The sequence below is a fragment of the Acinetobacter sp. TYF_19 genome (genome assembly GCF_043105125.1).
GTDB classification, from domain to species: Bacteria; Pseudomonadota; Gammaproteobacteria; order Pseudomonadales; family Moraxellaceae; genus Acinetobacter; species Acinetobacter johnsonii.
Map to the genome: position 1 here is coordinate 1 of NZ_JBICLH010000048.1, position 57,671 is coordinate 57,671.

The 57,671-nt window shown below is 43.5% G+C and carries 53 protein-coding genes, 1 rRNA gene and 2 pseudogenes (1 of these 56 running past the window's edge); 31 read left to right on the forward strand and 25 right to left on the reverse strand.

Annotated elements, in window-relative coordinates; translation table 11 throughout:
* Nucleotides 1-50 precede the first annotated feature (50 nt).
* The 9 genes and pseudogenes from rrf to ACF8FD_RS05960 all read left to right on the forward strand — a co-directional run bounded on the left by rrf (nt 51) and on the right by ACF8FD_RS05960 (nt 6,620).
* A 5S ribosomal RNA gene (gene rrf, locus ACF8FD_RS05920) occupies nt 51-165 on the forward strand.
* 264 nt (nt 166-429) lie between these two features.
* Nucleotides 430-1,755: an MFS transporter gene (locus tag ACF8FD_RS05925; RefSeq protein WP_325087752.1), complete on the forward strand. Its 1,326-nt coding sequence runs from the start codon at nt 430-432 to the stop codon at nt 1,753-1,755.
* A 161-nt stretch (nt 1,756-1,916) separates the two neighbouring features.
* Nucleotides 1,917-2,477, forward strand: a complete 561-nt coding sequence (locus ACF8FD_RS05930; protein ID WP_165382186.1) for a DUF4256 domain-containing protein — start codon at nt 1,917-1,919, stop codon at nt 2,475-2,477.
* Nucleotides 2,478-3,442: 965 nt separating this feature from the next.
* Nucleotides 3,443-4,921, forward strand: coding sequence for a sodium-dependent transporter (locus ACF8FD_RS05935; RefSeq protein WP_058870589.1), 1,479 nt, complete (start codon nt 3,443-3,445; stop codon nt 4,919-4,921).
* Between the two features lie 10 nt (nt 4,922-4,931).
* On the forward strand, nt 4,932-5,075 hold the full coding sequence (locus ACF8FD_RS05940; RefSeq protein WP_081313279.1) for a methionine/alanine import family NSS transporter small subunit: 144 nt from the start codon (nt 4,932-4,934) through the stop codon (nt 5,073-5,075).
* A 434-nt stretch (nt 5,076-5,509) separates the two neighbouring features.
* On the forward strand, nt 5,510-5,896 hold the full coding sequence (locus tag ACF8FD_RS05945) for a hypothetical protein (RefSeq protein ID WP_130235405.1): 387 nt from the start codon (nt 5,510-5,512) through the stop codon (nt 5,894-5,896).
* A pseudogene (locus tag ACF8FD_RS05950) lies at nt 5,887-6,069 on the forward strand (hypothetical protein); the annotation flags it as partial. The gene ACF8FD_RS05945 and the pseudogene ACF8FD_RS05950, both read left to right, overlap by 10 nt.
* On the forward strand, nt 6,069-6,485 hold the full coding sequence (locus tag ACF8FD_RS05955; protein WP_205667433.1) for a hypothetical protein: 417 nt from the start codon (nt 6,069-6,071) through the stop codon (nt 6,483-6,485). The pseudogene ACF8FD_RS05950 and the gene ACF8FD_RS05955, both read left to right, overlap by 1 nt.
* 6 nt (nt 6,486-6,491) lie before the next feature.
* Complete coding sequence (locus ACF8FD_RS05960; RefSeq protein ID WP_017396977.1) at nt 6,492-6,620, forward strand: hypothetical protein; 129 nt, start codon at nt 6,492-6,494, stop codon at nt 6,618-6,620.
* 86 nt (nt 6,621-6,706) lie between these two features.
* On the opposite strand, the gene rsmB is transcribed toward ACF8FD_RS05960, so the two are convergent.
* Nucleotides 6,707-8,011 (reverse strand): 16S rRNA (cytosine(967)-C(5))-methyltransferase RsmB, encoded by a 1,305-nt coding sequence (gene rsmB, locus ACF8FD_RS05965; RefSeq protein WP_130235516.1) that lies wholly within the window; start codon nt 8,009-8,011, stop codon nt 6,707-6,709.
* Nucleotides 8,011-8,970, reverse strand: a complete 960-nt coding sequence (gene fmt, locus ACF8FD_RS05970) for a methionyl-tRNA formyltransferase (RefSeq protein ID WP_114392629.1) — start codon at nt 8,968-8,970, stop codon at nt 8,011-8,013. Before fmt ends, rsmB begins: the two co-directional genes overlap by 1 nt.
* A 470-nt stretch (nt 8,971-9,440) precedes the next feature.
* On the opposite strand from fmt, the gene ilvD (ACF8FD_RS05975) reads away from it, so the two are divergent.
* From ilvD (ACF8FD_RS05975) to ACF8FD_RS05995, 5 genes are all read left to right on the forward strand, one after another.
* Nucleotides 9,441-11,270, forward strand: coding sequence for a dihydroxy-acid dehydratase (gene ilvD / locus ACF8FD_RS05975; RefSeq protein ID WP_130235515.1), 1,830 nt, complete (start codon nt 9,441-9,443; stop codon nt 11,268-11,270).
* A 366-nt stretch (nt 11,271-11,636) separates the two neighbouring features.
* On the forward strand, nt 11,637-13,322 hold the full coding sequence (ilvD, locus tag ACF8FD_RS05980; protein WP_130235514.1) for a dihydroxy-acid dehydratase: 1,686 nt from the start codon (nt 11,637-11,639) through the stop codon (nt 13,320-13,322).
* 71 nt (nt 13,323-13,393) lie between these two features.
* A complete protein-coding gene (locus ACF8FD_RS05985) occupies nt 13,394-14,692 on the forward strand; it encodes a hypothetical protein (protein WP_130235513.1) in 1,299 nt (432 codons plus the stop codon).
* A gap of 205 nt (nt 14,693-14,897) precedes the next feature.
* Nucleotides 14,898-17,003 carry a TonB-dependent siderophore receptor gene (locus ACF8FD_RS05990; protein ID WP_130235512.1) on the forward strand — a complete coding sequence of 702 codons (2,106 nt, stop codon included), beginning with the start codon at nt 14,898-14,900 and terminating at the stop codon, nt 17,001-17,003.
* 161 nt (nt 17,004-17,164) lie between these two features.
* Entirely contained in the window at nt 17,165-17,902 is a 738-nt protein-coding gene (locus tag ACF8FD_RS05995; protein ID WP_062031789.1) for a sulfite exporter TauE/SafE family protein, read from the forward strand.
* On the opposite strand, the gene ACF8FD_RS06000 is transcribed toward ACF8FD_RS05995, so the two are convergent.
* From ACF8FD_RS06000 to ACF8FD_RS06015, 4 genes are all read right to left on the reverse strand, one after another.
* Nucleotides 17,899-18,804, reverse strand: a complete 906-nt coding sequence (locus tag ACF8FD_RS06000) for a LysR family transcriptional regulator (RefSeq protein ID WP_114837491.1) — start codon at nt 18,802-18,804, stop codon at nt 17,899-17,901. The two genes, ACF8FD_RS05995 and ACF8FD_RS06000, sit on opposite strands and share 4 nt — an antisense overlap.
* A gap of 149 nt (nt 18,805-18,953) precedes the next feature.
* Nucleotides 18,954-20,255, reverse strand: coding sequence for a solute carrier family 23 protein (locus ACF8FD_RS06005; RefSeq protein ID WP_058870574.1), 1,302 nt, complete (start codon nt 20,253-20,255; stop codon nt 18,954-18,956).
* 301 nt (nt 20,256-20,556) lie between these two features.
* On the reverse strand, nt 20,557-23,241 hold the full coding sequence (gene ppc, locus ACF8FD_RS06010; protein ID WP_178904874.1) for a phosphoenolpyruvate carboxylase: 2,685 nt from the start codon (nt 23,239-23,241) through the stop codon (nt 20,557-20,559).
* 205 nt (nt 23,242-23,446) lie between these two features.
* Complete coding sequence (locus tag ACF8FD_RS06015) at nt 23,447-24,073, reverse strand: TetR/AcrR family transcriptional regulator (protein WP_279678610.1); 627 nt, start codon at nt 24,071-24,073, stop codon at nt 23,447-23,449.
* A 149-nt stretch (nt 24,074-24,222) separates the two neighbouring features.
* On the opposite strand from ACF8FD_RS06015, the gene ACF8FD_RS06020 reads away from it, so the two are divergent.
* The 4 genes from ACF8FD_RS06020 to dnaJ all read left to right on the forward strand — a co-directional run bounded on the left by ACF8FD_RS06020 (nt 24,223) and on the right by dnaJ (nt 30,195).
* On the forward strand, nt 24,223-25,323 hold the full coding sequence (locus ACF8FD_RS06020) for an efflux RND transporter periplasmic adaptor subunit (RefSeq protein WP_130235508.1): 1,101 nt from the start codon (nt 24,223-24,225) through the stop codon (nt 25,321-25,323).
* Nucleotides 25,324-25,325: 2 nt separating this feature from the next.
* Nucleotides 25,326-28,463: an efflux RND transporter permease subunit gene (locus ACF8FD_RS06025; protein WP_130235507.1), complete on the forward strand. Its 3,138-nt coding sequence runs from the start codon at nt 25,326-25,328 to the stop codon at nt 28,461-28,463.
* 131 nt (nt 28,464-28,594) lie between these two features.
* Nucleotides 28,595-28,972, forward strand: a complete 378-nt coding sequence (locus ACF8FD_RS06030) for a hypothetical protein (RefSeq protein ID WP_004978426.1) — start codon at nt 28,595-28,597, stop codon at nt 28,970-28,972.
* A gap of 104 nt (nt 28,973-29,076) precedes the next feature.
* Complete coding sequence (gene dnaJ / locus ACF8FD_RS06035) at nt 29,077-30,195, forward strand: molecular chaperone DnaJ (protein ID WP_279678611.1); 1,119 nt, start codon at nt 29,077-29,079, stop codon at nt 30,193-30,195.
* 63 nt (nt 30,196-30,258) lie between these two features.
* On the opposite strand, the gene ACF8FD_RS06040 is transcribed toward dnaJ, so the two are convergent.
* Complete coding sequence (locus tag ACF8FD_RS06040) at nt 30,259-30,498, reverse strand: hypothetical protein (protein WP_279678612.1); 240 nt, start codon at nt 30,496-30,498, stop codon at nt 30,259-30,261.
* Between the two features lie 197 nt (nt 30,499-30,695).
* Here ACF8FD_RS06040 and dapB point away from each other — a divergent pair, with 197 nt between their 5' ends.
* Nucleotides 30,696-31,517, forward strand: a complete 822-nt coding sequence (gene dapB / locus ACF8FD_RS06045) for a 4-hydroxy-tetrahydrodipicolinate reductase (protein WP_279678613.1) — start codon at nt 30,696-30,698, stop codon at nt 31,515-31,517.
* Nucleotides 31,518-31,576: 59 nt separating this feature from the next.
* Nucleotides 31,577-32,224, forward strand: coding sequence for an START domain-containing protein (locus tag ACF8FD_RS06050; protein WP_058870566.1), 648 nt, complete (start codon nt 31,577-31,579; stop codon nt 32,222-32,224).
* Between the two features lie 49 nt (nt 32,225-32,273).
* On the opposite strand, the gene ACF8FD_RS06055 is transcribed toward ACF8FD_RS06050, so the two are convergent.
* Nucleotides 32,274-32,675, reverse strand: coding sequence for a hypothetical protein (locus tag ACF8FD_RS06055; protein ID WP_058870565.1), 402 nt, complete (start codon nt 32,673-32,675; stop codon nt 32,274-32,276).
* A 99-nt stretch (nt 32,676-32,774) separates the two neighbouring features.
* Between ACF8FD_RS06055 and ACF8FD_RS06060 the strand changes: the two genes are divergently transcribed.
* Complete coding sequence (locus ACF8FD_RS06060) at nt 32,775-34,226, forward strand: PLP-dependent aminotransferase family protein (RefSeq protein WP_130235506.1); 1,452 nt, start codon at nt 32,775-32,777, stop codon at nt 34,224-34,226.
* A 28-nt stretch (nt 34,227-34,254) separates the two neighbouring features.
* Here ACF8FD_RS06060 and ACF8FD_RS06065 read toward each other — a convergent pair whose 3' ends face one another.
* From ACF8FD_RS06065 to ACF8FD_RS06100, 8 genes are all read right to left on the reverse strand, one after another.
* Nucleotides 34,255-35,277: an NAD(P)-dependent alcohol dehydrogenase gene (locus ACF8FD_RS06065; protein ID WP_130235505.1), complete on the reverse strand. Its 1,023-nt coding sequence runs from the start codon at nt 35,275-35,277 to the stop codon at nt 34,255-34,257.
* 36 nt (nt 35,278-35,313) lie between these two features.
* The gene (locus tag ACF8FD_RS06070; protein ID WP_104221720.1) at nt 35,314-35,868 is read right to left on the reverse strand and encodes a DNA-3-methyladenine glycosylase I; all 555 of its coding nucleotides are present in this window, start codon (nt 35,866-35,868) and stop codon (nt 35,314-35,316) included.
* 19 nt (nt 35,869-35,887) lie between these two features.
* Nucleotides 35,888-36,133: a hypothetical protein gene (locus ACF8FD_RS06075; RefSeq protein ID WP_004691836.1), complete on the reverse strand. Its 246-nt coding sequence runs from the start codon at nt 36,131-36,133 to the stop codon at nt 35,888-35,890.
* A 15-nt stretch (nt 36,134-36,148) separates the two neighbouring features.
* Nucleotides 36,149-36,691 carry a M23 family metallopeptidase gene (locus tag ACF8FD_RS06080; protein WP_171457929.1) on the reverse strand — a complete coding sequence of 181 codons (543 nt, stop codon included), beginning with the start codon at nt 36,689-36,691 and terminating at the stop codon, nt 36,149-36,151.
* An 84-nt stretch (nt 36,692-36,775) separates the two neighbouring features.
* Complete coding sequence (gene mutY, locus ACF8FD_RS06085) at nt 36,776-37,810, reverse strand: A/G-specific adenine glycosylase (protein ID WP_130235503.1); 1,035 nt, start codon at nt 37,808-37,810, stop codon at nt 36,776-36,778.
* Nucleotides 37,811-37,918: 108 nt separating this feature from the next.
* Nucleotides 37,919-38,281: an HIT family protein gene (locus ACF8FD_RS06090; protein ID WP_058870560.1), complete on the reverse strand. Its 363-nt coding sequence runs from the start codon at nt 38,279-38,281 to the stop codon at nt 37,919-37,921.
* A gap of 74 nt (nt 38,282-38,355) precedes the next feature.
* On the reverse strand, nt 38,356-39,096 hold the full coding sequence (locus ACF8FD_RS06095; RefSeq protein ID WP_234304317.1) for a dienelactone hydrolase family protein: 741 nt from the start codon (nt 39,094-39,096) through the stop codon (nt 38,356-38,358).
* Nucleotides 39,097-39,260: 164 nt separating this feature from the next.
* Nucleotides 39,261-39,419 carry a DUF1328 domain-containing protein gene (locus ACF8FD_RS06100; RefSeq protein WP_004647174.1) on the reverse strand — a complete coding sequence of 53 codons (159 nt, stop codon included), beginning with the start codon at nt 39,417-39,419 and terminating at the stop codon, nt 39,261-39,263.
* 202 nt (nt 39,420-39,621) lie between these two features.
* Here ACF8FD_RS06100 and ACF8FD_RS06105 point away from each other — a divergent pair, with 202 nt between their 5' ends.
* The 3 genes from ACF8FD_RS06105 to ACF8FD_RS06115 all read left to right on the forward strand — a co-directional run bounded on the left by ACF8FD_RS06105 (nt 39,622) and on the right by ACF8FD_RS06115 (nt 41,907).
* The gene (locus tag ACF8FD_RS06105; protein ID WP_130235501.1) at nt 39,622-40,074 is read left to right on the forward strand and encodes a YcgN family cysteine cluster protein; all 453 of its coding nucleotides are present in this window, start codon (nt 39,622-39,624) and stop codon (nt 40,072-40,074) included.
* Nucleotides 40,075-40,173: 99 nt separating this feature from the next.
* Nucleotides 40,174-41,451 carry a replication-associated recombination protein A gene (locus ACF8FD_RS06110; RefSeq protein ID WP_130235500.1) on the forward strand — a complete coding sequence of 426 codons (1,278 nt, stop codon included), beginning with the start codon at nt 40,174-40,176 and terminating at the stop codon, nt 41,449-41,451.
* A 105-nt stretch (nt 41,452-41,556) separates the two neighbouring features.
* Complete coding sequence (locus tag ACF8FD_RS06115; RefSeq protein ID WP_207778855.1) at nt 41,557-41,907, forward strand: Lrp/AsnC ligand binding domain-containing protein; 351 nt, start codon at nt 41,557-41,559, stop codon at nt 41,905-41,907.
* A gap of 159 nt (nt 41,908-42,066) precedes the next feature.
* On the opposite strand, the pseudogene ACF8FD_RS06120 reads toward ACF8FD_RS06115, so the two are convergent.
* From ACF8FD_RS06120 to dapA, 7 genes and pseudogenes are all read right to left on the reverse strand, one after another.
* A pseudogene (locus ACF8FD_RS06120) lies at nt 42,067-42,843 on the reverse strand (ABC transporter ATP-binding protein).
* Nucleotides 42,844-42,851: 8 nt separating this feature from the next.
* Nucleotides 42,852-43,565: an ABC transporter permease gene (locus tag ACF8FD_RS06125; protein WP_004691821.1), complete on the reverse strand. Its 714-nt coding sequence runs from the start codon at nt 43,563-43,565 to the stop codon at nt 42,852-42,854.
* The gene (locus tag ACF8FD_RS06130) at nt 43,562-44,251 is read right to left on the reverse strand and encodes an ABC transporter permease (RefSeq protein ID WP_104221696.1); all 690 of its coding nucleotides are present in this window, start codon (nt 44,249-44,251) and stop codon (nt 43,562-43,564) included. The genes ACF8FD_RS06125 and ACF8FD_RS06130 overlap by 4 nt, the downstream gene beginning before the upstream one ends.
* 84 nt (nt 44,252-44,335) lie before the next feature.
* Nucleotides 44,336-45,121, reverse strand: coding sequence for an ABC transporter substrate-binding protein (locus ACF8FD_RS06135; protein WP_104221695.1), 786 nt, complete (start codon nt 45,119-45,121; stop codon nt 44,336-44,338).
* 389 nt (nt 45,122-45,510) lie between these two features.
* On the reverse strand, nt 45,511-46,230 hold the full coding sequence (gene purC, locus ACF8FD_RS06140; RefSeq protein WP_004691818.1) for a phosphoribosylaminoimidazolesuccinocarboxamide synthase: 720 nt from the start codon (nt 46,228-46,230) through the stop codon (nt 45,511-45,513).
* Between the two features lie 36 nt (nt 46,231-46,266).
* Nucleotides 46,267-46,875, reverse strand: coding sequence for a hypothetical protein (locus tag ACF8FD_RS06145; RefSeq protein WP_063454368.1), 609 nt, complete (start codon nt 46,873-46,875; stop codon nt 46,267-46,269).
* 13 nt (nt 46,876-46,888) lie between these two features.
* Entirely contained in the window at nt 46,889-47,788 is a 900-nt protein-coding gene (dapA, locus tag ACF8FD_RS06150) for a 4-hydroxy-tetrahydrodipicolinate synthase (RefSeq protein WP_004691815.1), read from the reverse strand.
* 599 nt (nt 47,789-48,387) lie between these two features.
* Here dapA and pncA point away from each other — a divergent pair.
* The 3 genes from pncA to ppk1 all read left to right on the forward strand — a co-directional run bounded on the left by pncA (nt 48,388) and on the right by ppk1 (nt 52,280).
* Nucleotides 48,388-49,026, forward strand: coding sequence for a bifunctional nicotinamidase/pyrazinamidase (gene pncA, locus ACF8FD_RS06155; protein WP_234304320.1), 639 nt, complete (start codon nt 48,388-48,390; stop codon nt 49,024-49,026).
* A gap of 70 nt (nt 49,027-49,096) precedes the next feature.
* Nucleotides 49,097-50,071 (forward strand): bile acid:sodium symporter family protein, encoded by a 975-nt coding sequence (locus ACF8FD_RS06160; protein WP_130235497.1) that lies wholly within the window; start codon nt 49,097-49,099, stop codon nt 50,069-50,071.
* 145 nt (nt 50,072-50,216) lie between these two features.
* Entirely contained in the window at nt 50,217-52,280 is a 2,064-nt protein-coding gene (gene ppk1 / locus ACF8FD_RS06165; protein ID WP_234304321.1) for a polyphosphate kinase 1, read from the forward strand.
* Nucleotides 52,281-52,334: 54 nt separating this feature from the next.
* On the opposite strand, the gene ACF8FD_RS06170 is transcribed toward ppk1, so the two are convergent.
* Nucleotides 52,335-53,588 (reverse strand): hypothetical protein, encoded by a 1,254-nt coding sequence (locus tag ACF8FD_RS06170; protein ID WP_234304322.1) that lies wholly within the window; start codon nt 53,586-53,588, stop codon nt 52,335-52,337.
* Nucleotides 53,589-53,665: 77 nt separating this feature from the next.
* Here ACF8FD_RS06170 and serB point away from each other — a divergent pair, with 77 nt between their 5' ends.
* The 3 genes from serB to ACF8FD_RS06185 all read left to right on the forward strand — a co-directional run bounded on the left by serB (nt 53,666) and on the right by ACF8FD_RS06185 (nt 56,262).
* Nucleotides 53,666-54,886, forward strand: a complete 1,221-nt coding sequence (gene serB / locus ACF8FD_RS06175; RefSeq protein WP_063454374.1) for a phosphoserine phosphatase SerB — start codon at nt 53,666-53,668, stop codon at nt 54,884-54,886.
* 410 nt (nt 54,887-55,296) lie between these two features.
* Nucleotides 55,297-55,632, forward strand: coding sequence for a ciprofloxacin tolerance protein AciT (aciT, locus tag ACF8FD_RS06180; RefSeq protein ID WP_004691806.1), 336 nt, complete (start codon nt 55,297-55,299; stop codon nt 55,630-55,632).
* Between the two features lie 150 nt (nt 55,633-55,782).
* On the forward strand, nt 55,783-56,262 hold the full coding sequence (locus tag ACF8FD_RS06185) for an SCP2 sterol-binding domain-containing protein (protein ID WP_004691804.1): 480 nt from the start codon (nt 55,783-55,785) through the stop codon (nt 56,260-56,262).
* Between the two features lie 103 nt (nt 56,263-56,365).
* Here the strand turns inward: ACF8FD_RS06185 and dtd are convergent, their stop codons facing one another.
* The gene (gene dtd, locus ACF8FD_RS06190) at nt 56,366-56,806 is read right to left on the reverse strand and encodes a D-aminoacyl-tRNA deacylase (RefSeq protein ID WP_234304323.1); all 441 of its coding nucleotides are present in this window, start codon (nt 56,804-56,806) and stop codon (nt 56,366-56,368) included.
* A gap of 301 nt (nt 56,807-57,107) precedes the next feature.
* Between dtd and pncB the strand changes: the two genes are divergently transcribed.
* Nucleotides 57,108-57,671 carry the beginning of a nicotinate phosphoribosyltransferase gene (gene pncB, locus ACF8FD_RS06195; protein ID WP_104221785.1) on the forward strand. Its footprint extends 648 nt past the window's final position, so 564 of the gene's 1,212 nt are visible here — the first part of the coding sequence; it begins with the start codon at nt 57,108-57,110; the stop codon falls past the right edge of the window.

A 57,671-nucleotide genomic window follows, 5' to 3' on the forward strand; every position in this document is an offset into this window, starting at 1 on the left:
GAAGAGCACTGCTCTGAGGTTAGACCCAACGAATAGTCATAAACAGTTGTGCTGGCGACAATAGCAAGAGTGAACCACCTGATCCCTTCCCGAACTCAGAAGTGAAACCTCTTAGCGCTGATGGTAGTGTGGAGTTATCCATGTGAGAGTAAGTCATCGCCAGCTCATTAATTCTAAATCCCCCTCCGCTTAATGCAGAGGGGGATTTTTTTATGCTGAAAAGATTAAAAATAAAAAAAATAGAGCGGAGAATACACGCTAAATTATAAAAAAAATGCATTTATATAAATTAAAATTATGTGAAATATCTATTATTCATCAAAGAATTCGAAAAATGCAAATTATTTTGTGTGATTTTTATACAGCTTTGGTCTAGTTTTTCCAAAAAAAGCCCTTTCAATTGTTTTATTTATAGACAAAAACTGAATAATGAATGTAAATGCTGTAATCGATCAGGCTAAGTTTAAGCCTTTTCATTTAACGGTTGTTTTGTGGTGCTTATTCGTCGTCTTGTTTGATGGCTATGATTTAGCAATTAACGGTGTGGCTTTACCACTTTTAATGAAAGAGTGGGGCATGACGGCTGTTCAAGCGGGAATGCTAGCCAGTACTGCCTTAGCAGGCATGATGTTTGGTGCCATGCTATTTGGGATGCTGGCTGATAAAATTGGCCGTAAAAAAGTCATTATTATCTGTGTTACGTTATTCAGTGGGTTCACTTTTGCGGGTGGCTTTGCTTCAAACCTGACTGAATTTGGTATTTTACGCTTTATCGCGGGTCTTGGAATTGGTGGTGTATTACCGAACTTGGTCGCTTTAACTTCGGAATATGCGCCGCAGAAGTTTCGTAGTACTTTGGTGACTGCGATGTTTAGTGGCTATGCAATGGGTGGGATTATGGCAGCCCTCCTAGGTGTTGCATTTACGCCAACATTTGGCTGGAAGATCATGTTTTTCATTGCTGGTATTCCATTACTGTTTATTCCGATTTTATGGAAATTTTTACCTGAATCAGTCACCTTTTTAGTGAAAGACCAGCAAACAGAAAAGGCACGCAGCATTATTCAACGTCTGGTACCTGAAGAGATTGTAACTTCAGATACTGTTCTGGTGCTGAATGAAGCTAAAGTCCCTGATGCATCTGTCGCTGCCTTGTTTAAAAATGGCCGTGGTATGGGTACAGTTTTATTTTGGTGCTGCTTCTTCATGTGCTTATTGATGGTTTATGCCTTAGGAAGCTGGTTACCAAAACTGATGATGGCTGCGGGTTATTCGATGGGCAGCAGTTTAATGTTCCTCCTTTCTTTAAATATTGGCGCGGTGATCGGCACTGCTGGTGGTGGTGTGCTCGCGGATCGATTCCACTTGAAACCTGTCATTATTAGCATGTTGACTGTCGGGGCATTTGCACTGGTGGGTTTAGGCTTTAATTCACCACAACCTGTAATTTATTTATTGGTTGCACTTGCAGGAGCGGCTTCGATTGGTTGTAGTATTTTGCTATATAGTTATGTGGCGCAATATTATCCATTGGCTGTTCGTTCAACCGGGTTGGGTTGGGCATCAGGGATTGGCCGTGTGGGTGCAATCGTGGGGCCAATTGTCATTGGTGTATTGTTGGGCATGGAATTACCACATAAGTTGAATTTTATTGCTGTGGCGATTCCTGCGGTGCTTGCTGCGATAGCGGTTTCTTTTATCCGTTTAAATAGTGCTGAAGAAGCAGTTAAAACTCAGGTGAAAGGTTCGAGTTGAATCAAAGCATCTTCTTAATCAAATCCCAAAAAGATAAAAGGCTCTCATTTTGAGGGCCTTTATTTTTGCAAAATGGGTGTACCGTTGGGTGATATTCGGTCGTGTTTGAAGGAGAGTGCTATGCTAAAGGTAGCATTAAATAGGGCAGTACAATAACAATGATTAAGCAGCAGAAAAAACTCGAACCTGAGCAAAGTGAACATTTATTCAATACCTTAGAACAACGGTTTCAACAGCATACTGAACGTCATATGCAAATTAGTTGGGCATTTGTCCGAGAACAACTTTTGCACTCTCCTGAAAAACTATATGCGTTACAACAAATGGAAATAAGTGGTGGTGAGCCCGATGTCGTGGCTTTACCGAATACACAAGATGTGTATTTTTTTGATTGCTCAATTGAGTCACCGAAAGGGCGACGGAGCATGTGTTATGACCGAGAGGCACTATTGAGTCGCAAGGATCATCCGCCTCAAAATACAGTACTCGATTGGATACAGGCGTATGGCTTAAGCTTAATGACGGAACAACAATATTATCTTTTACAGCAGATCTTTAATTTTGACTTGAAAACATCCAGTTGGGTTGAAACTCCAGCCGAATTACGCCAGCAAGGCGGGGCAATTTTTTGTGATCAGCGCTATGGTCGTACGTTTACCTATCATAATGGCGCTGCTTCATACTATGCGAGTCGAGGCTTTCGGACTTATATTCAGCTTTAATTGTGGAATAGAGATAAAAAGAAACCCCGACATCCTGTCGAGGTTTCTTTGTATTTCAGTACTTAGATACAACTCCTGTCATATCTCACATCCTGATGTTCAAACTGATTATTGTTGTTTTAAGTTTGGGAAACTTCCTGTTTCCTGATGATTTAAATATACATGGCAGTGCTTGTTGTTCATACAGCATTTTAGCTACGCTATTTGTAAGCCTAAGCTGACAAAAGTAAATGGCTTATATAATTTTTGCTTAGTACTTTAAATCAGCATCGTTTAAATAGGCTGATGAATGCTGGATTGATCTAGTGAAACGGATGATGTTCTACGCAATGACTGGATTTGATGGTTTCTTTTTTAAATATAGAGCATCACTGGTATAGCACGGTTGTAAATCGACTGTGCTGTAAATACAGAACAATATTAAAAAGCCGTATTCATGCATATGATGTTCATCAGAAATATGGCCAATGTTCTCTGATGGGGTGAATATTTGAATAAAAATGTGAAAAGTAATGTTTTTTATGCGGGGGATTAATACTTTTAGCGTTATTTACATTGATTTTTTCAGTAGGTTGAGTATAGACGCAGGATCTTCAAATTTTATGCAGGAAAATAGGTGTAATAAATCATTCCAAAAAGTTTGTTAATTTATAACTAATTTTGCACAATAAATAAGCTGATTAATTGAACGGTTGAATCAGTACACATTATAAAAATGGAATATTTGAAGCAGAAATTACAGAATATTTTTATAAAAGTGAGTATTGTTGAACCATATAAAAGGGAAGTTTAATCGACACACTTTAACCAAGGTTTTGTGAAAACTCCTCTGTTTGTCATTTAGAACCTTGCACCCAAAAGGTCGAAGCTAAATCAAACACTCAAGATTAATATTAAATGGTTCTTTTTTGTTGCGAGATAACCAAATAAAAAGCAATTAAAAGGGACCTAGGTTTAGGTGTTTTATGTCAGGAACTCGTGAAAACTGGACATCACGATCTGGTTTTATTATTGCAGCTGTAGGTTCGGCTGTAGGTTTAGGTAATATTTGGCGTTTCCCTTATGTTGCTTATGAAAATGGTGGCGGCGCCTTTCTTATTCCTTATTTATTGGCGTTAATTACCGCTGGTTTACCTCTGTTATTTTTAGATTATGCAACGGGACACCGTAGCTCGGGGTCACCACCTAAAGCCTATCGGGCTTTGTTTAAAGGCGGTGAAACGCTGGGTTGGTGGCAAGTCTGTGTGTGTATCATCATTGGTTTGTACTATGCCAGCGTACTGACGTGGGCGGGAAGCTATGTTTACTTCTCGATTGGTCAGGCTTGGGGCAGTGACCCTGAAAGTTTCTTCTTTAATACCTACTTACAAACGTCGAAAGCAACAGGTTTTGATTTTCAGTTTGTGAGCCATTTATTTTGGCCAATCGTGGGAATTTGGGCACTGACCTTAATTATTCTGTTTGGTGGGGTTAAAAAAGGTGTTGAATTATCGAATAAGATTTTCATGCCTTTGTTATTCGTTTTATTCACTATTTTAGTAGTGCAATCACTTCGTTTACCCGGTGCAGCAGAAGGCTTAAATGCATTCTTTACACCGAACTGGTCTGCGATGATGGACTATAAAGTGTGGTTGGCGGCGTACGGTCATACCTTCTTCTCGCTTTCCGTGGGTTTCGGGATCATGGTGACTTATGCATCTTACCTAAAGCCAAAGACCAACTTGACTGGTTCGGGGCTGATCGTTGGTTTTGCCAATGCTTCAACTGAAATTTTGGCGGGTATTGGTATCTTTGCTGCATTGGGCTTTATGGCGCATACCGCAGGCAAAGAAGTTCAAGATGTAGTGAGTGGTGGTATCGGTCTGGCATTTATTGCTTTCCCGAAAATCATTTCAAGTCTTGGAGCAGGTGCTGATTTATTCGGTCTATTGTTCTTCTCATCATTATTTGTTGCCGGTATTTCTTCCATGGTGAGTATCTTGGAAGTGCCAATTGCAGCGATGCAGGATAAGTTAAAATGGAGCCGTAAGAAAGCAGTTACCATTATTGGTGGTGGTAGTGCACTGGTTTCAGTGATCTTATTCTCAAGTGTGAATGCGATTAAACTGGTGGATATCGTGGATCACTTTATCAATAACATCGGGATTATCGGTGGTGCACTATTGTCGATTATCAGTGTGGCATGGTTTAAGCGTTCTGCATTGATTGGGCTTCGTGATCACGTGAACCGTATTTCAACGGTTCAATTGGGCAAAGGCTGGGCATTTACTTTAACTGTCATTACCTCATTGATTTTGTTAACGACCTTGAGCATGACCATATTTAACTTACTGAAAAATGGTTATGATAGTTATAGTATGAGTCTACAGGGTGTATTCGGATGGGGCAGCGTGATTTTCTGTGCTGTTGTTGCAATCGTACTCAGTAAAATGAAAGATCGCTAGGAGAGCATAAATGAATACTTCGGCAATCGTGATGATGATCATTTCAATGGTGTTTTTATGGGGTGGACTTGTGTTGTCTATTCTCCACTTGATGAAAAACCCTGAAGAACTTGATGAGGTTCTTGAAGAAGTGAAAGACCAGCATACGTTGTAATACCTGATATAAAATTTAACCCTGAAAATAGGTATTTACCTATTTAAAATAACGCCCGATGAGCTTCATTGGGCGTTATTTTTTTCTATGGAGGTAAAGTGAGTTGGCAGCTTAGATAAGCTTTTTTTGATGAGTTGATTTGGAGCTTATTGTTCACGTCCATTTGGCTCGAAATAAATAAGAATTTAAACGACCAGAAAGCACAAAAAGTATGCTGTACAAATTTTATCTAATAAATATGCAATCACAATAACAACTATGATACAAAATAGTATATAATTGTGACACAGTTTGTACTTTTGCTGGCTAATTCATATGAAAATTAACAAAAAGAAATTTTCTGCTCTGTCGTTTTTATTTTTTTTCATTAGAAGCACATGCATTTCCACAACCGGGAAGCTATATTTCTAACGTTGCATCTGGGGACTATACCGATGAGATGGGGGAATGTTTTATTGGTCAATTCCAATCCCGTGGCATTGGAAGTGCAAAAAATGTACTCACTGACTTTAGTACAAAATCAAAACCAATATGGTGTGGTTGGTGGGGCGGTAAATCTGCCACATGTGTTAACCAATATAGGTAATACTGCTGATCGATATACATTGGGTCTAGTACAAAGTAGCACTGATAATTTTGATTTAAGTAATGTGAAGGTCTATGCAGACCGCGATAAAAATGGTTTACCAGATAATACCGAAGACTTATTGGTGGGATCAATTGAGCTCAATGCGGGTCAATCTTTAGCAGTTGTGCTTGTGGGCAGTATCTCGACCAATGTGTCTTTTAATCAGCTCAGTAGTTTAGACCTCATCTACTAGCGTCGAACCTTTGGGTTTCAGGTGGATATAACTTTGTGGGCTATCAAGATAAAGATCTGATTGATAGTGATACAACGATGGATGGAGCATATTTCCGTTTCCGCTTCAAATTTGACGAAAACTTATTTAACAAAAATAAGCCTTCAGTCAATAAAGCCTTGGAGCCTAAATAATGTTGAAACACCATGCTAAACATGTGTTGTGGCTTCTAGCTTTGGGTACTGTGGTGGCGCATGCTGCAGAGGTCCCTGTCAGCTCAAATTATCCAGTTTCGCAGCAGCAGGTGCATGAGCAATTGCACACTGCAATTGAGCAAGCGATGGACGTACGAGACAAGTACCAGTTAGAAAAAGCACGAACATGGCTGAGTTATGCTGACCATGAATATAGTGAAAAAGCGAAGCGTCAAAATATTGATCTGATCTATCAGCAGGTCTTAGACATTGTATATGCAGATCAGCGTGCAACGTTAAGTATAGAAACACCAATGCTACCGTTTTCCCAACTGATGCGCCGCGATTTATGGACGCGTGCCTCAACCATAAAAACACAGACTGGATTTCAGTGTGCTTATAAAGAACTTGCATAGGCTGAAGTGAATTTGGTTTGGGCGGCTGCTGAGTACCGTGAATTAGGTTGGCATCATTCGCGTGAGATTTTTGCTTCTGCAGAACGGTTGATGGATCAAGCCACATATTTATCTGAAAACCGTGGCACACTTTAACTTAAAGCAGTTCGCTTTTTAGAAAAATTGCAGTAACTGCAATCAGTACACACATGAAAAAAGGAGCCTTTCAGCTCCTTTTAATTTTAAATCTTTTCAATGCGACAATAATAAAAACCATCGCCACGCCCTACTTGTGGGAGTAGTTGGCGACCATGAATCTGCTCAACACCCCAATCGGCATCAATTTTAATTTCTTTCGCATCCGTATGTTCAGCAAAGAAGTCGACCATTTGCTGTTCATTTTCGGCTTTCAAAATCGAGCAGGTGATGTATAGCAATGTGCCGCCGACTTTGAGTTGTTGCCACATATTTTCAAGAATTTGCTTTTGCAGCTGTACTGTTTTAGCAATATCGCCCGACTGACGCAGTAAACGAATATCGGGATGGCGACGGATTACCCCAATGGCAGAACAGGGTGCATCGAGAACGATACAATCTGCAAGTTCAGGTGATGTCCACTTCACCGCATCGGCAGTGATAATGTCGACATACTTTTCATTTAAAGCCAAACGCTCTAAGTTTTCCGAGACACGTTTTAAGCGCTTTTCATCTTGGTCGAGTGCAATCAATTTTTTCGGCTGATACATCTCTAAAATATGCGCTGTCTTGCCGCCAGGTGCTGCACAGGCATCAATTACAAATTTGCCATTCAAGTCGGGTAACAAAGTTGCACAGAGTTGTGCATGTTCATCTTGGACTGAAAAACCACCTACTTCAAAACCTGGTAGGCTTGGGATATGCAGACTGTCATCCAGCACAATGCCGACATTTGAAAGTTCACAGGCATGGGCTTCAATGCCTTCATCTTCTAAAATTTCAAGATATTCGTCACGGCTGACTTGTAAGGTGTTCACTCTTAAGGTTAAGGGTGCAACTTGTTTCAGCTCATAGCTGATTTCAGCCAGTTGCTCGCCCCAGTCCTTTTTCAAACGCTTTGCTAACCAACTTGGCAGATTCGAGGCTTGTTCCAAAACATCGTAGAATTGTTCCGTTTCACGTGTTGCACGGCGCAAAATAGCATTCACCACACCACTTAAGCTTTCCATACCCAATTGTTTGGCTGCTTCTACCGTTTCAGAAATCGCGGCATGCGCTGCAACGCGGGTACACAGCAATTGGTATAAACCCACATATAAACAGGTTTCAACGACTTGGTTTTCCAGTGGCTTAGTCAACAACGGTAAAGTCACTTGTTTAAGCGCATGCCATTGGCGTAAACAGCCAAGAACTAACTCATGGTACAAGGCACGGTCTTTGTCAGACACAATTGCCATGTGTTGCTGAAGTACCGATGCCAGTGATTGACCATTTTGGACAGCCAATAACGTTTTAACAACCTGAGCACGTAAGTTTAGAGTCTTACCTGAGGCGTAGGGAGATTGTTTCATTATAGAATTTGTCCAATATTCAGTTTTTGGGTTTGTAAAATTTGTACGGCATTTAGGGGTTTACCGCCCGGCCATTGCAGAGAGCTTAAACACACCGCGTGTTCATCGCCACAAGCGACATGAACACCGTGTTTATCAATAGCTAAAATGGTGCCTGCAGCTTGAGCTTGCGCATTTTCTTGGGACAACATCGAACCCCAAACGCGCAGATTATTGCTTTCATCAAGTGCGATAAATGCGACAGGCCATGGGTTAAATGCACGAATATTACGGTCGATTTGCACCGCTGTTGAAGTCCAATCAATTTGCGCTTCAGCTTTAGAGAGTTTGTGTGCATAGACTGTCAAAGCTTCATCTTGCACTTCGCGGTTGTCTAAATAGTGCTGCAATGTGCTTTCAGAGGCTAAAACTTTGACCGTCGCTTCGGCCCCTTGTTGTGCCAATTTGTCATGCAAGCTTGCAGAGGTATCTGTAGCTTCAATCGGGCAGTAGGTTTTATACATCATATCGCCCGTATCCAAACCTGCGGCCATTTTCATAATGGTGACCCCAGTTTCGGTATCTCCAGTAGAAATTGCGCGTTGAATAGGCGCTGCACCTCGCCAGCGTGGCAACAGTGAACCGTGAATGTTCAAACAGCCATATTTAGGTGTATCCAAAACCACTTGTGGCAAAATAAGGCCATAAGCAGCCACCACCATCACATCTGCATTTAAGGCTTTGAGCTCAGTTTGAGCAGCTAAACCTTCTTCAGTTGAGGATTTAAAATGTAGCGGTTGATACACAGGAATATCATGCGCTAAAGCCAACTGCTTCACGGCTGAAGCGGTAAGTTTCTGCCCACGACCTGCTTTACGGTCAGGTTGTGTATAGACTGCTACAATTTCGTGTTCTGTTTTTAGGAGAGCGTCTAATGCCACAGCCGCAAATTCGGGCGTGCCTGCAAAGATGATTTTCAAGAAATACTCGGAAAAAGGAGAAGATTAAAACAATTATAGCAAAACTCGAGCAGCTACAGATTTATCCTGCATAAAAAGCTGATAGAGCGGTTCTAACTGAATGATGTACGAGAGTTTTATTCAAAAAATAGCGCAAGGCTCCTTGATAGCGTATCGCTCAAAATCTGTATTTCATATAAATAAAACTCATGCAAAATTTAAAAATTATTCATAGAAGTTTTGTATTGCAAGGCGATTGAACGGGTTATAGTAGTTTCCATATGCAATTGAATGTCAGCTCATCGGTTAAAATGTAGCACGCAAACTTACTGCCTTCGATAATTTAGGTCGAGATGCCTAAAAACGAGATTTACGCAGAATGTGAATATGTTATGTTTAAATTTTTGACAGTTTGACACTCTCAGAACTCAGATTTTAGCCAGAGTGAATGTGGACATTCATCTCAAGCACAACTATGTTGGAAAAGTACAATGCCTGACTATCGTTCAAAAACATCAACACACGGAAGAAACATGGCGGGTGCGCGTGGCTTATGGCGCGCAACGGGGATGAAAGATGAAGACTTTGGTAAGCCGATTATTGCGGTAGTCAACTCATTCACTCAATTTGTACCGGGTCACGTTCATTTAAAAGACTTAGGTCAACTTGTAGCACGCCAAATTGAGAAAGCAGGTGGCGTAGCTAAAGAGTTTAATACCATTGCCGTTGATGATGGTATTGCGATGGGCCACGATGGCATGCTGTATTCATTGCCTTCACGTGACTTGATTGCGGACTCGGTGGAATACATGGTCAATGCACACTGTGCTGATGCGATGGTGTGTATTTCAAACTGTGACAAAATTACCCCGGGCATGTTGATGGCATCTATGCGTCTGAACATTCCTGTGGTGTTCGTCTCTGGTGGGCCGATGGAAGCGGGTAAAGTGAAAATCCGTGGCAATGAACACGCGATTGACCTTGTTGATGCCATGATCGTCGCAGCAGATGACAGCTTCACTGATGAAGAAGTGGCTGAATACGAACGTTCAGCTTGTCCAACCTGTGGTTCATGTTCAGGCATGTTCACTGCAAACTCAATGAACTGTTTAACCGAAGCGTTGGGACTATCGCTTCCGGGCAATGGTTCAACTTTAGCGACACATGCGAATCGTAAAAAACTATTCGAGCGCGCTGGTCAGTTGATTGTTGAAATTACCAAACGTCATTACGAACAAAATGATTACAGTTTGTTGCCACGCTCAATTGCCACCAAAGCAGCCTTTGAAAATGCCATGACGCTTGATATTTCAATGGGCGGTTCAACCAATACCGTTCTACACTTGTTGGCAGCGGCGCATGAAGCAGAAGTTGACTTTACCATGACCGACATTGACCGTTTGTCACGTAAAGTGCCTGTACTGTGTAAAGTTGCACCTGCAAAACAAGATGTGCACATGGAAGACGTACACCGTGCAGGTGGCATCATGTCGATCTTGGGTGAATTAGACCGTGCAGGTTTGCTGGATACTTCTGTACCGACTGTGCATGAAAAAACCTTAAAAGATGCTTTGGACAAATGGGATATCATCCGTACTGAAGATGAAGATGTTTACCAATTCTTCCGTTCAGCACCGGGTGGTGTACCGACGCAAACCGCATTTTCACAAGACCGTTACTACTCTCGTTTAGATGGTGACCGTGACAATGGCGTGATTCGTAATGCTGCGCATGCCTTCTCTCAAGATGGTGGTTTGGCTGTCCTGTACGGTAACATTGCACTTGAAGGCTGTATTGTGAAAACAGCGGGTGTAGATGATTCCATCTTAAAATTCAACGGCACGGCCCGTGTGTTTGAAAGCCAAGATGCTGCAGTAGAAGCGATTCTAGGGGGCAAAATCATTGCTGGCGATGTGGTGGTGATTCGTTACGAAGGTCCGCGTGGTGGTCCGGGTATGCAAGAAATGTTGTATCCAACCAGTTACTTAAAATCGAAAGGCCTTGGTAAAGACTGTGCTTTACTCACCGATGGTCGTTTCTCGGGCGGTTCATCAGGTCTATCGATTGGTCACGTGTCTCCTGAAGCGGCTGAAGGCGGTGCAATTGGTTTGGTGGAAGATGGCGACCGTATCGAAATCGATATTCCAAACCGTAGTATTCACTTAGCGGTGGATGAAGCAACCATGGCTGCGCGCCGTGAAGCACAAGAAGCCAAAGGCTGGCAACCTGCTGAGCAGCGTCCACGTAAAGTGTCTAAAGCCTTAAAGGCTTATGCAATGCATACCACCAGTGCGTCTAAAGGCGCAGTACGTGAAATTTAATCGGTAGGTTTTACGGATAAGAAAGAGCACTCCTTTGGGGGTGCTTTTTTATTGATTAATGAAAATAGCACAGTCACATTTTACAGTACGGTTTGTACTGTTATTGCGTAGATGAGATTTTACTTTTGACGACACAAAAGTAATAAAATGCCTTTGCTCCCCTGATATGGCATCCCTGTCATACAGTGAAACAGCGACATCCATATTGTTTCATCATGTGATCTGATTTGGTAGAAAAAACAATAAATGGGTTCATGTAATACCCAGCGAGTCGCTTTCATGTCTAGCCTGCTTTCTATACAATAAAAACAGAAAAAATTGCCAAGACTGTAGAGCAATACGCAGCCATCGCTAAGGACAAATACAATGAGTAAAGACAATATCCGCGAACATTCAGCCCCAGTTTATGAAGGCATTGAAAATGCGCCTGCACGTTCCATGATGCGTGCCACAGGCTTTAAAGATTCAGACTTTACTCGTCCCTTTGTTGGTATTGCGTCTACTTGGGCTAATGTCACGCCATGTAATATGCATATCAATGAACTGGCACGTGAGGCCGAAAAAGGGGTCAATCAAGCTGGTGGTAAAGGCATTATTTTTAATACCATCACCATTTCAGATGGTATTTCTAACGGCACCGAAGGTATGAAGTATTCATTGCTGAGCCGTGAAATTATTGCGGATTCGATAGAAGCGGTGGTGGGATGCCAAGCCTATGATGGCGTGATCGCGATCGGTGGTTGTGACAAAAATATGCCGGGTTGCATCATGGGCTTAGCCCGTTTAAACCGTCCAGGTTTGTTTGTTTATGGCGGTACAATTAAGCCTGGCGCAGGACATACCGACATGATTTCCGTCTTTGAAGCTGTGGGTCAGCACGCCAAAGGTGAAATCAGTGCCATTCAAGTCAAACAGATTGAAGAAGTGGCACTGCCGGGGCCGGGTTCATGTGGTGGCATGTACACTGCAAATTCGATGGCCTCTGCGATTGAAGCCTTGGGCATGAGTTTGCCGGGCTCCTCTGCACAAGAAGCGGTTTCTGATGACAAGCGGATCGACTGTCAAAAAGCAGGTGAAGCGGTGATGAATTTACTGCGCTTAGACCTGAAACCACGCGATATTATGACCAAAGCTGCATTTGAAAACTCAATTAAAGTGCTGATTGCCTTGGGTGGTTCGACCAATGGTGTGCTGCACTTACTGGCAATGGCACATACTGCTGGGGTTGAGCTGAGTTTGGATGATTTCGTCCGTATCGGGCAAGATATTCCCGTAGTGGCCGATGTGCGTCCATCTGGCAAATATTTGATGTCTGAGCTGATCGCGATTGGGGGCATTCAACCGCTGATGAAGCGAATGCTTGATGCTGGCATGCTCGATGGTTCATGTTTAACGGTCACTGGAAAGACCTTGGCGGAAAATTTGGCTGAAGTTGAAGACTATCCAGAAGGTCAGCAGATTATTTTACCGTTCGACGCGCCAATTAAAAAAGACTCTCACTTAGTGGTGCTCAAGGGTAATCTTTCTCCAACAGGTGCTGTGGCTAAAATTACCGGCAAAGAAGGCCTGTACTTTGAAGGGCCCGCACGTGTCTTTGAAGGTGAAATCGGCGCGATGCGTGGCATTTTAGATGGCGAAGTTCAAGCGGGTGAAGTGGTGGTGATTCGTGGTGAAGGGCCTAAAGGTGGACCGGGCATGCCTGAAATGCTGAAACCGACCTCAGCGATAATTGGTAAAGGACTCGGTAAATCTGTGGCGCTGATCACCGATGGTCGTTTCTCTGGTGGCAGTCATGGTTTTGTCATTGGTCACGTGACCCCAGAAGCCTATGAAGGTGGGCCAATTGGTTTAGTGCAAAATGGCGATAAAATCTCAATCAATGCAGAAACCCGCGAAATGACGTGGCATATTTCGGCAGAAGAGGCCGCAGCGCGTCAAGCCGCGTGGGTGAAACCACAGCCGAATTATCGTTATGGGGCTTTGGCCAAGTTTGCAAAACTGACCACTGGTGCGGAAAAAGGCGCGGTAACTGATCTAAATTTAGATGTCTAATTGATCATTTTGCTGTGAATTGATATAAACCCTTGTAGTACTTTCAAGGGTTTAATTTAGAGGCTTTGCTCATGTCACTGTTGCGTCGATGGTTCGATCCGATTCGATCGCGTTGGTTTTATCAAAAACCGATTCGTCAAACGGTCGTATCTACAGAACAAGGCTTGAGTATTCATTTACGCCTCGACGATGTATATAGCTATTTAGCGGTTCAGCAGTTACCACAAATTGAAGAAATTTTAGCGGATGAACTGAAGCCATTGAAGGTGGTCATTTCCAGTCAGGCTGCTGAACCTCCGAACCAAATGTCGGCTTTGGAATGGCAAACTTATTGTTTAAATGATGCCAAAATTCTGTCGCGTCAGCACCGTTTTAGCTTTCACGAAACGCCAGAACAACCCAGTCCAGAGGCATTGAGCCAAGCAGAAACCATCTTGCGGCATACGCCGCTGCGTGGGCAGGACTTTTTGTATTTGCTTGAAGATGTGTTTCACATGCTGTGGCAAAAACAAGAAGGTAAGCTGCGCACCTTATATGCGATGGCCAGCCGTCATCATCAAGAGCAAAACTTTCCAGAACGTATTTTTAATGATGATGCGGTACTGGCCAGTTACTTCCAGCTCGGTGACCGTCAGTATCATGCCGTCGATGATCTGCTGCGTTTAACGCGCCGTTTAAAACAACAAAAATTATTTACCGATAACCCAATTTTCTTGATCAATCATATTGATTGGCGTGAGCATTTGATTAATGATGCTGAAGAATTAAATGAAATTCAGGCGCTCGATCCAGAGTTAGACCTATACATTGCGCTGGAAGATCCAATTTCATGGTTGTTATTGGCCTATATTAAAGAAGAACTGGCCGATTATTATAATATTCAGCTCAATGTCTATCCGCTCAGTTATCACGGTCGAGATGGGTTTGATTGGAGTTTGGCAACGCGCTTATCCAAACGGACAGAAATCAAATTCACACCGTTTTGCCGTCCGACGCAAGCAGCCACTTTGGCGATGGCGCAGTTATTTTATAGCGTGCCTGAAGAGCAGCGTATTGATGCCATGTATCGGATTTTGAAAGCCGTTTGGACCCAAGGCAAAGATGTATCCTTTAAATCGCATTTTGATCAACTGATGCAAGAATTGGAAATCACAGCATTGATCACCGAAGATGTGGAAGCCAAGCTTCAAGAAAATGACATGCTCTGTGAAATGAAGTCCCAGCCTGATTTCCCCGTGATTGAACTGCGTGTGGATGGGCAGAGCTATGTCTTTAATAGTTTGTATCGCGTCTGGATGATTGAAAGTATTTTCAGTAATGTGCTGGAAGATCAATATAAAACCGACCCTGTGGATGAAAGCGAAGGCTGAGTTTTGTATACCTCTTATTGATCAAAACAGTCCAATAACACATGAAACCTAAAGCCGATGGTGTTTTTAGGCTGAGTTATTAAAGTGCTTATTAATAATGTTAATGAGGTTTAACAATTAAATTCATTGTTAAATTTTATTAATAAATAGGCTTCCAAATGAAAATGATTATAATTGGCATTCTTTCTGTCTGTTGATCGATGTTATGCGTTTTCATATTTCTTCTTTGAGCTTATCCATTCTGGCCATGATGACTACAGCAGCGTTTGCTCAGGGCGAGACACTGGAAACAGCATCATCCCAAGTTTTACCGACTTTGCAATTTGAAGCCCAAGATGCAGATGACAAAGCGGCATATGCAGCAAAAACTGCATCAGCTGTTTTGCGTTCAGATGCACCGCTGTTTGAAACTGCGCAATCGATCAGCGTGATTAGTGAAAAACAACTCGAACAGAAACAAGCGAAAACACTGTCTGAAGCCTTGCAGGGTGTAGCGGGGGTCACCGCAGGACAGTATGGTCGCCGTGGTTGGGATGACTTTATTATTCGTGGGCAGGTTTCCAGCGCACAGACCTATGTCGATGGCTTGCGTATTCAAACTTCTGATAATGCCCTACGTTCAGAAGACATCAGTGGTTTACAGTCGATTGAAGTGGTGAAAGGGCCGACATCGACTGGTTTTGGCTTTGCCTTGCCGGGCGGCTTAGTTAACTTAACCACCAAACGTCCTGAAGTTGAAACTTTTTCTCGGGGCAGTGTGAGCTATGGCAGCAATGCCTTTGTGGATGGCACATTTGATATCAACTATGCACCAAATGATAGCGAAAAAGGGGCGTTTCGTGTGGTGGGGCATGCCTCTGACCAAGATGATCCAACTGATTATGTTTATTATAAAAATTATTATATTGCACCATCTTATAATTTTGACTTAGGTGAAAAAGACGAACTGTCTGTGATTGCCAGCTATCAGCATCGGGATTTTATTCGCCAGCAGGGGATTCCCTATAGTAATGGCGCTTATAAAAACTATTCACAGACCTTATTTTTTGGCGCGCCGAATCTAAGCAATACGGTCGATGTTTTGCGCTTAGGGTCGAACTATGCGCATTATTTTGATAATGGCTGGAGCTTTAAGCAAAATTTTGCAGTCACTACAACCGATGCAGATAATAATCCTGTATTGGCAGCTAGTGGCGCTTTTTTACCAACCTTCAAACGGACGGTAGAAAGACAGATTAAAGATGATGTAAATTTTGCATTAGATAATAATGTGTCACGTCATTTCGACTGGGGCAAAACCCAATATGATTTGATGGTGGGTTTGGACATGATGCATGAGCGTAGTGATTATGAACGGAGAAGTTATACAGCAACAACGGATTTTAATGCGGACAATCCTGTTTACACTTCAATGGCAAAGGCGACCAAAATTAAAACGCATCAAATTACAGATACCCAATATATGGGTGTATATCTACGTAATAATTTAAAAATTGATGATCATTGGATCTTAGGCTTATCGGGTCGTCATGATTGGACGCAAGTTGAAATTGATAATATTTTAACGAATACAACGACCAAAAATTCAGATAATGCTTTTACGGGTAATGCGTCCTTGATGTATCAAATCAATGATATGTTTGCCCCTTACGTGAGTTATGCAACCTCTTTCTTTCCTGTGAGTGATGCTGGTGCAGATGGTACGCTGCTGGACCCAGAAGAAGGGGAACAATATGAAGTTGGTGTGAAGTTCCAAGGGCTGAATCAAAGACTGCAAGGCTATGTGGCTTATTATGATTTAACTCGTCAGAATGTCACAGAGCCAGATTCAACAAATACTCATCACGTACAAATTGGTGAGCAAAAGACCAAAGGCTTTGAGACAGAGTTATCAGCTACGTTGACGGATCAATGGAACCTGACCGCAACCTATAGTTATATTCCAACTGCAAAAATTACTGAAAGTGAAACCAGCAGCGATATTGGCAAGCGAATTAACCATGTGCCTAAAAATGCCGCCTCTTTATCAACCCAATACTTCTTTGCAGATGAGCAATTGGGTTGGAATATTGGTGCCAGTGCGAATTATCAAGGTGCGCGTACAGCACAACGTGGGACTGATTATGTGCCACTATCGAGCTATACGCTGTATGACGTCAGTGCCGGTTATGAGGCGAAAAATTGGGGCGCAAAATTCAGCGTAAAAAACCTGTTTGATAAAGAGTATTTAGTCGGAACCACGCCAAATGCACAATTGGTGAGCTGGGGCGATCCACGTACTTTCCGCTTCAGCCTAAATTTCAAATACTAAGCAGAATTACAGCGCATCACATCTGGATTCAATAACAGTTGAGTCCAGACCATTCTTTCCAGTAAGCCTCAATCTTTGGTTGAGGCTTACTTCTAAAAACAGTGATATGAGCCCAGATTTAAATTTTATAGCATGGCGCTAAGTGTTTAGAGAGAAGCGTCATGCTTGCTTTTGTTATTTTTGTTTTTGCTGTCGCAGGCATGATTAAGGGCACCATTGGCCTAGGTTTGCCCGCCGTGTCGATGGGACTTTTATCTTTGGTGATTAGTCCATTTCAAGCGGCAACTTTGCTCATAATCCCTTCCATGGTTACGAACTTCTGGCAATTGTTTGCAGAAGGGCGTGTACTGCGACTGGTACAACGCTTTTGGCCATTGCTGGTGGGCATGATCATTGGTTCAGTTTGGAGTGTTTTTCCTACACTTGGACATGGCGAATTTCAAAGTGAAGCGCTGTTGGGCGGGATGTTGGCCATTTATGGTCTATATGGTTTGTTTGCCAAAAACATGCCCAACTTAGCCCCGTATGAAAAATATTTATCACCAATCATGGGATATTTGGGCGGTGCTTTGACGGTGGCGACAGGGGTGGTGGTGATTCCCGTGGTTCCATATTTGCAGTCCTTGCATTTGAAACGGGATGATTTGGTACAATCGCTCGGCCTTGCCTTTACCGTTTCAACTTTATGTCTTGCTGTGTATTTACATCTAAATCCTGTTGAAGACACTCCCATTGACTATCAACTGTCGTTGATCGCTCTGCTTCCTGCATTGCTCGGAATGTGGTTGGGCACTAAAATTCGCTACCGCATCCCTGAGCAGGCCTTTCGTAAGGTGTTTTTTGTGGGCCTAGTCTTATTTGGCAGTTATATGGTTTTACATCAACTGGGCTGGCTTTAATGCGGCATGAGTTGGTCATGTTGGCTCAAGAGGAATTGACTAAAGCGTTGATAATCTGCGGGGAGCTGATCAAAACACCGTGCTGCTAACAGCAACTTGCGGTTGGCCCATTTGCCTAAGAGTTCAATCTGCTGAAAGTCATACTGCACTTTTAAACGCAGTGCTGCCCGTTTGGGAATAATCGCAATGCCGACGCCATTGGCGACGACTTGGGCGATCGCGGCAAAGTTCGGCACCCGTAGACGATAATGGATGTCACAGCCTAAGCGTTTGGCTTGCGCTTCTATGGACTGTTGTAAGGAGTGATATTGCATGAGGCCCACAAACGGATGTTGCAATAATTCACCCAGCTCCAGTTGAGCCGCAGTGGCAAGTGGATGCTGGCTTGGGCAGATCAGTACCAACGGGTCTTCAGCAAACTCTTGAGTTTCAAGCTGCCCTGCATCAAAAAAACCAGAGATCAGCCCCAACTGCGCCGTACCTGTACTGAGGGCCTGAATGATGTCATTGGTTTCGGCTTCTTTTAATTCAATATGGAGCTTCGGATTTTCCATTAAATACTGCGGCAATAAATGAGGTAAGTACTCACTCTGCGCCGATGAGTTGCACCACAATATAATGTTGCTCGTTGCACTGTGAGCAAAGGGCAGCATGGCTTGTTGTAATTGCTGCTGTTGTTGCAGTAAGTGCTGCGCATGTTCCGCAAAGGTTTGTCCAGCAAGGGTCGCTTTTACCCCAGTTGCATGGCGGGTAAATAAACTCACTTCAAAATGCTGTTCTAATTTTTTAATCCGCTCACTGGCGGCTTGTAAAGAAATGGCGGAACGTTCTGCACCTTTGGTCAAACTGCCTGTACTCAAGATATTGATAAACAATTGCAGATCAAAAAAATCAAGGCGCATGGCAGGGTCAAAGCGGAAAATGTTGCTTTATCTTAGTCCTTTTTGCGTTTTGAGACATACCTTTAGGTGTAATAGGAGTCAGAGCATTAGACCAAAAAAAGCAGCCCGAAGGCTGCGATCAACAATGGATAATCAAAATATCAGATAGATTAATCTTTTTGCCCTAAGCTGAAGAACCAGTTTAAGAACAACGCTGCAAACGTAGCAGTACCAATACCACCCAAGTTAAAGTTGCCAATTTGTAAGGCAAAATCACCTGTACCTAAAATTATGGTGACTGCTGCGACCATCAGGTTTTTGTTCTGTGAAAAATCGACTTTGTTTTCAATCCAGATTTTTGCACCTGCGATGGTAATCAAACCAAACACCACAATCGACGCACCGGTTAAAATCGCGGTCGGAATGGTATGGATGATGGCACCAAATTTCGGAGACAGACCTAAGAAAATGGCAAACACACCTGCAATGGCAAAAATGATAGTCGAGTAAACTCGTGTGACTGCCATGACCCCAATGTTTTCACCATAGGTGGTCATGCCTGGAGCGCCGACACCACCGGCTAACGTCGTTGCTACACCATCGGCAACAAATGCTTTACCAATGTGTGGATCTAGGTTTTCACCAGTCATCGCACTCACGGCTTTGATGTGACCGAGGTTCTCTGCCACCAAAATTAATGCGATCGGTGCAATGATCATCATGGCATTGGCATTAAATTCAGGTGCATGAAAAGTCGGTAAACCAAACCAAGCGGCTTGTTGAATCGGGGCAAAATTAATCGCTGTGCCATAGCCCATAACATTGGTCACGATGAAATAGACCAAGTAAGACAGTAACAAACCAATTAATAATAAGAGACGTTGCAATAAACCACGAGTAAAGACGGCAATCGAGCCCATACATAATACGGTAACCAGTGCCATCCACATATTAAAGGAATTGCCCGCAACGCCTTTGACCGTCACTGGGGCAAGGTTGAGACCAATAATCATCACCACAGCACCTGTCACCACAGGCGGCATCAGTTTTTCAATCCACTTGGTGCCCGTTGCCATGACCATAAAACCAAACAAGGTATAGAGCACGCCGCAGGCAATAATACCGCCGCCCGCCATAGCTAAGTTTGGATTGAGTGCGCCTGTGCCCGATGCGGTATAGCCCGTTGCTGCAATCACGACCCCAATAAAGGCAAAACTTGAACCTAAATAACTTGGAACACGTCCACCCGTCATAATAAAGAACAAGATGGTACAAATCCCGGACATTAAAATGGCAAGGTTGGGATCGAAGCCCATCAAGAAAGGTGCAAGAACCGTTGCTCCAAACATGGCAAAGGCATGCTGCACACCTAAAATTGCACTTTGTGAAGCAGGGAGATATTCACTTGTGCCAACAGGACGTGCATCGATATTGCCTTCGTACGAGCGCCATTTGGGAAACCAATTGGACATTTTTTGAGCACCCTAAAGATAAATTGTGCACATCATACTCTTGTTTTTTAGAAGATTTAATCAGTGATACAAAAAATTGTTCAAACTAATCTTATGACTTTTCAGAACTTTTTACCGCATGGTAAAAATTTATATTTTTAAAAATAATGATAAATCAAGGTTTAATTGGTAAATTTAGCCAATCGCTTATTCATAAATATTTATGATTGGATTGATAAAAAAAATTATAAAAGGTTTGACTATGCGTTCAATAAAAAAGCACATCATAGTGATGTGCTTTAAATGGAGCGGGCTTAAAACTTTATCCTGTGTTACGAAGACCCGCTGCAATGCCGGCGATACTTACCATAAGTGCATGATCTACAGGTGTATTTGTTTCCTGACGCTCTTCTAGGTAGCGGCGACGACGTTTCATTAACTCTGCTTGGAGTAAATGCAGAGGCAATAAATACGGTTTGCGCACTCTCATCGACTGATCTAAAACTTCGTTACTGCTGAGGAGTTTAGACTCACCTTTAAGCGCTAACAGGGTTTGCACCGCATACTTTAAGCGCTGACGCAGATGTTCACCGAGCACTTTCAAGTCCTCATCATCAGTCAGGTGCGACTCATAATACAGCGCTACATGAGCATCAGATTTTGAGAGTACCATTTCCAACATATCAATCAGGGTTTGGAAATACGGCCATGCCACCAGCATTTCATCTAAGGTAGCCTTATGTCCTTGATCAATCACTTGGTTAATTGCCGCGCCTGTACCCAACCAAGCGGGTAGCATCAAACGAATCTGAGTCCACGCAAATACCCAAGGAATGGCACGTAGGGACTCAATGCCGCCAGTGACTTTACGTTTTGCAGGGCGTGAGCCAAGCGGTAACATTTGCAGTTCAAGCTCTGGCGTGACTGTACGTAAGTACTTTACGAAGTGCGGGTTTTCTCGCACAGTCTGACGATACACTTGTACCGACAAATCGGTCATGCTGTGCATCAACTCGCGCCACTCAGGTTTTGGGACGGGCGGTGGAAGTAAAGTGGCTTCTAAAGTAGCAGCGGTATAAATCTCTAAGTTTTGTAGCGCAATGCCTTCTAAGCCAAACTTGAAGCGAATCATTTCACCTTGTTCAGTGACTCGAATTGCACCTGAAATCGAGCCAGGTGGCTGTGAAAATAGGGCTTGTTGCGTTGGCGCACCGCCACGGCTGATGGAACCGCCACGACCATGAAATAGTGTGAGTTGTACGCCATGCGTTTTTGCAATCGCGGTTAATTCTTCTTGCGCACGGTACTGTGCCCAATTGGCTGACATAAAGCCTGCATCTTTTGCTGAGTCCGAATAGCCAATCATCACTTCATGCTTGCCCTGAATATGCTGTTTATACCAATGCATATTGAATAGGGTATTCATGGTGGCTGCGGCGCCATCTAAGTCTTTTAATGTTTCAAACAATGGCACCACACGTAGAGGGTGTTGGATACCCGCTTCTTTTTGCAAAAGCAGTACCGCCAGCACATCACTTGGATATTCAGCCATCGAAATAATGTAGGCACCTAAACTTTCTTGAGGCTGAGCTGCCAAAGTGCGCATGGTGGCAAATACTTCTTGTACTTCAGGCTGCTCAATTAAGCTTTGTGCAGGTTCATTCAAATGCTTCGGCAACAGCGGACGTTTGCTTTGTAGCTCTTGTAATAAGAAGTTTTGGCGCGCTTGTTCGGTCCACGTTTCAAAATTACCCAGACCCAAATATTCAGTAATGGCCGAAATCGCTTGGCGATGACGTCCTGACTCTTGGCGAATATCCAGTTTCAGCAGTTCAATCCCGAAACAGTTCACCCGATGGATAAAGTCCAGCAGTTTCCCATTGGCAATTTCAGGCAGATTGCTGGCAATCAAAGAGCGATAGCACAGCAGTAGAGGTTGTAACAGTTCATCTTTGGCTTTAATCACCAAGCTGTCATCGGCATCGGCACCGCGCAGTTTTTCTGCGAGCCAATGGCGCGTAGCTTTCAGCCGTTCGCGAGTATCGCGCAAATATTCACGGTAGGGTTCAGGATGGTCTTGACCCAAGGCTTGGCGCAGTTCATCGCTACAGCTTTGAATCGACAGTTCCCAACGCAAGTCTTCAATGTCACGTAAGTAAAGGTCAGCCGCTTTCCAACGCGATAGCCACAGGACTTCTTGCGTAATGTTGTGTGTCACATTCGGGTTGCCGTCACGGTCACCACCCATCCATGAAGCGAAACGTACAGGTGCGACATTTAAAGGCAGACGTTGGCCACAGTGTTCAATCACCATGTCGTCTAGTTCACGCATGAACTTCGGGACAGCATTCCATAAGGTTTGCTCAATGGTAGTAAAGCCCCATTTTGCTTCATCGACTGGGGTTGGACGGTGTTGACGAATTTCATCGGTCTGCCACGCCGAACAGATCAGTTGTTTTAAATCTTCAAGAACGGTCTGACGTTCACGAGGGGTCAGTTTTTGCTGATCCATTTTAAATAAGGCATCGTTGATACCATCATATTTTTGGATCAGGGTACGGCGGCTAACTTCAGTGGGGTGAGCGGTCAGAACCAGTTCAATATTTAAATCACAGATTTGCTGGAACAGCGTATCGGTTGAAATGTCGTTATTTTTAAATTTAGCAAAGAGGTGGTCGAGCGGATTTGGAGAGGGTGCGGTCTCATCAAATTCACTTTGACGACGGCTACGGACCACATGGTATTGCTCCGCAATATTGGCAAAGTTCAAAAAGTGGGTAAAGGCACGTGTCAGCGGCAGAATTTCATCATCTTCAAGGCTGAAAAACAGTTGTTCCAGCTGCTTTTCGGCTTCAACTTGACCATCCCGTGCCCCTTTGGATAAGGCCCGAATTTGCTCGACCTGATTAAACAAATCTTGTCCTGCATGCTCCTTGAGGGTTTCACCCAATAGGTTGCCGAGTAATCGGACATCTTCACGTAGTGGAGCATCAATTTGTTGAATCATGATTATTATTCCCTCGTTGTTCTTAATTTGACTATACCCCGATTCGATGACAATCCAAGTAGGGGCAGACAAAAGTAGTGGATTAATTGCTGATTTTAGAATCAAATGAAACACTTAGTGCAAGCAATTGTTTTAAAGTAAAGAGATTTTTTAATTGCAAGCATTTGAATTAATTATAAAAAATATAAATTTAATTAACCGAGTCTTAAGGTTTTTGTAAGGGGTATTTTAATAAAAAAATCGCAAGGGCTTCTTGAATCAGTTGCTCGCGTTGTTCGGCATTTGGCACTTCATTCATCCCCAGTAACATTTCTTGGTGGCGATATCCAAACAGTAAAGACATTAATAAGGTGATGACCTCATTGACCTGTTCAAACTGAAGCACGCCTAAGGCTTGAGCTTGGTCAAAGAACAGCTCCCAAATCGCCCGCATTTTGAGGTGGGAGGCTTTATAGAAGTTCTCTAGCAAAGGATTTTGTTCAGCGGCCAGCTGTAATAGTAAGTGCTCCAGCTTGATCGCCTCAGGCAGGTTAATAATATGCATCGATAACGCACAAATCTGTTCGAGCATGGGCACAAAGTCTTCGGCACGTTGCAGTTGAAATGAACGACCCAGCATCAGCTTTTCACAGGTTTCTTCAATCGCACAACTGAACAGATTGGCTTTGTCCTGAAAATGGTTATACACCGTGAGTTTGGTGACGTGCGCTTCCTTGGCAATATGGTCCATGCTGGAGCCGTGGTAGCCATGTAGTAAAAACAACTGACGTGCCACCTCCAAAATACGTTGCCGTTTTTCTAAATCCTTGGGACGTCCTGCTGAAGCTTGCACACATTTTCCTAAAAAAAGTTCAAAAAGTCATTTACATCTGAGCATATCTTTAATTAGTGTACTATGCAGTATATTAATTAATAAATAACCAAATTAAGTCTGGATATTGTGCCTGATTAATTGGTGGTTATGGAAGAAGAGCAGACTTCATGAGCAAAATTCAGACCTTTGTGGCAAGTATAATGGTGGTGTGTAGTATCACCTTGTGGGGATGTAGCAAAGACACGACTGAACCAGAGTCGGTACCTTTGGTAATGGTGAGCCAACCGAATACCACGCATCTAGAACAAAAAAGCTATGCAGGCGAAGTGCAAGCCCGCCAACAAACGGCACTGTCTTTTCGTGTTGGGGGACAAGTCACGGAGCGTTTGGTCGATGTGGGTGACCAAGTCAAAGTCGGACAAGTTTTAGCGCGCTTAGATGTGCAAGATGCCCAGTTGCAATTAAATGCAGCCAAAGCACAGTTAGAAAGTGCTCAAGCGGCTGAAAAAAATGCGCAGGATGAACTCAATCGCTTTAAACAATTATTACCGAGTAATGCAGTGAGTCGTTCACAGTACGACAGCGTTGAAAATCAATACAAAGCCGCACTGTCGAGCTTGAAACAAGCACAAGCCAATTACAATGTTACGCAAAACCAAACCAGTTATAACCAACTGATCGCCAATAAAAACGGTGTGATTACCGAGCGTAATATTGAAATTGGACAGGTGATTTCAGCAGGGCAACCCGCGTTTCAACTGGCCATTTCAGGTGATCGTGAGGTGGTGATTGGTGTGCCTGAACAAGCCATTGCTCAGATTAAAGTTGGACAAGATGCCCTAGTCACTTTGTGGTCTAAACCCGATGAACGTTTTGCTGCCTATGTCCGTGAAATTTCACCTGCCGCAGATCAGTCACGTACTTTTAGTGTCAAAGTGGCTTTGCGTGAAGGACAAAATACGATTCAACTGGGACAGAGTGCTCGGGTGTTTTTCAGTTCAACTGAAAGCAATGTGTTGAGTGTACCGTTAGCCAGTGTTTCCGCTGCAGGTAAAAATGCTTATGTCTGGGTGGTGAATGCTGACAACAGTATTCGTAAAGTGCCTGTCAGTGTGGGGGAGTACGGTCGAGACAGCGTTACCATTCGTTCAGGTTTACAGCCGAAGGACTATGTCGTGGTGGGTGGGGTGCATTTACTGCGTGAAAAACAAAAAATTCAACCGATTAGCCGTGACAATAAAACGGTCAAGATTGCGACAGGGAGTTAAGCATGAACTATAACCTGTCGGAATGGGCCTTAAAAAATAAGGGCTTGGTCCTTTATTTGATGTTGTTGCTGGGCATCGTGGGGGTGGTGTCTTATTCCAAACTTGCACAAAGCGAAGACCCGCCTTTTACCTTTAAAGTGATGGTGGTACAGACCTATTGGCCGGGTGCAACGGCGCGTGAGGTGTCTGAACAAGTGACCGACCGTATTGAAAAAGAGCTGATGACCACGGGTAAGTATGAGCGCATTATGGCCTACTCCAGACCCGGCGAGTCGATGGTGACTTTCGTGGCACGAGATGCCATGCGCTCCAGTGAGATACCGGATGTGTGGTATGACGTACGCAAGAAAGTTGGAGACATCAAACATCAGCTGCCCAATGGGGTACAAGGACCATTCTTTAATGATGAGTTTGGCGATACTTTCGGCAACATTTATGTGCTGACCGGTAAAGACTTTGATTATGCAGTGATGAAAGAATATGCCGACCGTCTACAGTTACAACTGCAACGCGTCAAAGATGTCGCGAAGGTCAACTTAGTTGGGTTGCAAGATCAAAAGATTTGGATTGAAATTTCTAACACCAAGTCGGCACAGTTAGGCATTCCTGTGACAGCGGTGCAACAAGCCCTGCAACAGCAAAATACCATGGCCAGTGCAGGCTTTTTTGAAACAGAGTCGGATCGTATTCAACTCCGAGTCACAGGGCAAATTAAGAGCGTTGAAGAACTGCAACGTATGCCTTTATTGGTCAATGGAAAAACCATCCAGCTGAGCGATGTGGCTGATGTCTATCGTGGCTTTAGTGAACCCGCTCAACCCCGTATGCGCTTTATGGGGGAAAATGGCATTGGCATTGCGGTGTCGATGCGTAAAGGTGGCGACATCTTGGCTTTGGGTAAAAATTTAGAAACTGAGTTTTCCAAGCTGCAAAAAACCTTACCTTTAGGTATGGAGCTGAAAAAAGTTTCAGATCAGCCTGTTGCGGTGAAGCGTAGTGTCAACGAGTTCATGAAAGTTTTGGCTGAAGCGGTGATTATTGTACTGCTAGTCAGCTTTTTCTCGCTGGGTTTCCGTACTGGACTGGTGGTGGCATTCTCAATTCCACTGGTCTTGGCCATGACTTTTGCAGGCATGAATATTTTTGATGTCGGTCTGCATAAAATTTCTTTGGGTGCCCTGATTTTAGCGCTGGGCCTCTTGGTCGATGACGCCATTATTGCTGTGGAAATGATGGCGATCAAAATGGAACAAGGCTACAGTCGACTACAAGCAGCAGGGCATGCGTGGCGAACGACGGCCTTCCCAATGTTGACGGGAACTTTGATTACCGCTGCGGGCTTTTTACCGATTGCTACAGCAGCGTCCAGTACAGGTGAATACACTCGTTCTATTTTCCAAGTGGTGACCATTGCCTTAATTGTGTCTTGGTTTGCAGCGGTGTTGTTTGTGCCTTATTTGGGTGACAAACTCCTGCCCGATTTTAATAAAGAGCTGATTCAAAAAGCGCCGTGGTATAGCCGTCTGTGGGCACGTTTGCGCAAACAGCCAGAACCTCAGCCGATGGTGCATCATGCAGGTGAGCATCACGATCCTTATCAAACCAAGTTCTATCAAGGTTTTCGCCGTTGGGTCGATCTGTGTGTGACCTATCGCAAAACAGTCATTGCAACGACTGTGGCTATTTTTGTGCTCTCGGTGTTGATGTTTAAGTTAGTACCACAGCAGTTTTTCCCACCCTCGAATCGTGCCGAAATTTTGGTCGACTTAAAACTTGAAGAAGGTGCATCTTTAACGGCAACTGAAAATGCGGTGAAAAAAGTTGAACAGTTCCTGTCGAAGCAAGAAGGCATAGATAATTATGTGGCATATGTGGGCACGGGCTCGCCACGTTTTTATTTACCGCTCGATCAGCAGCTACCACAGGCCAGCTTTGCTCAGTTTGTGGTCTTGGCTTCTTCACTGGATGATCGCAATGAAATCCGCAAATCCCTAGACACGCAAATCCGTCAGTTATTGCCCGATGTACGTACTCGCGTCTCTTTACTTGAAAATGGCCCACCTGTCGGTTATCCACTTCAATATCGCGTGTCTGGTGAAGACTTAACTCAAGTGCGTGCTTGGGCGGATAAAGTCGCAGCGATGCTGAGTGCTAACCCCAACACCACTAATGTGCATTTGGACTGGGGTGAACCAAGCAAGATGATCAATTTAGAGATTGACCAAGACCGTGCCCGCCAAATGGGGGTATCGAGTTTAGATTTGGCCAATTTCTTGAACAGCTCAATTTCGGGTGCCACCATTAACCAATACCGTGAGAAACGTGAGCTAATTGAAATCCGTTTACGTGGCGATCAAGCCGAGCGGGTTGAAGTGGCATCACTGGCAAGCCTTGCCGTTCCAACCTCAAATGGCGGAACAGTACCATTGGCACAAATTGCAAAAATTGATTATAGCTTTGAAGAAGGTTTGATTTGGCATCGTAACCGCCTACCGACTATTACGGTACGTGCAGATATTCGAACTAAGTTACAGCCGGCCACTGTGGTGGATGAAATGGCCGAACAGATGAATCAGCTGCGTGCGGAACTGCCGAATGGCTATTTGGTTGAAGTCGGCGGTACAGTGGAAGAGTCTGCACGTGGGGGTAAATCGGTTGCAGCAGGCATGCCTTTATTCTTGGCCGTGGTCATGACTTTGCTGATGATTCAACTGCGCAGTATGTCTCGTGCCACGATTGTCTTGCTCACCGCGCCTTTAGGTTTGATCGGTGTGGTGTTGTTCCTGCTGTTGTTCAATAAACCTTTTGGCTTTGTTGCGATGTTGGGGACCATTGCCTTGTCGGGCATGATCATGCGTAACTCGCTGATCTTGATTGATCAGATTGAGCAAGACATTCAAGCGGGGCATGAATCATGGGATGCAATCATCGATGCGACGGTGCGACGTTGTCGTCCAATTGTGCTGACGGCATTGGCAGCAGTTCTGGCGATGATCCCATTGTCTAGAAGTATTTTCTTTGGACCTATGGCCGTTGCGATCATGGGCGGACTGATTGTGGCGACGCTATTAACCCTGTTCTTTTTACCAGCCTTGTACGCGCAGTGGTTTAAAGTAAAAAAAATTAGCCATAAGCCGTAAATTTATGCCAATATCAGGTGCGAAACGTTGAAAATTTCAATATAGTAGCACCTGAAATTTATGGCATTTTTATAAAGCAGTTTTTTGCTACACATTAAAAAACCAACGATGTGGCAAATGGGGTTAAACGCATGATGCAAGACAATGTAACCAAGTATCGCCGCTCTATCGCGATTTCTTATGTCTTCATGTTTTTGGCTTTGTTTACTGTGATTAGTGGCGCATTTTCCTATTGGTATGCCCGAAAAGTCACGCAAATTGATCATGCTGAAGTGTGGTTACAAGCGCAAGCACTCTGGGTCATGCGCAATATTGTGATTTATAGCATTTTGGCTTTATTTGCAGCATTGTGGTTTATTCCTCTTATTTTCTTCACTTGGGACAGCGCATTGTGGGTGACTGCATGCACGGTTGCAGGTGTGGTTTTTAGCTGTATTGCATTTCTCTTCCTTCTAAATGCATGGTTTAAAGGCCTGTCTAAATTTTTGAAAAATAAAGCAGTTTTCTAATTCTACTGATTTTTTTTCAAACACCCCCTTGTAAAACTTGGTTTGAACCCAATTTCAGACCACAGTTGAGTATTAAATAAATTCCGTGAGGAGCATCGCCAGACATGGCTAAACGTGATTATTATGAGGTTTTAGGTGTTGCTAAAACCGCTAGTGATGATGAAATTAAAAAAGCCTACCGTAAGTTGGCGATGAAATATCATCCGGACCGCAACCCTGACAATGCTGAAGCTGAAGAGAAATTTAAAGAAGCGGCTGAAGCTTATGAAATTTTATCGGATGGCGAAAAGCGCAGCATGTATGACCGGATGGGGCATCAAGCCTTTGAAGGTGGTATGGGCGGCGGAGGCGGCTTCGGTGGTGGTTTCAGCGCAGAAGACATTTTCAGTCAATTCGGTGACATTTTCGGTGGCGCATTTGGTGGCGGCGGTGGTCGTGGTCAACAGCGTGCACGTCGTGGTTCTGACTTACGTTATGTGATGGAACTGACGTTGGAAGAAGCAGTAAGAGGGGTGAAAAAAACCATTACTTTTACCGCACCAGCGCCGTGTGAAACCTGTGACGGTAAAGGCTCTAAAAACCCGAACGATGTTGAAACCTGTAAAACTTGTCATGGTGCAGGTCAGGTTCGCATGCAGCAAGGTTTCTTCTCTGTACAGCAGACCTGTAGTACCTGTCGCGGTCAGGGTAAGATCATTAAGAACCCATGTAATACTTGTCATGGTTCAGGTGTTAAAGACCGTCAACAAACCTTAGAAGTGACGATTCCTGCGGGCGTCGACAACGGTGACCGCGTTCGTTTAACGGGTAAAGGCGAAGCGATTCGTGATGGTCAGTCAGGCGACTTGTACGTAGAAGTGGTGGTGCGTGAGCACGAAATCTTCCAACGTGATGGTGCAGACCTGTATATGGATGTCCCTGTGAGCATTGCCGATGCCGCTTTGGGTAAAGAAATTGAAATCCCGACACTCGAAGGTCGTGTGAGTTTGAAAATTCCTGAAGGCACACAAACGGGTAAAATGTTCCGTTTACGTGGCAAAGGGGTTAAACCTGTACGTACCAGTATGCAAGGTGACTTACTCTGCCGTATCGTGATTGAAACGCCAGTCAACTTAACAGCACGTCAACGTGAACTGTTGAAAGAGTTGCAAGAGACCTTGGATGGAGATGATCACAAATCATCACCAAAGAAAAAGTCTTTCTTTGACCGACTGTTTGATTAATTGAATACGGTACGTCTGAATCGGTGTTGAAAAGAGCGGGAATATTTTCCCGCTTTTTTTATGTTATTGCGTTTCTGTTGGCAGCTCAGGTTGATCGATCTCTTCAACCGACACCATTTCTTCAGCCATAGGTGCAGCGGCTTGTACTTGTTGCTCGGCCTGTGCTTTGGGATGTGTACTGGTCGTGATCTTTACCTGTGACAAACTTTCTAAGGTGTCGCCCGCTTGAACAGCGGGTTCAGCCTGAACCTGTGCCCAACTGCCCCCAACTGCCATCGCTAGAAAAAGTACCTTGGCTTTCATTCTATTTTCCTCATTTTAAAGTTGTTTTTAAACGCGAACCTAGTCTGCGTAAGATTGATTGCAAATTTGTGAAAAGCTTGAGAAAGCATGTCTGAAAATAAAGCGATTTTTTCGATGAAAATGGCCAACAAACCTTAGTCTGGGCAATCAGTTTTGCTATAGTAAGAGCAATTTTGAAGCTAGATTAGGAATATGTTATGTCAGCAGCTCCACGCATTGGTGTCTTAGGTGCCGGCGGTCGTATGGGTCGCATCCTTATTCAAGCGGTACACGAAGCAGGCTATCAACTGGCTGCGGCAGTGGAACGCCCTGAAAGCTCACTGGTTGGTACAGATGCAGGTGAGCTTGCAGGTATTGGCAGCCTCGGCGTGAAGGTGGTGGGTAGTCTGGAAGCGGTAGTGAAAGATTGTGATGTGATCATTGATTTCACTGCACCAGTAGCGACCGTTCAGCATTTAAAAATTTGTCGTGAAGCTGGGGTGGCCATTGTCATTGGGACCACGGGTATGAATGACGAACAAAAAGCTTATTTGGATGACTCTGCGACTCAAATACCTGTGGTCTATGCAGCCAACTATTCTGTGGGGGTCAACGTTTCGATTAAACTGTTGGAAATGGCGTCTAAAGTCTTTGGCGACACAGTGGATATTGAAGTGATTGAAGCGCATCACCGTCATAAAGTCGATGCACCATCAGGCTCAGCGTTGATGATGGGTGAGGCCATTGCGGGTGCTTTAGGTCGTGACTTGAAAACCGATGCAGTGTATTGCCGTGAAGGTCATACAGGACCCCGTGAGCGTCAAAGTATTGGTTTCCAAACCATTCGAGGCGGCGATATTGTCGGTGAACATACAGCTATGTTTATTGCTGATGGTGAGCGTGTTGAAATTACCCATAAAGCGACTAACCGTATGAACTTTGCTTCGGGTGCGGTACGTGCTGCGGCTTGGGTGGTAGGACGTGAAGCACGTAAATATGACATGAAAGATGTACTGGGTTTTAACGACATTCAAGTTTAAAAACCTGCTTCATTCGCCATAAAAACAAGATAAAAAACTAAAATAAGACGAAGAATAGAATGAAAAAAGTCATGTATATGGCTTGTGTTGTTGTCGTGATGACGACAGCACAGGCCAAACCTATGGATCAAGCCAAACTCAGTATTCATAAAAATAATATTAAAGTTTGGACCTATCAAAATGCGCAAAACCCAGTCTTTTTATATAAGGCTGAAACCACGTTTGATGTGCCGATTGAAAAAGCAGTGTCATTGATCTTAGATGTTGACCATGCGGTGAAATGGGTGCCGTATATGGGCAGTGTGAAAGTCTTGTCGCGCGATGATAAAAAAGGCGAGTTTCAGCTGTATATGGTGCTGGATTTTCCTTTTCCTTTAAAAGACCGCGACTTGGTGGTGCAGGGGAAAATGACCAAGGACAGTCAGGGCATCATCAGCATTAAAAATAAAGCGATTGATAAAAACATTTTTAAAAATCCAGATTATGTGCGCCTAAATCATTATGAGGGAGATTGGACCTTTCAGAAACTGGGATCAAATAAAGTTAAGGTTTCGACCTCAGGTTATGCCAACCCTGAGGGATCGATACCACTGAAGTTTGTGAATATGTTTGTCCAACAACAACCCTATCAAATGTTGCAAAAAATGAAAAATCAATTGCTGGAACAAGAAGACACCCCTGCCCATTTACCAGCTGCCTTACGTTAATTCTAAAGACGAAGAAGCCTGCAATGCAGGCTTTTTTATGTTTTAAAACTTAAGGTTGTTGATAGGCGGTCAGCATCTCTATGGTCGAAGCTTGAGGCAAGTCTAATTGGATTAAACTGAGCATGGCATCTCCTTCACCAGCGAGCGAGATCTTGAAGTTTTCAGCACTGCTTTGGTCACATTGAAACTGTAAATTTTTCTGGCGGGGCAAGCTCATCTGCATTTCACGTTCATTGTTCAACCGATATTGATAGGTTCGTTGGGTCGATGTTTCAGTCAAGCTCGGCGCTAAACTTAAAAACTGATAATCAGTTAAATTTTGCGTTTTCAGAAACCCTTCAATCAGGGCTTTACAAATAAAATGCTGCTGTTGTACCTGCTGTGAAACATGTGGCGGTTGGCAAGCCGATAAGCTTAATAAGCAAAAGAGAGATATGATTATTTTTTTCATAAAAGTGCCTATTTATGGTTGTGAACGAATGACAGAAGCATAATTCTGTTGGCATAATGGATACAGATACATAGAAGTTAAAAAAATAGGTACAGATGAATGGCATTCCAGTATCAAAGCTTGGCTGCACAGTTGCTTGAAAAAATTCAAAATGCTGAATTACCCGCAGGGCAAAAGCTGTTGTCGTTACGCCAGTTTGCCAACTTACAAAAGGTCAGCTTGAATACCGCCAAGAGCTGTTATGAGCTACTTGAGTCACAGGGTTATATTCATGTGAAAAATAAGTCGGGTTATTTTGTCAGTTATCAAAAAAATACCGGCCCATCTATTCCTGTACCGCAGCATCCTGACTTTCAGTCCCAAGCCCGTGATATTTCTAACTTAGAGCTACAACTGGAAATTCAACAGTCTTCCATTAATAGCCGTCTCATCCATTTGGGAGCGATTCAGCTTTCTCCAAAACATGTGCCTGTAGAAGCGCTCCGCCGTTCCATTCAACGCGCCTTAAAACACAGCCAACCTGAAGATTTTTTATATAGCGATAAGCAAGGCCATATTCGTTTGCGACAGGCTTTGTCTGAGCATTGGGCTGAAGATGGCTTCTATATTTCGCAGGATGATATTTACATCAGCAATGGCTGTATGCCTGCGCTGTCGGTGATGATCCAACACCTCAGCAAGGAAGGGGACAGCGTAATTGTACCGACTCCAAATTTTAATGGTCAGTTGCAAATGTTGGCGGGGTTAAAACGAAAAATTATTGAAATTCCAGCCGATACTCAAGGCTTTGATCTTGAACGTTTAGAGCAGGTCATGCAAAGCTCAGGCGCAAAAGCGTGTTTACTCACGGCCAATTATCAAAATCCATTAGGGTTTTGTTTAAGCAATGCAGAAAAAGAAAAAATTGCACAACTGGCAGCGCGCTATCAATGCTATGTGATTGAAGATGATATTTATGGTGAATGTAGTTTCAGCTCGAGTCGTCCGCTGCCGATTAAGTATTGGGATCAGCACGGTTATGTGATTTTCTGTGGTTCGGTTTCCAAATCACTTTCAACTGCGTATCGGGTAGGTTGGTTCTGTATTCCGCAGCGCTTAGCGCATTTGAAGGCTACGTTACTGATGCAAAATATCACAGTGAATACGCCTTTACAGTTGGCACTGGCCGATCTCATTTATAGTCGTGCTTATCGGGAGCATTTACAGCAGTTAAAGCCGATTTTGAAACAGCAAGTTGAGCAATACCGACACATGATTCAGCATGCCTTTGACGGGGTTGAGCTACGTATCAATCAACCCTTAGGTGGTTATGCGCTGTGGTTACAGCTACCCGAGTGTATCGATGGTTTAGATATGTACTATTTTGCTCAGCAGCACGGTATTAATATTGTGCCAGGAGAAGTCTTTGGTGAAGGGCAGCGTTATAAAAACTGTATCCGCCTCAATGCAGGTCATGAAATTTCAACAGATATTCGCGCGGCAGTCACCTTGTTGGCCGATTGGGTGAAAGCGCAACTCAGTAGTTCGACGTTGGTCAAACAAGCGGTATAAAAAGCGCCTGTTTTGAGGCGCTTATGGATTAAAAATCGGCTTTGAGAACGATACGATAACGAGCTTTTCCAGAATGCAACCGTTCCAGTGCTTCATTCAACTGTGACATAGGATACAGTTCAATTTGTGGCGCAATGTTTTTACGTGCAGCGAATTTGAGTAGCTGACGTAATGCCGCAGGTGAGCCAGTGGGTGAACCCGTGATAGACTTTGCTCCACCAATTAGACTACCTGCATTTAACTTGATGGGCTCAAGGGGCAAGCCTAGAAGATGGATCGTGCCATTCGGTGCCAGTGTACTAATATAGGCAGGCCAATTGAGCGTGACATTCACCGTACTGAGCAATAGATCGAATTTGCCTCGCTGGGTTTTAAGCGCATCCACATCACGGCTATTCACCACATGATCTGCACCCATGGCCTTGAGTTCTTCCGTTTTGTCGAGGTTCGAGGTAAACGCCGTAATTTCACAGCCCCATCCTCGAAGTAACTTAATAGCCATATGCCCTAAACCACCGATGCCAATCACGCCAACATGGTGAATGGCTTGAATTTGGTGTTTTAAAATCGGATCAAAAACGGTAATACCGCCACACAATAAAGGACCTGCGGATTCAGGATCCAGCTCTTCAGGTAAAGGAATAATCCACTGCCAACCTGCGCGAACTTTGTCGGCAAAGCCACCTGCATGACCGACGATGGTTGCTGTCGGCCCACCTGTACAGAGTACTTGTTGGCCCGACACACAGGGGTCACAGTGTTGGCAGCTTTCTGCCGTCCAGCCAATACCGACGCGCTGTCCAAGTTTAAGCCCTTTGGCTTCGGAGCCTAAGCGACTGATGGTGCCAATAATTTCATGACCAGCGACAACGGGATAGACCGAAGAGTTCCATTCATTGTTAATGACCGAAACATCGGAATGGCACAATCCACAATATTCGACTTGGACTTCGACCTGATGTGGTTGCAGTTCACCTGCATCGAATTGATAGGGTTGTAGTGCTGCGCCTGCTTGCATTGCCGCATAGGCACGAATGGTGTTATCCGTCATATTCTATATCCTTATTTTCCTGTTTTTTATGTACTTTTATTTAAAATGACAGCTATTTTCGTGATCATTGACCATACCGACTGCTTGCATAAAGGCATAGCAGGTGGTGGGTCCGACAAATTTAAAGCCCTGTTTTTTTAGGGTTTTAGACATATTTTGGCTTTGAGGTGTCTGTGCAGGCGCTGTACGGTAGTCAGGGACATCATTGTTGATTGCGTGTTGCCCGACAAAGTTCCAGAGCCACTCAACGGGGTTGATACCTTGTTGTTTCAGGGCTTGCCATGCAATCGCATTGTCACGAATGGCGGTCAGCTTCCCGATATGGCGAATTAAGCCGATATCTTGGACTTTTTCTGCTAAGTCTGTATCACTTAGAGCCGCAATCTGTTCAATGGAATATTGAAAAAACTGGCGATGATAATGTTCACGTTTTTTCAGGACGGTAATCCATGAAAGCCCCGCTTGTTGACCTTCGAGGCAGAGCATCGCAAATAATTGCTTTTCATTATGTAGTGGTTTACCCCACTCATGATCATGGTAGTCGATGTAAAGTGGGTCTGAGGAGCACCATCTGCAGCGTTGAGTGGTCATGAACATGCTCCTGATCTTTTTATAGGGTAAAAGGTGCCCATTGGTCGTGTTGATTGTCCCAATAAAACAATTGGGCGTGTTCGAGGTCGGAAAAGTTAATCCAAACATCTTTTCCTGTTTTTTCAGCAAATCCAGTGCTGATTAAAAGCGCATCTTCGGTAATTTCCATGATCCAACCTTGGTGGTTTTGTCCTGCCAAGATGATTTTTTGTTGATTGCCTGATTCAGCAAATTCGACCAGACGGTTGATCAACGCTTCTGACATGAAAAATTCCTAAAGTTAACGTAAATAAGGATACGGATTTACTGCACCACGGCCTTTACCTTGTAAATAAAGTCCATAATGCAAATGTGGGGCTGTGTGCCGTGCATTGCCTGTATTGCCGACATAGCCGATCAGGTCGCCTTTTTTGACATAGTCGCCGACACTTAAGCCACGTTTATGGTCATCAAGATGAGCGTAGTAATGCCAAGTGCCTGCTGGCCCCATAATCCAAACCACTTTACCACCCAAATTGTTATTGCGTAAGTCTGCGACGAGCCCTTCTGTGGCAGAAAAAACTTTTGTTCCACGTGGAGCCAGAATGTCGATGCCTTCATGCGTCCGTCCGCTACTGCGGGACGCTCCCCAAGTATCTGTGAGCCCATGACGTTTAATGCCTTGAACGGGTACAGGCAGCTGCTGAGCTAAACGCATGTTTTTCAGCTGTTGGACTTGTGAGGCCGGTAACTGGCTTTCACTTGGTGCAGGCGGCGTGGTACGGCAAGCTGCGAGTAACAGAATCACAAAACTTAAACTGGCAAGCGCAGAAAGGCGGGGCAAACAATTACGCACGAACAATCCTTTATTATTTCAGTGATCTAATTTTAAAGTCTCAGGGTGAACCCAATCGATCACCCAACTATGTCACAGTTGAATTGCCGAGATCAATTTTTTCATCGCAGTTGGGATGCCCATTTCTGTGACGTTTTGTATGTCTAGCCATGTGCTGGCCAATTCTATACTTAAATGTTCGAGCTGGTCGGCATCGACTTCAAAGCAAAGCGCTTCTAGTTGCCAAGTGAAATGGGTGAAACTATGCGAAATGTCAGCGCGTTGCGAGACTTGTTTTAGTCCTAGACTTTGGCACAGTTGCGAGAACTCATCACGATTTTCAAAAATAGGTAAACACCATAAACCGCCCCAGAGTCCACTATTGGGGCGCTGTTGCCACAGCCATTGATTGTGATGACGCAGTACCAAAACTTGGGCTGACTTCACAGGCACAGCTTTCTTGGGTTTTTTAAAAGGCAGTTCAGTTTCTAGCCCTTGTGCATGAGCCTTACAGTGTTGCTGCATTGGGCAGTATAAACACAGCGGTTTTTTAGGGGTACAGACGGTTGCCCCCAAATCCATGATGGCTTGGGTATAGTCGTGGTTACGTTCAGTTGGACAGAGTTCAGTGGCCAGTTGCCACATACTGCGTTCATGCACAGGTTTGCTTAGATCATCCTCAATGGCAAAAAAACGCGCGAGCACACGTTTCACGTTCCCATCCATAATGACGCCGTACTGACGTAAACCCAAAGACATCAGCGCCCCTGCGGTTGATGGACCAATGCCTGGCAGTTCAATCCAGTCCTCTAACGTTTGAGGAAAGTGTCCCTGACGTGCTACAACCCCTGCGGCTTTATGTAGATTATGTGCACGGGCATAGTAGCCCAGACCTGCCCAGTAAGGTGCGACCTCATCCCATGATGCTGTCCCTAAAGCTTCAACTGTTGGGAAGCGTTCGATAAAACGCTCGAAGTATTGCAGCACGGTTTTGACTTGGGTCTGTTGCAGCATAATTTCAGACACCCAAACTTTGTAGGGATCATCGGCGACTTGCCATGGCAGATCATGTCGACCATGAACATCGAACCAAGTCAGTAACGCATCTGAAAAAGAGAAAGGAGACATCTGAGGCACAAGGAAGAAATTCGGCTTAGTATAACTGAATGTCTTTTCTGAGCCTGATTTTTTGCGCATAAAAAATGGCGCTTACGCGCCATTTAAAACCATAAAAGCTTAGTCTTTTGCCATGCCCCAACGTGCATCAAGTTTTAGCTCTTGGTCTTTGTAGCGTGGAATAATATGGATATGTAAGTGTTCAGACACATTCCCAAATATTTCACCGTCATTAAAACCAATATGAAAGCCTGAAGGTTGATGACGTAATTGGAGTTCATTACGTGCCAGTTCCAGTAAAGACATTAAGCTTTTACGTTCTTTGTCGGTAATGTCAAAAAATGAGCTCACATGACGTAGAGGGATAATGACACAGTGACCTTTAGACAATGCATTGGGTTCGGGCAAAATCACCCCAAAGTCATTTTTATCAAGCACGTCATATTCATCAAAATTACAATATTGGCAGTGGGTCTCAGTCATTGTTATCTCCTCTAAAATCTAATTATGTATCCTATTGGATCTGAAAAATCAAACAGTTGAATTCTCAGCTCTAGTTAAGCACTGAGATTGCGTTCTAGCAAGTCATACATTGCATCTAGCCCTTGTCTTTCTGCTTCTAGGTTATAGCCCAAGTCTACGCCATTGGCTTTGGCACGCTCATCGGCCAATGGATTGCTAAAACCATGCTTCGCATCTTCAAAAATGATGACTTCATGGTCCACTTTTGCCGCATGCATTTCTTCACGGAAGCTAGCAACATCATCCAAAGTAACCATGCTGTCTAACTCACCATGTAAAACTAAAATTTCACCTTGAATTTGACCTTCGACCGCAGGGGCTTTCGGTGCCAATGTTGCATGGAAAGTCGCCACTGCTTTTAGTGGTGCGCCTGAGCGAGCTAAGTCTAAAACCACTTTACCACCATAACAAAAACCAATCGCCGCCAGCTGAGTGGGATTCACTTCAGGCTGGGCTGCAAGCGTATCTAAACCTGCTTGTGCACGGTTGACGATGGTGTCTGCATCGGCAAAAGTTTGCATCATCCATTCATAGGCTTGTTTCGCATCTGTGGTGACATTTTTGTCGCCGTACATATCAATCGCCAGTGCGGCATAACCGTGTTCAGCCAGTTCGCGAGCACGTTGTTCAGTATATTCATTTCGGCCCCACCATTCGGGTGCAACGATTATACCTGCATGCGGTGTTTGAGCGCTTGGTGCTGCAAAATAACCGACTAAGCGTTGTCCATCGGCTGCGTTATATTGAATTTCTCGAGTTTGAATACTGATTGTCATGCTCAAATCCTGATAGATGATCTGTTCTGATTAAAGCATAAAACTTTTACAAGGATTTGAAAAATATTCCGATGTACATGAGAAATGTGAGAAATTACTTTTAAAGGCACACATAAAAAAAGAAGGATCTGAATCCTTCTTTTTTTTATGAATAGTCGCGTACTTTAGACTTTGCCACGGGATAAAAATCCGACAATCGCTAGAATCACAGCAATCACCAATAAAATAATCGCAAAGTCTTTGGATAAACCTGCTACGCCGCCAAAACCAAGTAAACTTGCAATCAGTGCAATCACTGCGAAGATAATCGCCCAACGAAACATAATTTTTCTCCATAGATGTTCTTATTTATTACTCTATTAGTATAGAAAGAAGGTTCGGACACACTGTGTTGCTTTTGTTTAAAAAGTGTTCTGTTTGTATTTTAAGTTTATGAATATGATGTAAATATTGACACTTTAGATAGCTCTGAAAGCCATGTGACTATAGGTTATAATAGTGCATTCAGTTTTATTGGCAGTGGTTATGTCCAACGAATTAAGACCAGAGTTTTGGAAGCATTATGCGCTCACTGAGCTACGTTCAGCAGAGTGGGAAGCGTTGTGTGATGGTTGTGGTCTATGCTGTCTGGTGAAACTTGAAGATGAAGAAAGCCAAGAAGTCGCCTATACCAAAGTGGCCTGTAAACTGCTGGACTGTCAAACGGCCAGTTGTCGGGATTATCCGAACCGAAAGCAGCATGTGCCCGATTGTATCCAGCTTACGCCCGAACTTTTAGACACGATTCATTGGTTACCACCGAGCTGTGCTTACCGTCGTCTGCATGAAGGTAAAAATTTGCCCAGATGGCACTATTTGAACACGGGCTCACGTCAAAGTATTCTGAAAGCGAAAAAGTCTGCAGCAGGACGCTGTATTTCTGAAGAAGAGATTCAGGATGACGACATCGAAGACTATATTGTGCGTTGGTTTCGCTAGCCGATAAAAGCACAATCAAATTGCATGAAAAGCTTGTGTCATTTGCCTGAATTTGCCATAACATAAGCATTCGATGAACGCATGATAAGTCCTAGCCCTATGTCCGATAGCAATATTCCACTGCCTGAACGTTTACGCCCGCGTGATTTATCTGAAATTATTGGGCAGGATCACTTATTGGGTGAGCAGGCACCGCTCCGCCAAATGATCGATCAAGGGCATTTGCCATCGATTATTTTTTGGGGGCCGCCAGGCGTGGGGAAAACCACCATTGCTTTACTGTTGGCGCAAGCAATCGACCGACCATTTGTCAGTCTATCTGCACTCAATACGGGGGTTAAAGAGCTCCGTGAGATCATTGCCGATGGCGGAGATTTAATGCCACCTGTGGTGTTTATTGATGAAATTCATCGCTTTAACAAATCACAGCAAGATGCCTTACTGAATGCTGTGGAGAAAGGCAAAATTACCCTCATTGGTGCCACCACCGAGAATCCTTCTTTTGAAGTCAACAGTGCATTGTTGTCGCGTTGTCAGGTCTATACCTTAAATGCACTCGATGCCGATGCGATTCAAATTTTATTATTGCAAGCAATTAAAAGCGATCCGTTTTTAAAAGAGCGTTATATTCAAATTGAAGAATTTGAAGCACTGGTGCAGTTTGCCGCAGGTGATGCCCGTAAAGCCTTGAATTTAATTGAACTCATTGCGGGCACCTTCGAACCTGACGTTGAAAATATCGTGACCAATGCAATGGTGGTCAAAGTTGCACAGCAAAATATCGCCCGTTATGACAAATCGGGTGAGCAGCATTATGATTTGGTGTCGGCTTTTATTAAGTCAATTCGAGGGAGTGATCCTGATGCCACTTTGTATTGGATGGCACGTATGCTCAAAGGTGGTGAAGATCCCGTTTTTATTGCCCGTCGGATGTTGATTGCAGCCTCTGAGGACATTGGTAACTCAAACCCCAATGCACTGCTGCTTGCTGGAGAATGCTTCCGTTCTGTTCAAGCGGTGGGCATGCCAGAGTGTCGAATTATTCTTGGGCAGTGTGCGGTGTATTTGGCGACCAGTGCCAAAAGTAACAGTACTTATCTTGCGATCAACAAAGCGTTGGATTTGGCCGAGAAAACAGCGAATTTACCTGTGCCGCTGCATTTAAGAAATGCACCGACCAAGTTGATGAAAGAGCAGGGCTATGGCGTCGACTACTTGTATCCGCACAACTATCCAGAGCATTTTGTGATGCAAGAATATTTACCTCCTGAGCTCAAAGGAACCAAACTTTATGAGTCGGCACGCAATAAGCGTGAGGTTGAGGGTGAGCGTTTACAGCAACGCCGTTGGCAACAAGAACAGCAACAGCAGCAGTAATAAAAAGCCTGATGAAAAAATCAGGCTTTTGTTTTTTGAGGCTTAGGATTTAGTCACATTCATTGAGCAGTTTTTTCTTTAAGCACTGTAGCGTTTTATGTTCCGATGTGCGTATTCATCAATTTTAATGCCGCAGGTAACACAGCGGCTAATAAAGCGATTGCCATTGTGATGTTAAAGCTCAAGGCAAAGCGCGGTTTCATCAGATATTGGCGTAAGAAAAGACCACCGACTGCCCAAACCCCGACACATGGAATGCCGGGACTAAACACGGATGAAGTCACAGAGTGTCATACCATTACAGGCTCGGTTGAGTATTTGCTCAGGGTTGAAGTGGCAGACATTAAGTCTTATAAAAAGTTTCATACCGATGTTTTAGGAACGATTTCATCCATTAGCTCGATCACCAGTTTTTTGGTGATGGATACCACTAAAAATCGATACACCAATCTATAAAAGCTTAGGTGGAAAGGTAAAAAAACCGAGCGAAATGGCTCGGTTTTTTATCTGAATGCATATAGTTTCGCGGGATCATATCAAACGAGGCGCTTTATCTTTTTAACTAAGCATTGAGTGTTGAATCATTGCTGCACCAAGCTCTTGAAGACTATTCAATTATTTAAAGTTACCCTCTAAAAACTGTTGCAGGCGTTCACTTTTGGGGTGAATCAAAACTTCTTTTGGATCACCTTGTTCTTCAATTTTGCCTTGATCTAAGAAAATGACATGGTTGGACACATGGCGTGCGAAGCCCATTTCATGGGTGACCACAATCATGGTTCGGCCTTCTTCAGCCAAACTTTGCATCACTTTCAACACCTCACCCACCAGTTCAGGATCTAGAGCACTGGTCGGTTCATCAAACAACATCACTTACGGCTCCATTGCTAAGGCACGGGCAATTGCGACACGCTGTTGTTGTCCTCCTGACAAAAAAGACGGATATTTCTTTTCGACACTTTCAGCAAGCCCAACTTTTCTTAAGTATTTTCGTGCACGCTCTTCCGCCTCACTCCGCTTTAGCCCCAAGACATGAATGGGTCCTTCAATAATATTTTCTAATACCGTCATATGCGACCATAAATTGAAATGTTGAAACACCATCATCAGTTGGGTGCGCATTTTTTGTAGTTGTTTGGGATTTTTTGCTTTGAGATTGCCATTTTTATCCAAGCTAGTCTCTAACTGCTCACCATTGAGCTGAATGCTGCCTTGGCTCGGTTGTTCTAGAAAATTGATGCAACGAAGAAAGGTACTTTTACCCGAACCCGAGGAACCAATAATACTAATCACATCACCTGCGCGTGCCTCAAGTGAAACCCCTTTTAAGACTTCATGATCGCCAAAACTTTTACAAAGGTCTCGAATCACCAGTTTTGCTGAATTTTCCATTGTTTCTCCTAATGATTCGATGGTTTTAAAAACGCCAACCAGCGTTGTTCCAATTTACGAAAGATCCAAATGAGGATAAATGCCAGACAGGCATACAGCACAGCGGCAATGCCAAAGGCATCAAACGTGGCATAAGTGGCAGCATTGACATCCCGTGCAATTTTGAGAATATCAGGCACGGTTGCAGTGAAGGCAATGGTGGTTGCATGCAGCATCAAAATGACTTCATTACCATAAAACGGCAATGCTCGACGTAGCATAGATGGAATAATAATGCGGGTATAGCGTTTCCAAGGCGACATTCCAAAGGCTTTTGCCGCCTCAATTTCGCCGTAGGGAATCGAACGTATCGCCCCTGCAAAAATTTCAGTGGTATAAGCTGCTGTATTGAGTGCAAACGCTAAAATGGTGCAATTAAGCCCTTCTCTAAAGAATTCATCGAGCCGTTCATGGGCATGCACAAATTCGAGACTATAAATCCCAGTATAAATAATCAGTAGCTGCACATATAAGGGCGTACCACGGAAAATATAGGTAAAAAACCAAACAGGTCCACGTACAAAAGCATGCTCAGAAACTCGAGCAATTGACAAAGGCACAGCCAGAACAAAACCAATCGCAATCGATAAGACCAGTAGCCATGCGGTCATGGCGACCCCAGTCATTTGAAAACCATCGGTCCACAGATAGGACTGCCAGTATTGTTGAATAATTTCAATCATAGTTGTCCCTTTTTCACACCAGCAGAATAACGACGTTCCAACCACATGAGAATCAAATTCGAAAGGGTGGTGATGGCCAGATAAATGACGGCTGCAACAATACTGAAATAGAACACTTGCATGCTGCTTCGACCTGCATCTTGGGTAATTTTGACGATGTCGGTTAAACCAATTAAGGACACCAAGGCAGTAGCTTTGATGAGGACTTGCCAGTTATTGCCAATCCCCGGTAAGGCAAAACGCATCATTTGTGGAAAGAGAACACGCCTGAAGACTTGAAATGGGGTCATGCCATAGGCATATGCAGCTTCAAGTTGACCTTTGGGGACGGCTTGAAATGCGCCACGGAAGGTTTCCGTAAAATAGGCCCCATAAATAAAGGCTAAAGTAATCACCCCTGCCACAAAGGGATTGATGTCAATTTGCTCCATATGGATCGATTCGGTAATCGAGTTCAATCCAAGTTGCAGGCTATAGAACAACAACAACATGATCACCAGATCAGGAACACTACGAATGAGCGTGGTATAGAGGGTTGCAACATGACGTAAGATTTTAATACGAGAGAGTTTGGCACTTGCCCCAAACAAGCCAATAATGATCGAAAGCACCAGTGATAACAAAGCAAGCTGTATGGTCATCCAAGTGCCACTGAGTAATACGGGACCATAGCCAGACAGAAACATACTCAGTTTCTCCGAGTAAAAATATAAAATTTTATAAATCAGCAGTATATAAAAAGTGTCGGTGTTGAACCGACACCCTATAAATTAATAAATGCTGAAAGAGAAGTATTTTTTCTCGAGTTTCTTATAGGTGCCGTCTGCAATAATTTCAGCTAACGCTTTATCAATATTCTTTTTCAGATCGACATCTTCTTTACGTAAGCCGATTGCAGCCCCTACACCGAGTGTTTTGGCATCGACCACATTATTGCCTGCAAAAGCAAAGCCTTTGCCTTTGGCCGATTTTAGGAAACCAGTATCGACCATAATCGCATCTTGTAATGTTGCATCTAGGCGTCCCGAAACCATGTCTTGGTAAAGCACATCTTGGTTTGGATAAGGAACCACATTCACACCTTTAGGTGCCCAATAGGCTTTTGCATAGCCTTCTTGAATCGTACCTTGTTGTACACCCACACGTTTGCCTTTTAGGGATGCAGGAGTAGGGAGTAAAGGAGAGCCTTTCTTCGCGACCATACGGGTAGGCGTGTTGTAAATTTTATTGCTAAATGCGATTTGTTTTGCGCGATCCGTAGTAACCGTCATTGAAGACAAAATACCGTCGAACTTTTTCGCTTTGAGCGCAGGAATCATCCCATCAAAGGAGTTTTCTACCCATACACATTTGGCTTTTAATTTGGCACAAATGGCATTGCCCAAGTCGATGTCAAAACCGACCAGCTTATTGTCTGGTGTTTTATATTCAAAAGGTGCATATGCGGATTCTGTGCCAAAACGAATGGTTTTCCATTCTTTTGCTTGGACAGTACTGCTCAGTGCTACGGCTACGAATGTAGTGGAAAGTAGTAATTTTTTTTGCCAGTTTTTCATTTTAAATATAGCCATCCGTAAAAAAAATCTTAGAAATAAGACGAAGATAGAACTTACCCTACTGAGTACTTTTGAATAAAAGCAACATCTATACCAGTTTTCTGCTCTTAGGGGATCGATGGATCTTGTCGCCATGAGAGATGAGGAAATAAGGGTATTTTTTCGGCTGGAATAATTTTTATCTGAGAACGTCCTGTTCATATGTTTTTATCATATTAAAAAACAAATTCAATACATAGTTGAAATATACCGAAAGTCTTGTGCGCTATGGCGTACAGGAATGTTGTTTTATTCGCAGCAATTTTATGTTCTGGCTAGCTATTATTGGCGCTGAGTCACCTATAAAAAAACCGAGCGATTAAGCTCGGTTTTTTTGAATCTGTAACTGATTAGATATCAGAAAGGTCGATACCTAAACGTGCAGCAACTTCTTCATAAGCTTCAACCACACCACCTAAACCTTGACGGAAACGGTCTTTGTCGAGTTTTTTCTTGGTTTCTTTGTCCCATAGACGACAACCGTCTGGAGAGAACTCATCACCAAGAACAATACGGTCGTGGAATACGCCAAACTCAAGTTTGAAGTCCACAAGTAGCATGCCACCTTGGTCAAATAAGTTTTTAAGAACTTCGTTCACTTGGTAAGTGAGGACTTTCATTTGCTCAAGTTGCTCAGCAGTTGCCCAACCTAAAGCAATCGCTTGAGACTCATTGACCATTGGGTCACCAAGCGCATCATCTTTGAAGAATAATTCGAAAGTCGGCGGTGTTAATTCCTTGCCTTCTTCTACACCTAAGCGACGGCATAAAGAACCTGCTGCATAATTACGAATTACACATTCAACAGGGATCATGCTGAGTTTTTTCACTAGAACTTCTGTTGGAGAAAGAAGTTTTTCAAAGTGAGTCTCAATGCCAGCCGCAGCCAATTTATCCATGATAAAGGCGTTAAAACGGTTGTTCACCTTACCTTTACGATCTAGTTGTTCGATCTTTTCACCATTGAATGCCGAAGCATCATCACGAAAGACTAAAATCAGGTGGTCTGCACTGTCTGTTTCATAGACAGATTTCGCTTTACCAGTATAGAGCAAGGTTTGTTTTAACATGAGGGAACCTTTTTCAAAAAAAAATGCCTAGTACGACTAGGCTGGCCAATTTTGGTAAATCTGGGTTAACAATTCTGTGGCTTTTTCAGGCGCTGCAAAACTGTTATCGGCATTGAACACAGCGAGGTTGTTGCTGCTACCGACCGCGGTCAGTCTTAACACATAGACCTGTTGATCGATTTTAATGGTTGCTTCATAACCATTTTTGCTTTGACCAACAATTTGATGGTTGAGGCTGCTGAGGGTGGCAAGCGTATATTGCCAAATTGTAGCAGAATTTCCCTCAATTTTGAGCAGCGGATTCTTATTTCCGTCAATAATCAATTGAGGGCGACTCACAGCTGTATCAACTGTTTCCGTTGATTCGGCATTCGGCATGACTTGAGCTGCTTGAGGGCGCGGCATTGCAAAACGGTTTCCGCGCTTATTTTCAAGTACAGGTGCATGTTCAAGAGCGAGCGCTTCAACCGTTGGAGCTGGATACAACGGCGTTGCAGGTCGAACCATAGAGCCTTCAGGGTACTTAAGAGGTTCTAAGGTTGCTGTCTCTTTATAGTCCAAACTACCGTTATTGACTGCAAGGGAACTACAACCCGCTAAACTGACAACTGAAAGTGCGAGAGTAAGACCTAAACGTAATTGCATATTGATGTGCTCTTTATTTAATGACACCCGCTGTTGTGAGTGCTTCACGGAGCGGTGTGCGATATTGTTCTGCAAGTGGTGTTAATGGTAAACGAATACCCGTTTCGATTAACTCCATTTCATGAAGTGCCCATTTCACAGGAATTGGGTTTGATTCGCAAAATAGAATTTCGTGTAAATTTGCAACTTGGGTATTTAGGTTTTCAGCTTTTTCAGCTTCGCCTGCCAATGCTGCCGCGCAAACATCGCTCATTTCTTTGGGTGCAACGTTTGCAGTCACAGAAATATTGCCTTTTGCTCCCGACAGAATCAGTTGATAAGCCGTTGCATCATCACCTGAATAGACGGTCATCGCTTTGCCAGCAAGGCCTTCGAGCAGTGCTTGACCACGCGGGACATCACCTGTGGCATCTTTGATGCCCACAATTTGAGGAATATCGGCCAAACGAATAACTGTTTCATTCGCCATATCGACACCTGTACGACCAGGTACGTTATACAGAATTTGAGGAAGATCAACAGCTTCAGCAATAGCTTTATAGTGCTGATATAAGCCTTCTTGGGTCGGTTTATTATAATAGGGGGTAACCAGAAGAGCAGCATCTGCACCGAGTTCTTTGGCTTCTTTAGTCAACTCGATGGCTTCACGCGTTGAATTCGCGCCAGTCCCCGCAATAATCGGGATGCGTTTGTTCGCGACACGAATGATTTCTTTAATCACTTGTGTATGCTCTTTCATGCTTAGAGTAGACGCTTCACCCGTTGTACCGACAGCAACAATGCTATTTGTGCCTTGTGCGATGTGCCACTCAACGAGCTTCTCTAGACCCTTCCAATCTACGCTGCCATCTTCAAACATAGGGGTGACGATTGCGACAATTGAGCCTTGGATGGTCTGTGCTTGCTGAGTCATTTTAAAAAAATATCCTATTTGTCCATCCAGTTAGGCCAGAAAAACATAAGATTGGATGGGTGCGTATTTTAATTTATAGCATTTTCAAAGCGCTGATGCATTGAATAATGCTTATGCAAATTATGAACGAACACAACATGAAGAACAATATGCTTTAGTCAAAGTGTATAAAAACTTTATCTTTCGCTACAAAAATACAGCTTGTTCAAATGGTAGACAAAGAAAAGCATCTTATTTTGCATCTGAAAAGAGCGTTTTGTATAACCTATGGCCATGGATTAACGCATTTAAAGAAAGGATCTCTTCATCTCAATCGAGCATTAGAAGTCGATCAAACTGAATATTGGGTTATAAAGTTTTATAAACGTCAGGATTTTGCATGATTATGTGAGTTCTCTAAGTATGTGTGGCATCGTCTTTTTAACGTCATAGATCAATGTCCAACATTTTGTTCTATATTTTATTTTTGCTTCAATTTGCCGCAATACCCATTGCACTCAAGGTTGTAGTCATTTAGTTTTGACCCGCGAGGATGAATACTGTTTTATAAATTAAGCTATGCTTGGCCTTCGAGCGCAGAACAAAAAGGACAGAGAAGAATGCAGAAGAATATGGCACTGATTGTGGTGGATGTACAAAATGGTTTTACGCCTGGTGGAAATTTAGCGGTAGCAGGATCAGATCAAATTATTCCTAAAATTAATCAACTGGGGGATTATTTTGACACTATTGTACTCACCCAAGATTGGCATCCCGAAAATCATATTTCTTTTGCAGACAACTATCCCGATCAACAAGATTTTCAAACGATTGAATTGGACTATGGCACACAAGTACTCTGGCCACGTCACTGTGTACAAGGCACACAAGATGCTGAACTGCATCCTGATCTCGACCTTGCCAAAGCGCAGTTGATCATTCGTAAAGGATGTCATACTCACATTGATAGTTATTCTGCTTTTTTAGAAGCGGATCACAAAACCCAGACGGGACTCGCAGGCTATTTAAGAGAGCGTGGGATTGATACTGTGTTTATTGTTGGGATTGCAACTGACTTTTGTGTGGCATGGACAGCAATGGATGCCTGTAAACTCGGTTTTCAAACTTATGTGATTGCCGATGCCACCAAAGGCATTGATTTACATGGTTCTTTACAACATGCATGGCAAGAGATGCTGGCCCATGGTGTGAAACGTCTGTATTGCAAAGATATTGTGCAACAATATGCCGTGAACTGATGCGCTGAACCAATCGGCTCACCTCAATCACTAATATCGACATTATAAAAACATGCAGTAGGGAAGGGTCATGGGCACTTTTTTAAAATTTACCGCTTGGATTCAAAAAACCTTTGCCCTGTGGGTGGTGTTATTTGCAGGCATTGCGCTCCTAAGCCCTGAAACTTTTGTCTGGATGAAGGCTTATATCACGTGGATGTTAGGGCTGATCATGTTTGGTATGGGCATGACCATGACACTGGAAGATTTTAAAGGGGTGATGCAAAGTCCTAAAGCGGTTGCAATTGGGGTAGCGGCTCAGTTTGTGGTGATGCCAAGCGTGGCTTATCTGCTGTGCTTATTATTTCGCTTGCCGACTGAAATTGCGATCGGGGTGATTTTGGTGGGTTGCTGTCCGGGTGGCACAGCATCTAATGTGATTACTTATATGGCGAAAGGCAATACGGCTTTGTCTGTCGCATGTACCACGGTATCGACCTTATTGGCGCCTGTGTTGACTCCCGCGATTTTCTATCTGTTGGCCAGCCAATGGATTGAAATTAATGCATGGTCGATGCTGAGTTCAATTTTGCAGGTGGTGCTGTTCCCGATTATTTTAGGGCTGGTGGTACGTGCCGTGCTGAAACACAAAGTTGAAAGCTATATTTTGGTGATGCCCTTAATTTCTGTAGTGGCGATTGTGCTGATTGTGGCGGCTATTATTGGCGGCTCAAAAGCACAAATTTTAGAATCAGGCTTATTGATTTTAGCTGTGGTGGCATTACATAACGCGATTGGTTATTTACTTGGCTTTGCAGCAGCACGGATGTTTCACTTGCCACATACCGACTGTAAAGCGGTTTCGATTGAGGTCGGTATGCAAAACTCAGGACTAGGCGTGGCTTTGGCGGCTGTGCATTTTGCCGCTTCACCAATTACGGCAGTACCCAGCGCGATCTTTAGTTTGTGGCATAACATTTCAGGGCCAGTTTTAGCCAGCTATTGGGCCGCGAAAGCAGACGCTACAGCCAAGAAAAAAAGTGAAAAGGAACATATGTCGGTTTGAATACTGTACGCTGTTGCAGCTTTAAGCATAAAGTCAGGATGAATTTTCTATTTGGCATGAAGTTGTAACTAAACTGTCATAAAGACTACCTAACATCCCTGCCAAACACTTCATAACAGACTGTTGCAAACAGCATTGAGAGGGTATGGATAATTTTCAGCATTCATCGGCGACGTATTTTAACCGAGAGTTATCGTTATTTGAGTTTCATCAGCGGGTTTTAGCACAAGCATTAGATCCGAGTTTGCCAGTGCTGGAGCGTTTAACTTTTTTAATTATTTTTTCACGTAATTTAGATGAGTTTTTTGAAATTCGTATTGCGGGCTTGATGAAACAACGCGATATGAATGTGATAGCACGGACCCCTGATGCTGTTCCCACTGAAGTGATATTAGAAGACCTGTCCCAATCCATTCATCGTGCCGTCAAAAAACAGTTTGAAGTTTTAAATCATTCGATTTTGCCTGAGTTACAAGCGCAAGGTATTCAGTTCATCCAGTTCCAAGATATTTTAGAAAAACATAAAGCGTGGATTGCAGAATATTTCGCCAAAGAAATCCAACCGGTTTTGACCCCAATTAGCTTAGATCCGTCACATCCTTTTCCTCGCCTCGTGAATAAAAGTCTGAATTTCATTGTGAGTTTACAAGGTAAAGATGCTTTTGGACGGAGCATTGAGATGGCGATAGTCCCAGCGCCGCGCTCATTACCGCGTTTAATTCAGATGCCGAAAAACGTGGCAGGCAATACTGACACGCAGATTTTTTTAACTGCAATGATTCAGCAGCACATCAGCGATCTGTTTCCGGGGATGAAAGCCACGGGCTGTTATGCTTTTCGTGTGACGCGTAATGCAGATCTGATATTATCGGAAGATGTTGATGATTTGGCGGTGGCACTCAAAGATGAGCTGTCTTCACGCCGTTTTGGTCGTGCGGTGCGTTTAGAAATAGAAGATGACTGTCCCGAAGCGGTGATTGATTATTTGCTCAAGGAGTTTGATTTAACTGAGCAGGAGCTTTATCGCATTGATGGGCCGATCAATCTTTCACGCCTCAGCACCAGTTGTGACCGACCTGAATTGAAGCATCCAGTGTTTATTCCAGTCATTCCCAAAGTTTTGCGTAAACAAAAAAGTACCTTTGATACCTTAAAAGCACAGGATGTGTTGTTGCATCATCCTTTTGATTCTTTTCAGCCTGTGATTGGTTTATTAAAAGAAGCAGCGAAAGACCCAAATGTGCTGGCGATTAAACAAACCCTTTACCGCAGTGGACCTGACTCTGAAATTGTACAGGTCTTGGCAGAAGCAGCACGAAATGGCAAGGAAGTCACAGCCGTGATTGAGTTGCGGGCGCGTTTTGATGAAGAGTCGAATATTACCGTGGCGAATATTTTGCAAGAAGCTGGGGCGGTGGTGGTGTATGGCATTGTCGGTTATAAAACCCATGCCAAAATGATTTTGATCGTACGCCGTGAAAATGCTCAGTTGATCCGTTATGCCCATCTGGGCACAGGCAATTATCATGCGGGCAATGCCCGTATGTATACCGATTATGGGTTGATGACTACACAGCCTGATATTTGTGAAGATGTACACCGTATGTTCCAAGAACTGACGGGGATGGGCAAAATGGCCAAGTTGAAGGCGTTGTTACATGCACCTTTTACGTTACACAGTGAACTGTTAAAACTGATTGAGCAAGAAATTCAGTTTGCGCAAGTCGGTCAAAAGGCGCGTATCATCATTAAAGTCAATGCCTTGACAGAGCCTCAGTTAATTGCTGCACTGTATCGTGCATCACAAGCGGGGGTACAGGTTGATCTGATTATCCGTTCGATCTGCTGTTTGATTCCACAGGTCCAAGGCATGTCTGAGAATATTCGTGTGCGTTCGATTGTGGGCCGTTTTCTGGAACATACCCGCGTGTATTGTTTTGAGCATGGCGGTGAGAAAAAGCTGTACTGTGCCAGCGCAGATTGGATGGGGCGTAATTTATTTTCGCGGGTGGAAACTTGCTTTCCAATATTAGATCGAGTTTTGAAAAAGCAGATTTATAAAGACGGATTAATCAGTTACTTAAATGATTGTTTGAATGCTTGGGAGCTACAAGCCGATGGTCGTTGGCTTAAAGTGGCCTGTACCGATCCAGAGCAAAGGTATAGTGCGCAGCAACATTTGATTGCGCAGAAGCAACTCAAAATTTAACAGTTACCATAAAAAAGCCTGACACATGTCAGGCTTTTTTATGGTTGGACTTAGTTAAGAGGCTTTAGATTGTTTTGCTTTTAAAATTTCCGTTCTTAAGCTTTGCGCCAACTCTGCAGATTCAGCACCCATGCCATTGACCATAAAGGCATGGCGGGTCAAGACATTGGTTGGATTAGGTAAATTCACCAGTTGGTAACTTTCAGAAATGTCTTTCAATAATTCGTTGCTTAAATGTATGGCACTTTCTTTGGCCGATAACTGTTGGACCAAACGCTCAGCAGCTTGATTTGCAGACAGCTGCATTGCATCGACTGCGGTTGAAATGCCACAACGCGTTTGCAAAACAAAGCGTTTTTCTTCGCGGTAACGTTTATACAAAACCTCAGATAGCAGTTGGAACACACTGCTGATCATCATTAAACACGGCACTGCATTGGGTGTGTCTGTCGACATGCTGAGGGTGGCACCATGCTCATTAAAGGATTGAACTGTAGTGATGTCCGTGCTGTTGAGTTTGTAGTGTTTTAAACACAGTTCTGTACTTTTATTGAGGAAAATCTGACACAAATTAAAGTATGGAATAGACACGGTTGTATTCACCGAGTCCATCAGCTGTTTCGGGTCGTAGAATTGAATATTGAGCGCAACCGAATGATTATCCACGATTACGGGTTTCTGCTCTTTAGGCTTCGCACTGGTTTTGATTTGTTGTTGTGCTTGGGCAATCGCGACCGCTGTATGGTGTTTTTCCTGTTCAAGGGTTTGGGTTAAAACTTGAATTTCATGTTTTAAGCGGGATTCGTTATTGATCCGTGCCAAATATTCGGTACGGCTTGGACGCGCAATGGCGCGATAAGCTAACCACAGTAAACCATGAATCGTTAAGGACAATAAAATCGCTAACCACTGAGTACGTAAAATTTCACCCATACTTGGTTTAATGAGGGTGATTTCAATGCTACCCACTTTCTTTTCATTTTGCAGCGCATCACGGACAAATACTTCGCCATCACGTGTTCGAACTTGGCCACCTGTCGCTAGGACTTGATTGTTGGCATCCAAAATACGAATGGAAGCTACACTTGGATTGGTCGCATAGCGATCCACCAAAAGCGCAAGGGAAACCGTGTTGGCAGGCTCCAGCTCTGCAAGACTGTCTGTGACCAATTGAGAGGTCATCAGTTGGCCTTGGTTGGCACGGTTTTCATTCAGTTGATGAGTCGTTGCCAATACCAATAAAAAGGTATGTAAAGCAAAACTTACAATTAATAGGCTAGCAAATAGCCCTTGTCTAGGCGCATTCAACGTAAACTTCCAAAGAAAATATATTCAATTTCGATTATGATTCTAACAATAGTCGTAGCTCAGACCCGAGTCAATTCATGCGAGAAATCATTCTTATTTCATTTTTAGGACCAGACCAACCTAATCAGTTCACTCGATTAATGCAGGTATTGTCCACTCATTCATTACAAATTTTAGATGTCGGACAAGCAGTTATTCATAACCAATTGACCTTAGGTATTGTTATTTCTTCAGACGACCAAACCGCAACAGCTTTGGCGATGAAGGAAATTCTAATTTTAGCACATGATATTGGTTTAACTGTACGTTTTAAACCAATCACTACAACTGAATATGACCAGTGGGTGAGTGAAGGTGGGCGGACGCGTTATATAGTCACAGCTTTGGCGCCAGAGCTTGAAGCGTCTCACTTACAAGCAGTTACAAATATTGTGTCTAACCAAGGTTTCAACATCGAAACTGTGACCCGTTTGTCAGGTCGTCCAGTCTTAAATGGCGAAGTCGATGGGCCGAAACGCGCCTGTGTTCAATTTGGTTTAAGTGGTCAAATGCTGGATGCCGCAGCCATGCGTGCAGCTTGTTTACGTTTGTCACATGAACTGAATGTCGATGTAGCGGTACAAGAAGACAATGCCTACCGTCGTAACCGCCGTTTGGTGTGTTTTGACATGGACTCGACCTTAATCGAGCAAGAAGTGATTGATGAGTTGGCGATTGAAGCGGGTGTCGGTGCACAAGTCGCTGAAATTACGGAACGTGCAATGCAGGGTGAGCTAGATTTCCAACAAAGCTTTCGTGCACGTGTCGCACTGCTCAAAGGGATGGATGCCTCTGTCCTACCTAAAATTGCAGAACGTCTGACCGTTACAGAAGGTGCTGAACGCTTAATTTCAACTTTAAAAGCATTAGGCTACCGCACGGCTATTTTATCAGGTGGTTTTCAGTACTTTGCAGAGTATCTACAAGCCAAACTTGGTATTGATGAAGTCCATGCCAATGTCTTAGACGTTGAAAATGGGTTGGTGACGGGCGAAGTTAAAGGTCACATTGTCGATGGTGCACGTAAGGCATTATTATTACGTGAGTTAGCCGATAAGATGGGCATTTCTCTTGAGCAAGCGATTGCGGTGGGCGATGGTGCGAACGATTTACCGATGCTGTCGATTGCTGGCCTAGGTGTAGCTTTCCGTGCGAAACCGCTGGTGAGACAAAACGCCAATCAAGCTATTTCAAGTGTCGGCTTAGATGGGGTGTTGTATTTATTAGGTGTGCACGATAAAGACTTAAATCGTGCTTAAAGCATCTCGGTGTTATCAAAAACGCAGCCTTTGAGCTGCGTTTTTTTGTTGCAAATTTAAGCGAAAAACGATGAGCGGTCAGTGAAAAATGTCGATAAAAACAACGATCAACAGAATTGGAAAAAATATTTTTAAGCGCTGAAAATACGGGTTTTATTTTGTAATGACACGCCAAGACTGAGCGCGTCTTTGTTTTGGAAAAGTTCAAATCTAAAAAAATGTAATGACAATATAATATGGCGACAAGGTATGTCGCATTCTAAAAATACAAGCCTTTTTTTCTTTTCAAAACTGCTCATAATGCATGCATAGAGTTTGAAAGCTACACAATCCATTAATTTTAAACGGTATCGGGGATGAGTTCAGCACAGTGTACCAGTTGCCTGAATTTATCTTAGACGGAGGTTTTTATGGTAACAGCGAATTTAGCAACCATCGTTGGCTTAAGTTTAGTCGCCGCTGCGTTGATTGCTGTTTTCTTTTCGCCTTATCGTCGCTGGTTGAGTTTTATGGTGGCGGGTATGGTGTTTTGGGGAATATTGGAAGTCATTCGCCTAGGTGTGCAAGCAGTGTTTGAAATGCCGATCACTTATAGCTACTTAACTGCTTTAACTTCAGCGATGCTTATTGTGACGATGTTACTTTTACGTGAAGACCGTCGCGCAGAACGTGCACTGGCGCAGCGCCGTTGTATTGAACATACACCTGTATATGAAGATGACCAACAGCAGTGTTCTAGCCGCTAAGTCATAACCTCATACCGTAAAAGAAGATGCCTAGAGCATCTTTTTTACGTTCTTACATGATTGTTATACAAAGCCTAGCAGTAAAAATGGCAACTTATGGTAGCATTGAAAACAGTCAATTTATCAACAATTACAATAGGCTTTCATGTCATGAAACTATCTTCAATTCCTGTGGTTAAACTTCCATTGGTTGATGTCAGCACGGATCCGCTGGATTTAATGGTTACAGGTTTGGCACTTCGTATGAAACAGCTGGCACGTACCAGTCCAAAATTTATTGAATTAGTTCATGAACGTCAGTTCCGTATTCAAATTGGTACGGATCTGGGTATGGCACGCCAAATTATTGTGAACAATGGTCAGATTGATACCGTTTCAGGTGATGCCGAAAAAGCAGATTTTATTTTACAGTTTGCGGACAGTGAGCAGGGTGTGAAAACTTTAATCAAAGGCGACCCAACCGCATTTATGACGGGCATGCAAAACGGCAGTATTAAAATGGAAGGTGATTTTGGTCTATTGGTTTGGTTCAACCAAGTTGCAAAATTGGTTCCACCAAAGTTACCAAAGCCTGTGAAAGCAAAAATTAAAGCCGCGCGCGCGTTTTTGAAAGAAAAAACGGGTAAGTAAAAAGATTTTTTAAACGTCTCGATTTCTGCTCCTTTATAAAAGGCAGATTGAGCACCATGCATAAAAAAGCCCTCGATAAAGGGCTTTTTTATGCATGGTGCTTTTATTCTACGTCTAAATTGAAAGTCACGGGTCCATCATTGACCAAATGTACTTTCATGTCGGCAGCAAAAATACCGGTTTGCACATGCTCAAACTGGGTCTTGGTATATTCAACCAGTTGTTCGTATAAGGCTTCGGCATCATTCGGTGGCATGGCTGGTCCAAAGTCAGGACGTAAACCTTTTTGGGTGTGCGCCATCAAGGTGAATTGAGAAACCAGAAGAATTCCACCACCAGCTTGGCTGACATTCCAGCCCATTTTGCCTTGTTCGTCGTCAAAAAAACGATACTTTAAAATTTTATCGATCAGTTTTTTGCCTTTGTCTAAAGTGTCTTCTTTCCCAAGACCTAAGAAAACCAAGATACCGTGTTGAATTTCGCCTGTGGTTTCACCATCGACCACCACTTTGGCTTCGAGAACGCGTTGTAATAAGGCCCGCATGACTGATTTTATCTACCATTTGATTGTGCAGATTGAAATTGTAGCAAACCAAGTGCAGCACAGGAGAGATATCGATTGAAAAAACAAGGTCGTTGCGTTGATATTTACAGCAATGTTTGAGGAAAAGAGCATAAGCCAAGCGCGATAGCAACAAAGACATCAACACTTGAATTCTGAATATAGAGAAACAAGAGATGTACTGAGTAATTGGTCGAATAGCAAGACCGAATTACCAAAACATGGCTATGCAGTTTAAAAAAATGTGCTTTAATGCAATAAGTTGCTAAAAACCGAAAATGATATGTCTGCCATCATCCAATCCTTATTAGATACTGATCTGTACAAATTTACGATGCTACAGGTGGTCCTGCATAAGTTTCCCCAAGCGCATAGTGTGTACCAGTTCCGTTGTCGCAATTTGGATGACACGGTCTATCCTTTGGTCGACATTCTCGATGATTTAAATCACCAATTAGATTTGCTCTGCCAATTACGTTTTCAAGACGATGAGCTGCAATACCTGCGTGGTTTGCGCTTTATCAAAAGTGATTTTGTCGATTATTTAGAGTTGTTTCAGCTCAAACGCCGCTTTATTGTGGCCAGTATTGATCATCAAGGCCGTTTAGACATTCGAATTGAAGGGCCGATGGTTCAAGCCATGATGTTTGAAATCTTTGTGCTTGCCATCGTCAATGAGCTGTATTTCCGCCGTATTCGAAGCGAAGAGGTCATGGCTGAGGGCGAACGTCGCTTACAGGCCAAAGTGGCTTTATTAAAACACTATGAAACATCGCAAACGCCAAATGATCCCCCATTTTTAGTTTCTGATTTTGGTACGCGGCGACGTTATAGTTTGGCGTGGCAA

Excerpts from the sequence above, each read along its gene's own strand:
- ACF8FD_RS05925 (WP_325087752.1), top strand. The coding sequence starts at position 430 with ATGAATGTAAATGCTGTAATCGATCAGGCTAAGTTTAAGCCTTTTCAT.
- ACF8FD_RS05935 (WP_058870589.1), top strand. The coding sequence starts at position 3,443 with ATGTCAGGAACTCGTGAAAACTGGACATCACGATCTGGTTTTATTATT.
- ACF8FD_RS05940 (WP_081313279.1), top strand. The coding sequence starts at position 4,932 with ATGAATACTTCGGCAATCGTGATGATGATCATTTCAATGGTGTTTTTA.
- ACF8FD_RS05945 (WP_130235405.1), top strand. The coding sequence starts at position 5,510 with ATGAGATGGGGGAATGTTTTATTGGTCAATTCCAATCCCGTGGCATTG.
- ACF8FD_RS05955 (WP_205667433.1), top strand. The coding sequence starts at position 6,069 with ATGTTGAAACACCATGCTAAACATGTGTTGTGGCTTCTAGCTTTGGGT.
- rsmB (WP_130235516.1), bottom strand. The coding sequence starts at position 8,011 with ATGAAACAATCTCCCTACGCCTCAGGTAAGACTCTAAACTTACGTGCT.
- ilvD (WP_130235515.1), top strand. The coding sequence starts at position 9,441 with ATGCCTGACTATCGTTCAAAAACATCAACACACGGAAGAAACATGGCG.
- ilvD (WP_130235514.1), top strand. The coding sequence starts at position 11,637 with ATGAGTAAAGACAATATCCGCGAACATTCAGCCCCAGTTTATGAAGGC.
- ACF8FD_RS05985 (WP_130235513.1), top strand. The coding sequence starts at position 13,394 with ATGTCACTGTTGCGTCGATGGTTCGATCCGATTCGATCGCGTTGGTTT.
- ACF8FD_RS05990 (WP_130235512.1), top strand. The coding sequence starts at position 14,898 with ATGCGTTTTCATATTTCTTCTTTGAGCTTATCCATTCTGGCCATGATG.
- ACF8FD_RS05995 (WP_062031789.1), top strand. The coding sequence starts at position 17,165 with ATGCTTGCTTTTGTTATTTTTGTTTTTGCTGTCGCAGGCATGATTAAG.
- ACF8FD_RS06000 (WP_114837491.1), bottom strand. The coding sequence starts at position 18,804 with ATGCGCCTTGATTTTTTTGATCTGCAATTGTTTATCAATATCTTGAGT.
- ACF8FD_RS06005 (WP_058870574.1), bottom strand. The coding sequence starts at position 20,255 with ATGTCCAATTGGTTTCCCAAATGGCGCTCGTACGAAGGCAATATCGAT.
- ppc (WP_178904874.1), bottom strand. The coding sequence starts at position 23,241 with ATGATTCAACAAATTGATGCTCCACTACGTGAAGATGTCCGATTACTC.
- ACF8FD_RS06020 (WP_130235508.1), top strand. The coding sequence starts at position 24,223 with ATGAGCAAAATTCAGACCTTTGTGGCAAGTATAATGGTGGTGTGTAGT.
- ACF8FD_RS06025 (WP_130235507.1), top strand. The coding sequence starts at position 25,326 with ATGAACTATAACCTGTCGGAATGGGCCTTAAAAAATAAGGGCTTGGTC.
- ACF8FD_RS06030 (WP_004978426.1), top strand. The coding sequence starts at position 28,595 with ATGATGCAAGACAATGTAACCAAGTATCGCCGCTCTATCGCGATTTCT.
- dnaJ (WP_279678611.1), top strand. The coding sequence starts at position 29,077 with ATGGCTAAACGTGATTATTATGAGGTTTTAGGTGTTGCTAAAACCGCT.
- ACF8FD_RS06040 (WP_279678612.1), bottom strand. The coding sequence starts at position 30,498 with ATGAAAGCCAAGGTACTTTTTCTAGCGATGGCAGTTGGGGGCAGTTGG.
- dapB (WP_279678613.1), top strand. The coding sequence starts at position 30,696 with ATGTCAGCAGCTCCACGCATTGGTGTCTTAGGTGCCGGCGGTCGTATG.
- ACF8FD_RS06050 (WP_058870566.1), top strand. The coding sequence starts at position 31,577 with ATGAAAAAAGTCATGTATATGGCTTGTGTTGTTGTCGTGATGACGACA.
- ACF8FD_RS06055 (WP_058870565.1), bottom strand. The coding sequence starts at position 32,675 with ATGAAAAAAATAATCATATCTCTCTTTTGCTTATTAAGCTTATCGGCT.
- ACF8FD_RS06060 (WP_130235506.1), top strand. The coding sequence starts at position 32,775 with ATGGCATTCCAGTATCAAAGCTTGGCTGCACAGTTGCTTGAAAAAATT.
- ACF8FD_RS06065 (WP_130235505.1), bottom strand. The coding sequence starts at position 35,277 with ATGACGGATAACACCATTCGTGCCTATGCGGCAATGCAAGCAGGCGCA.
- ACF8FD_RS06070 (WP_104221720.1), bottom strand. The coding sequence starts at position 35,868 with ATGACCACTCAACGCTGCAGATGGTGCTCCTCAGACCCACTTTACATC.
- ACF8FD_RS06075 (WP_004691836.1), bottom strand. The coding sequence starts at position 36,133 with ATGTCAGAAGCGTTGATCAACCGTCTGGTCGAATTTGCTGAATCAGGC.
- mutY (WP_130235503.1), bottom strand. The coding sequence starts at position 37,810 with ATGTCTCCTTTCTCTTTTTCAGATGCGTTACTGACTTGGTTCGATGTT.
- ACF8FD_RS06090 (WP_058870560.1), bottom strand. The coding sequence starts at position 38,281 with ATGACTGAGACCCACTGCCAATATTGTAATTTTGATGAATATGACGTG.
- ACF8FD_RS06095 (WP_234304317.1), bottom strand. The coding sequence starts at position 39,096 with ATGACAATCAGTATTCAAACTCGAGAAATTCAATATAACGCAGCCGAT.
- ACF8FD_RS06100 (WP_004647174.1), bottom strand. The coding sequence starts at position 39,419 with ATGTTTCGTTGGGCGATTATCTTCGCAGTGATTGCACTGATTGCAAGT.
- ACF8FD_RS06105 (WP_130235501.1), top strand. The coding sequence starts at position 39,622 with ATGTCCAACGAATTAAGACCAGAGTTTTGGAAGCATTATGCGCTCACT.
- ACF8FD_RS06110 (WP_130235500.1), top strand. The coding sequence starts at position 40,174 with ATGTCCGATAGCAATATTCCACTGCCTGAACGTTTACGCCCGCGTGAT.
- ACF8FD_RS06115 (WP_207778855.1), top strand. The coding sequence starts at position 41,557 with ATGTGCGTATTCATCAATTTTAATGCCGCAGGTAACACAGCGGCTAAT.
- ACF8FD_RS06125 (WP_004691821.1), bottom strand. The coding sequence starts at position 43,565 with ATGATTGAAATTATTCAACAATACTGGCAGTCCTATCTGTGGACCGAT.
- ACF8FD_RS06130 (WP_104221696.1), bottom strand. The coding sequence starts at position 44,251 with ATGTTTCTGTCTGGCTATGGTCCCGTATTACTCAGTGGCACTTGGATG.
- ACF8FD_RS06135 (WP_104221695.1), bottom strand. The coding sequence starts at position 45,121 with ATGAAAAACTGGCAAAAAAAATTACTACTTTCCACTACATTCGTAGCC.
- purC (WP_004691818.1), bottom strand. The coding sequence starts at position 46,230 with ATGTTAAAACAAACCTTGCTCTATACTGGTAAAGCGAAATCTGTCTAT.
- ACF8FD_RS06145 (WP_063454368.1), bottom strand. The coding sequence starts at position 46,875 with ATGCAATTACGTTTAGGTCTTACTCTCGCACTTTCAGTTGTCAGTTTA.
- dapA (WP_004691815.1), bottom strand. The coding sequence starts at position 47,788 with ATGACTCAGCAAGCACAGACCATCCAAGGCTCAATTGTCGCAATCGTC.
- pncA (WP_234304320.1), top strand. The coding sequence starts at position 48,388 with ATGCAGAAGAATATGGCACTGATTGTGGTGGATGTACAAAATGGTTTT.
- ACF8FD_RS06160 (WP_130235497.1), top strand. The coding sequence starts at position 49,097 with ATGGGCACTTTTTTAAAATTTACCGCTTGGATTCAAAAAACCTTTGCC.
- ppk1 (WP_234304321.1), top strand. The coding sequence starts at position 50,217 with ATGGATAATTTTCAGCATTCATCGGCGACGTATTTTAACCGAGAGTTA.
- serB (WP_063454374.1), top strand. The coding sequence starts at position 53,666 with ATGCGAGAAATCATTCTTATTTCATTTTTAGGACCAGACCAACCTAAT.
- aciT (WP_004691806.1), top strand. The coding sequence starts at position 55,297 with ATGGTAACAGCGAATTTAGCAACCATCGTTGGCTTAAGTTTAGTCGCC.
- ACF8FD_RS06185 (WP_004691804.1), top strand. The coding sequence starts at position 55,783 with ATGAAACTATCTTCAATTCCTGTGGTTAAACTTCCATTGGTTGATGTC.
- dtd (WP_234304323.1), bottom strand. The coding sequence starts at position 56,806 with ATGCGGGCCTTATTACAACGCGTTCTCGAAGCCAAAGTGGTGGTCGAT.